Origin of the sequence: Epilithonimonas pallida (assembly GCF_900182975.1) — a bacterium.
GTDB classification, from domain to species: domain Bacteria; phylum Bacteroidota; class Bacteroidia; order Flavobacteriales; family Weeksellaceae; genus Epilithonimonas; species Epilithonimonas pallida.
Genome location: NZ_FXUO01000004.1, coordinates 402,408 through 454,914, shown reverse-complemented (window position 1 = coordinate 454,914; position 52,507 = coordinate 402,408). Strand labels below are relative to the sequence as shown.

General features: G+C 36.1%; 45 protein-coding genes and 1 pseudogene (1 of these 46 running past the window's edge). 25 read left to right on the top strand and 21 right to left on the bottom strand.

What is annotated here, in order from left to right; genetic code table 11:
* Positions 1-94: 94 nt before the first annotated feature.
* The 6 genes and pseudogenes from QOL71_RS10440 to QOL71_RS10415 form a co-directional block, all read right to left on the bottom strand.
* Positions 95-760 (bottom strand): annotated as a pseudogene (locus QOL71_RS10440) (MFS transporter); the annotation flags it as partial.
* A gap of 375 nt (positions 761-1,135) precedes the next feature.
* Entirely contained in the window at positions 1,136-2,317 is a 1,182-nt protein-coding gene (locus QOL71_RS10435; protein WP_283416865.1) for a thiolase family protein, read from the bottom strand.
* Between the two features lie 206 nt (positions 2,318-2,523).
* Complete coding sequence (locus tag QOL71_RS10430) at positions 2,524-3,045, bottom strand: MFS transporter (protein WP_283416864.1); 522 nt, start codon at positions 3,043-3,045, stop codon at positions 2,524-2,526.
* A gap of 108 nt (positions 3,046-3,153) precedes the next feature.
* Positions 3,154-4,230, bottom strand: a complete 1,077-nt coding sequence (locus tag QOL71_RS10425; protein ID WP_283416863.1) for a hypothetical protein — start codon at positions 4,228-4,230, stop codon at positions 3,154-3,156.
* A gap of 7 nt (positions 4,231-4,237) precedes the next feature.
* On the bottom strand, positions 4,238-4,951 hold the full coding sequence (locus QOL71_RS10420) for a hypothetical protein (RefSeq protein ID WP_283416862.1): 714 nt from the start codon (positions 4,949-4,951) through the stop codon (positions 4,238-4,240).
* Entirely contained in the window at positions 4,932-5,492 is a 561-nt protein-coding gene (locus tag QOL71_RS10415) for an RNA polymerase sigma factor (protein WP_283416861.1), read from the bottom strand. Before QOL71_RS10415 ends, QOL71_RS10420 begins: the two co-directional genes overlap by 20 nt.
* A gap of 552 nt (positions 5,493-6,044) precedes the next feature.
* Here QOL71_RS10415 and prfB point away from each other — a divergent pair.
* Positions 6,045-7,157 (top strand): peptide chain release factor 2, encoded by a 1,113-nt coding sequence (gene prfB, locus QOL71_RS10410; RefSeq protein WP_283416860.1) that lies wholly within the window; start codon positions 6,045-6,047, stop codon positions 7,155-7,157.
* 88 nt (positions 7,158-7,245) lie between these two features.
* Here the strand turns inward: prfB and QOL71_RS10405 are convergent, their stop codons facing one another.
* Positions 7,246-8,574, bottom strand: a complete 1,329-nt coding sequence (locus QOL71_RS10405; RefSeq protein ID WP_283416859.1) for a dihydrolipoamide acetyltransferase family protein — start codon at positions 8,572-8,574, stop codon at positions 7,246-7,248.
* A gap of 127 nt (positions 8,575-8,701) precedes the next feature.
* Between QOL71_RS10405 and QOL71_RS10400 the strand changes: the two genes are divergently transcribed.
* The 3 genes from QOL71_RS10400 (at position 8,702) to lolA1 (ending at position 12,521) form a co-directional block, all read left to right on the top strand.
* Positions 8,702-8,992 (top strand): putative quinol monooxygenase, encoded by a 291-nt coding sequence (locus QOL71_RS10400; RefSeq protein WP_283416858.1) that lies wholly within the window; start codon positions 8,702-8,704, stop codon positions 8,990-8,992.
* 142 nt (positions 8,993-9,134) lie between these two features.
* Complete coding sequence (locus QOL71_RS10395; RefSeq protein WP_283416857.1) at positions 9,135-11,738, top strand: T9SS-dependent M36 family metallopeptidase; 2,604 nt, start codon at positions 9,135-9,137, stop codon at positions 11,736-11,738.
* 141 nt (positions 11,739-11,879) lie between these two features.
* Complete coding sequence (gene lolA1 / locus QOL71_RS10390) at positions 11,880-12,521, top strand: outer membrane lipoprotein periplasmic chaperone LolA1 (RefSeq protein ID WP_283416856.1); 642 nt, start codon at positions 11,880-11,882, stop codon at positions 12,519-12,521.
* Positions 12,522-12,573: 52 nt separating this feature from the next.
* On the opposite strand, the gene QOL71_RS10385 is transcribed toward lolA1, so the two are convergent.
* Positions 12,574-13,293 (bottom strand): DUF4294 domain-containing protein, encoded by a 720-nt coding sequence (locus QOL71_RS10385; protein ID WP_379953609.1) that lies wholly within the window; start codon positions 13,291-13,293, stop codon positions 12,574-12,576.
* Positions 13,294-13,331: 38 nt separating this feature from the next.
* On the opposite strand from QOL71_RS10385, the gene chrP reads away from it, so the two are divergent.
* The 3 genes from chrP to rpe are packed head-to-tail and all read left to right on the top strand — an operon-like array spanning position 13,332 to position 15,525.
* A complete protein-coding gene (chrP, locus tag QOL71_RS10380) occupies positions 13,332-14,408 on the top strand; it encodes a chryseobasin maturation metalloprotease ChrP (RefSeq protein WP_283416855.1) in 1,077 nt (358 codons plus the stop codon).
* A 1-nt stretch (position 14,409) separates the two neighbouring features.
* Positions 14,410-14,865, top strand: coding sequence for a DUF4440 domain-containing protein (locus QOL71_RS10375; protein WP_283416854.1), 456 nt, complete (start codon positions 14,410-14,412; stop codon positions 14,863-14,865).
* 9 nt (positions 14,866-14,874) lie between these two features.
* Positions 14,875-15,525, top strand: a complete 651-nt coding sequence (gene rpe, locus QOL71_RS10370; RefSeq protein WP_283416853.1) for a ribulose-phosphate 3-epimerase — start codon at positions 14,875-14,877, stop codon at positions 15,523-15,525.
* A 148-nt stretch (positions 15,526-15,673) separates the two neighbouring features.
* Here the strand turns inward: rpe and QOL71_RS10365 are convergent, their stop codons facing one another.
* The 3 genes from QOL71_RS10365 to purC form a co-directional block, all read right to left on the bottom strand.
* Entirely contained in the window at positions 15,674-16,093 is a 420-nt protein-coding gene (locus tag QOL71_RS10365) for a nucleoside-diphosphate kinase (protein WP_283416852.1), read from the bottom strand.
* A gap of 377 nt (positions 16,094-16,470) precedes the next feature.
* Entirely contained in the window at positions 16,471-17,991 is a 1,521-nt protein-coding gene (gene purF / locus QOL71_RS10360; protein ID WP_283416851.1) for an amidophosphoribosyltransferase, read from the bottom strand.
* A gap of 18 nt (positions 17,992-18,009) precedes the next feature.
* Positions 18,010-18,732 (bottom strand): phosphoribosylaminoimidazolesuccinocarboxamide synthase, encoded by a 723-nt coding sequence (gene purC, locus QOL71_RS10355; protein ID WP_283416850.1) that lies wholly within the window; start codon positions 18,730-18,732, stop codon positions 18,010-18,012.
* A gap of 197 nt (positions 18,733-18,929) precedes the next feature.
* Between purC and QOL71_RS10350 the strand changes: the two genes are divergently transcribed.
* Entirely contained in the window at positions 18,930-19,628 is a 699-nt protein-coding gene (locus tag QOL71_RS10350; protein ID WP_283416849.1) for an SMUG2 DNA glycosylase family protein, read from the top strand.
* 46 nt (positions 19,629-19,674) lie between these two features.
* Here QOL71_RS10350 and QOL71_RS10345 read toward each other — a convergent pair whose 3' ends face one another.
* The gene (locus QOL71_RS10345; protein ID WP_283416848.1) at positions 19,675-21,528 is read right to left on the bottom strand and encodes an endonuclease; all 1,854 of its coding nucleotides are present in this window, start codon (positions 21,526-21,528) and stop codon (positions 19,675-19,677) included.
* A 158-nt stretch (positions 21,529-21,686) separates the two neighbouring features.
* Positions 21,687-23,501, bottom strand: a complete 1,815-nt coding sequence (locus tag QOL71_RS10340) for a DUF349 domain-containing protein (RefSeq protein WP_283416847.1) — start codon at positions 23,499-23,501, stop codon at positions 21,687-21,689.
* 243 nt (positions 23,502-23,744) lie between these two features.
* On the opposite strand from QOL71_RS10340, the gene queA reads away from it, so the two are divergent.
* Both queA and QOL71_RS10330 read left to right on the top strand, forming a co-directional pair.
* The gene (gene queA, locus QOL71_RS10335) at positions 23,745-24,794 is read left to right on the top strand and encodes a tRNA preQ1(34) S-adenosylmethionine ribosyltransferase-isomerase QueA (RefSeq protein ID WP_120212981.1); all 1,050 of its coding nucleotides are present in this window, start codon (positions 23,745-23,747) and stop codon (positions 24,792-24,794) included.
* Between the two features lie 212 nt (positions 24,795-25,006).
* Complete coding sequence (locus tag QOL71_RS10330) at positions 25,007-25,867, top strand: NHL repeat-containing protein (protein WP_283416846.1); 861 nt, start codon at positions 25,007-25,009, stop codon at positions 25,865-25,867.
* A gap of 5 nt (positions 25,868-25,872) precedes the next feature.
* Here the strand turns inward: QOL71_RS10330 and QOL71_RS10325 are convergent, their stop codons facing one another.
* Both QOL71_RS10325 and QOL71_RS10320 read right to left on the bottom strand, forming a co-directional pair.
* Complete coding sequence (locus tag QOL71_RS10325; protein ID WP_283416845.1) at positions 25,873-26,106, bottom strand: hypothetical protein; 234 nt, start codon at positions 26,104-26,106, stop codon at positions 25,873-25,875.
* A gap of 112 nt (positions 26,107-26,218) precedes the next feature.
* Positions 26,219-29,896: a metallophosphoesterase gene (locus QOL71_RS10320; RefSeq protein WP_283416844.1), complete on the bottom strand. Its 3,678-nt coding sequence runs from the start codon at positions 29,894-29,896 to the stop codon at positions 26,219-26,221.
* Between the two features lie 302 nt (positions 29,897-30,198).
* Here QOL71_RS10320 and QOL71_RS10315 point away from each other — a divergent pair, with 302 nt between their 5' ends.
* Both QOL71_RS10315 and QOL71_RS10310 read left to right on the top strand, forming a co-directional pair.
* Positions 30,199-31,401 carry a Pycsar system effector family protein gene (locus QOL71_RS10315; protein WP_283416843.1) on the top strand — a complete coding sequence of 401 codons (1,203 nt, stop codon included), beginning with the start codon at positions 30,199-30,201 and terminating at the stop codon, positions 31,399-31,401.
* 13 nt (positions 31,402-31,414) lie between these two features.
* Complete coding sequence (locus tag QOL71_RS10310) at positions 31,415-31,855, top strand: DUF5412 family protein (RefSeq protein ID WP_283416842.1); 441 nt, start codon at positions 31,415-31,417, stop codon at positions 31,853-31,855.
* Here the strand turns inward: QOL71_RS10310 and QOL71_RS10305 are convergent.
* Positions 31,852-34,176 (bottom strand): GAF domain-containing protein, encoded by a 2,325-nt coding sequence (locus QOL71_RS10305; RefSeq protein ID WP_283416841.1) that lies wholly within the window; start codon positions 34,174-34,176, stop codon positions 31,852-31,854. The two genes, QOL71_RS10310 and QOL71_RS10305, sit on opposite strands and share 4 nt — an antisense overlap.
* 251 nt (positions 34,177-34,427) lie before the next feature.
* On the opposite strand from QOL71_RS10305, the gene rlmN reads away from it, so the two are divergent.
* From rlmN to QOL71_RS10270, 7 genes are all read left to right on the top strand, one after another.
* Positions 34,428-35,462, top strand: a complete 1,035-nt coding sequence (gene rlmN, locus QOL71_RS10300) for a dual-specificity RNA methyltransferase RlmN (protein WP_120212972.1) — start codon at positions 34,428-34,430, stop codon at positions 35,460-35,462.
* A gap of 66 nt (positions 35,463-35,528) precedes the next feature.
* Positions 35,529-36,407, top strand: coding sequence for a hypothetical protein (locus QOL71_RS10295; RefSeq protein WP_283416840.1), 879 nt, complete (start codon positions 35,529-35,531; stop codon positions 36,405-36,407).
* A 249-nt stretch (positions 36,408-36,656) separates the two neighbouring features.
* Positions 36,657-37,634 (top strand): polyprenyl synthetase family protein, encoded by a 978-nt coding sequence (locus QOL71_RS10290; protein WP_283416839.1) that lies wholly within the window; start codon positions 36,657-36,659, stop codon positions 37,632-37,634.
* A 53-nt stretch (positions 37,635-37,687) separates the two neighbouring features.
* A complete protein-coding gene (locus QOL71_RS10285; protein ID WP_283416838.1) occupies positions 37,688-38,968 on the top strand; it encodes a replication-associated recombination protein A in 1,281 nt (426 codons plus the stop codon).
* Positions 38,969-39,049: 81 nt separating this feature from the next.
* Positions 39,050-39,730 (top strand): DedA family protein, encoded by a 681-nt coding sequence (locus QOL71_RS10280; protein WP_283416837.1) that lies wholly within the window; start codon positions 39,050-39,052, stop codon positions 39,728-39,730.
* An 83-nt stretch (positions 39,731-39,813) separates the two neighbouring features.
* Positions 39,814-40,785 carry a 2-hydroxyacid dehydrogenase gene (locus QOL71_RS10275; protein ID WP_283416836.1) on the top strand — a complete coding sequence of 324 codons (972 nt, stop codon included), beginning with the start codon at positions 39,814-39,816 and terminating at the stop codon, positions 40,783-40,785.
* A 59-nt stretch (positions 40,786-40,844) separates the two neighbouring features.
* On the top strand, positions 40,845-41,144 hold the full coding sequence (locus QOL71_RS10270; protein WP_283416835.1) for a hypothetical protein: 300 nt from the start codon (positions 40,845-40,847) through the stop codon (positions 41,142-41,144).
* Positions 41,145-41,175: 31 nt separating this feature from the next.
* Here QOL71_RS10270 and QOL71_RS10265 read toward each other — a convergent pair whose 3' ends face one another.
* Positions 41,176-41,568 (bottom strand): acyl-CoA thioesterase, encoded by a 393-nt coding sequence (locus QOL71_RS10265; protein ID WP_283416834.1) that lies wholly within the window; start codon positions 41,566-41,568, stop codon positions 41,176-41,178.
* A 258-nt stretch (positions 41,569-41,826) separates the two neighbouring features.
* Between QOL71_RS10265 and hutU the strand changes: the two genes are divergently transcribed.
* On the top strand, positions 41,827-43,815 hold the full coding sequence (hutU, locus tag QOL71_RS10260) for a urocanate hydratase (protein WP_283416833.1): 1,989 nt from the start codon (positions 41,827-41,829) through the stop codon (positions 43,813-43,815).
* A gap of 98 nt (positions 43,816-43,913) precedes the next feature.
* Here the strand turns inward: hutU and QOL71_RS10255 are convergent, their stop codons facing one another.
* From QOL71_RS10255 to kwaA, 3 genes are all read right to left on the bottom strand, one after another.
* Positions 43,914-44,333: an endonuclease domain-containing protein gene (locus QOL71_RS10255; RefSeq protein ID WP_283416832.1), complete on the bottom strand. Its 420-nt coding sequence runs from the start codon at positions 44,331-44,333 to the stop codon at positions 43,914-43,916.
* Between the two features lie 313 nt (positions 44,334-44,646).
* Complete coding sequence (kwaB, locus tag QOL71_RS10250; RefSeq protein WP_283416831.1) at positions 44,647-45,615, bottom strand: anti-phage protein KwaB; 969 nt, start codon at positions 45,613-45,615, stop codon at positions 44,647-44,649.
* Positions 45,608-46,192: an anti-phage protein KwaA gene (gene kwaA, locus QOL71_RS10245; RefSeq protein WP_283416830.1), complete on the bottom strand. Its 585-nt coding sequence runs from the start codon at positions 46,190-46,192 to the stop codon at positions 45,608-45,610. Before kwaA ends, kwaB begins: the two co-directional genes overlap by 8 nt.
* Positions 46,193-46,587: 395 nt before the next feature.
* Here kwaA and QOL71_RS10240 point away from each other — a divergent pair, with 395 nt between their 5' ends.
* The 5 genes from QOL71_RS10240 (at position 46,588) to QOL71_RS10220 (ending at position 52,280) form a co-directional block, all read left to right on the top strand.
* Positions 46,588-47,262 (top strand): DUF6261 family protein, encoded by a 675-nt coding sequence (locus tag QOL71_RS10240; RefSeq protein ID WP_283416829.1) that lies wholly within the window; start codon positions 46,588-46,590, stop codon positions 47,260-47,262.
* A 244-nt stretch (positions 47,263-47,506) separates the two neighbouring features.
* Positions 47,507-48,268 carry a Rossmann-fold NAD(P)-binding domain-containing protein gene (locus QOL71_RS10235; RefSeq protein ID WP_283416828.1) on the top strand — a complete coding sequence of 254 codons (762 nt, stop codon included), beginning with the start codon at positions 47,507-47,509 and terminating at the stop codon, positions 48,266-48,268.
* A 235-nt stretch (positions 48,269-48,503) separates the two neighbouring features.
* The gene (locus QOL71_RS10230) at positions 48,504-48,887 is read left to right on the top strand and encodes a DoxX family protein (RefSeq protein WP_283416827.1); all 384 of its coding nucleotides are present in this window, start codon (positions 48,504-48,506) and stop codon (positions 48,885-48,887) included.
* A gap of 146 nt (positions 48,888-49,033) precedes the next feature.
* The gene (locus tag QOL71_RS10225) at positions 49,034-50,659 is read left to right on the top strand and encodes an NADP-dependent glyceraldehyde-3-phosphate dehydrogenase (RefSeq protein WP_283416826.1); all 1,626 of its coding nucleotides are present in this window, start codon (positions 49,034-49,036) and stop codon (positions 50,657-50,659) included.
* Between the two features lie 169 nt (positions 50,660-50,828).
* Complete coding sequence (locus tag QOL71_RS10220; protein ID WP_283416825.1) at positions 50,829-52,280, top strand: LptF/LptG family permease; 1,452 nt, start codon at positions 50,829-50,831, stop codon at positions 52,278-52,280.
* Between the two features lie 60 nt (positions 52,281-52,340).
* Here the strand turns inward: QOL71_RS10220 and QOL71_RS10215 are convergent, their stop codons facing one another.
* A protein-coding gene (locus tag QOL71_RS10215; RefSeq protein ID WP_283416824.1) for a CinA family protein crosses the window boundary here: on the bottom strand, positions 52,341-52,507 show its 3' end. It continues 346 nt past the right edge of the window; 167 of the gene's 513 nt are visible here — the last part of the coding sequence; the start codon falls outside the window, past its right edge — the gene reads right to left on this strand; its stop codon occupies positions 52,341-52,343.

Genomic DNA, 52,507 nt, shown 5'->3' with positions numbered 1-52,507 from the left:
TCGGTAAACCCATAATGTTGAAAAAAGCTCCCGAAGCTTCCGTTCAACAGGGTTTTCATTGTTCGTGCTTCGCACGCAACGAAAACTTAGCTATTAATAAAAAACTAACTCTAATAAGAATATTTTGTTTTTTTGGGTCATCTGTAATACCTTGAATTAAATACAAACAGATAATGAGCAGTAATACTGAACCGATATAACCATAAATGTAACCTTTTGCAGAGAGCGCATCTTGTTTGTCTTGAGTTGCGATATCGGGCAAAAAAGAATTATAAAACACCAAACTTCCCCAAAAACCTACACTTGCAGTAATACTGAACAACAGACCGAGGAAAATATTGTTCATCCCTGTGAACATCGCCAATCCCATACACGATGTTGCTCCCAGATAACAGAAAAACTGTAAAAATGATTTTTTATTCCCAATAGTATCTGCTAAAGATGATAAAAATGGAGATAATAAAACCACCAAAAAGAATGAAATTGCATATGAAAAACTAAGAATGGCATCCGGTTCATAGCTTTCTCCAAAAATTTTTATCAAATTACGAACGGGTACTTCCTGATATTCATTTGCTGAAGCAACAAATTCTTTTTTGTTGTAAGCCGTTGTAAGTATTGTATAATAAATCGGGAAAATCGTCGATGTAATCACCAGCGAATAAACCGAGTTGGCCCAATCGTACAATGCCCAGGCACGCATTATTTTCGGGTTATTCTTGATCGAGTTTTCTGTGGTCGTTGTTTCTATTTCTGACATTGGAAATATATTATTTAGACAAAAATAAAAAAACCATTAAATAAAATGATTAATTAATGGTTTTATTTGTTTCAAGTTTAAAGTTACAACTGGTTTGAAGTAAAGTCCGGCTTGCAAATCTTTAGGGAGGCCTGCCTTAATCTCAGCTCGATCTGTTGAAAAGACAGGTCAGCCTATGAAAAGTATAGGCCGACCTACAAAAAGTATAGCTTTACCTAAAAAATAGATAGGCGGACTTAACAATTATGTAGGTCAGCCTAAAAAAAGTATAAGTTAAGCTACAAAACAGATAGGTCGACCTAGTAAATTACAAACTCAAAACCCTTTCAGAGTTTGAAACTCTGAAAGGGTTCTTAAAATTATATTTCAAAATTATTATTGCAAATTCTCGATAACAATCGCCGTTGCGCCACCGCCACCATTACAGATTGCAGCTGCACCGTATTTTCCGTTATTCTGTTTCAAAACATTGATTAAGGTAACAATAATTCTGGAACCCGAACTTCCCAGTGGATGTCCAAGAGACACTGCTCCACCGTTCACATTCACTTTAGAATCATCCAAACCAAGTATTTTATTATTTGCTAAACCTACAACCGAAAACGCTTCATTGAACTCAAAGAAATCAATATCATCTTTGGTTAGGTTTGCTTTTTTAAGAGCAATTGGTAAAGCTTTAGAAGGTGCCGTTGTGAATCTTTCCGGCTCAACCGCTGCATCGGCATAAGAGATAATTTTAGCTAATGGTTTCAATCCTAATTCTTCCATTTTTTCTTTTGACATCAGAATCAAAGCAGAAGCACCGTCATTTAAGGTTGAAGCATTAGCTGCGGTTACTGTTCCGTTTTCTTTTTGGAAAACAGTTGGCAACGTTGGGATTTTATCGAATTTAACTGCTTTATATTCTTCATCTTCTGAGAAAACAATTGGTTCTCCTTTTCTTTGTGGAATACTTACAGGAACAACCTCATCTGCAAATTTGCCGGCTTCCCAAGCTGCAGCCGATCTTTTGTAAGATTGAATAGCAAAAGCATCCTGTTCTTCTCTTGTAATATCATTTTCTTTTGCGCATAGTTCCGCACAAACACCCATATGAACTTTGTTGTAAACATCCGTCAAGCCGTCTTTCAAAAGTCCGTCCTGCATTTTGATTTCGCCCAATTTCACGCCGTTTCTCCCATCCAAATAATGAGGAACACTTGACATATTTTCCATTCCTCCAGCAACAATAACATCCACATCGCCTGCTTTAATTGCCTGAGCTGCCATTGTTACGGCTTTCATTCCGGAAGCGCAAACTTTATTGATAGTTGTAGAAGGTGTATGATTAGATAAACCTGCGCCCAAAGCGACTTGTCTTGCCGGTGCTTGTCCTTCACCAGCCTGCAAAACGTTCCCCATATAAATTTCCTGAACCAAAGCAGGGTCAAGATTGATTTTGTCTAAAGCTCCTTTTACCGCAGCCGTTCCCAATTGTGTTGCAGGAATGCCTGATAAGCTTCCCATAAAACTTCCCATTGGTGTTCTGACCGCTGATACAATGAATACTTCTTTCATAATATTTTTAATTTTTTGTATTGATATTTTTTTTTAAAACACAAGGTTCACTAAGATTTTTCACTAAGTTCACAATGTCCTTTCATTAATTCTAAAGTTAGTTGTGCTTTTTGTGCTAATTTTTGAGCCTCTGTGGTTCAATTTTTTAAACAAGGTTACAAAGTCTTTTTCACTAAGTTCACAATCTCCTTTCATTAGTTCTAAAGTTAGTTGTGCTCTTTGAGCTCTTGTGGTTCAACTTTTTTAAACAAGGTCACAAAGTCTTTTTCTCTAAGTTCACAATGTCCTTCATTAATTCTAAAGTTAGTTGTGCTCTTTGTGCTAATCTTGAGCCTTTGTGGTTCAAATCTATTTTTTCTTGATGCTATTAAAATTAAAGCAACTCCTAAAAATTCGATGAGCCAGCCCCACGACAATTTTACAATTCCTGCAAATGTAGATTGCCAGGATTTGAAGGGTAAAAAGCTGAAATAATCCAAAGATTTTAATTTAATAGCAACAATTGTGAAAACAAAAAGCAAAATCATTAAGAATGTCATTATTTTCACGAATTTATTTTTGTTAATTAGAATGAAAACCAGCATTAATAAAGAAAATCCCCAAACTGCAATCGCAAGTGTATGATCGACTTTCCAATAGTTCCAGTTTCCAACAATTGGAATATGAACCAACGGCAAAAAACTGCCTACCACAACCAGAAACAAACCGATTAACTGTAAATTTTTCATTCTTAATTCTTATTCGCCAATGTAAATAAAAAAAAACACACCTACAAAAGATGTGTTTCGATAATAAGAAAATAGTGTATAAGAATGTTCTATGAAAAATTTATAGTTTTAAAAATCAATATTGGCAATTTCGATTCCGATTTGGATTCCGTTTTTATTTGGTAGATTAGCTTTGCTATTGAAAATTGGAGTGAAATCTTTTTTGATAAATAAGTTAACGCCACCATAACCCAGACTGAATTTCCCACCAAACAAGAAAGCATTCACACCGTCATCCAAAGTGTAATCGTACTTTTGGAATTTACTGCCTTCATCATAATATTTCACTTTTACAATGCTTCTGGTGTTGATTCCTGCATAAGCACCTACGCCGATTTTCCACATTTTTTTTCTCACATCCAGATATTGTTTCCCGTCATACTCGGTGTATTTAGGATTAAGATAAAGCTGAAATTCTATTGGCAAGGTCAAATAAACATTTCTCAATTTGGAACGTTTCAATCTGCCTTCTTCAAAATTCTCAAGAAACAATTGCGAATTTTCCTGAACAAAAACCTGCGGACGTTTCGGCATATAGGTATCAGTTCTGTAAGCTAATCCGTATCTTAGAATCCAGGGACTTGTGAAACTTCCAAGTTGCTTATCTTGCCTGAATTGCACTTCCACACTATGTGAGTTCCCGATCCTCATTTCCGAATCATTTTCAAAAGGATTGAAACTACCTTTATCCTTAGTAAGGTTTGTAAATGCATAGCCCACGCTGATAGTGCTTGTATTGATATATTCTGTAGGTTGTTTTTTATCCTTTCTGATGTTGATGGATACACCGGAATTCTTAAAAACCATCACATTTTTATTTCTGATTGTATCACTATTGTAAACCGAATTTTTAACAGCGCTTTTAGTAATCTCCTCCAACTGCTGACGTTCATTTTCAATTTTATCATTGATAATAGTTTCATATCGTTTGGAAACCGTTTCTTTTTGAGCAATTTGCTCAGCTTTTGTAATTTTTCCAGAACTGAAAGCTTCATCAATTTTATCCGTTTCTGCTTTCATATTCGCTTTCTCTGTCGATACGATTGAATTGACCTTATCAGTGTAAGATTTCATTTGATTATCAAGCGTAGTCTGTGCTGTAGCAAAGCTTGAAAGCATTGCTAAAAGTAGAATTTTGAACTTCATAGTTTAATTATTTAGTTGATATAGAATCTTTTTCGTAAAGTGTAATTCCAAAGAGTTTGATACGTTTTGGGTTAGGAAAATCAGAGTCATTTTTTTTCAGCGTATTGATTCCCATTGCAGATTTTGGTGTTTCCGTTTTAGCTTTGTCAATTTCTACTCCGAAAAGTAGGTCAGACGATGACACATATTTTACTTTTTCTCTTGGTTTTTGAATGTCCGTGTGAGCCAATTGCTCTTCTGGTTTAGAAACAATTTGAGGTTCTTCTTTTTTTATATCCGGAATTTGATTTGAAGCAAGTTTTTCTTTACTAATTGAATTTTTCATTCTGGGCGTTTCCACTTCGTTCAATGTAAACCTAGTCGAAGAATCTTCATTCTTAAAAGCAAATTTTTGATTATCAGAATCCAAAATAGGATTAAGAGGATTTGATTTCACAGCCTCTACATTTTCTGACTTTTTAACTGAAGCCGGAATTGATTTTTCATTTTCTGATTGGCTGGCAAACTGTTGATCACCATTAACTTCAGCTTTATTGTTAGTCATCCATAGAATTCCTCCCAAACCAAATAAGAAAATAACAGCCGCAGCATATCTCAACCAAATCATGTTTGGCTTTTCTTTTTTTGCAGGAGATTGGTCCAGTTTCTCTTCCAATCTGTCCCAAAAACCTTCGGAAACTTTCATTTCCTGTTGTTCATATTTAGATTTCAGACTCTGCATTTTGTTTAGTGTTTTGTTGTTGATTAAAATAATCTTGCAGCCATTTTTTTGCTTTGCTTAGCTGGCTTTTGCTGGTACCTTCTGAGATATTGAGGATTTCCGCAATCTCCTGATGTTTCTTTTCTTCAAAAACAGCAAGGTTAAAAACCAGTTTATAACCAACCGGCATTTCTTTGAAGACAATTTCCAAATCTATATCCTGAGAAAGTTCTGAAACATCTTCCCTCTGGTCTGCAATCGCATCCGTAAATTCGGTTTCCGCGTACAGAACATGTTTATTTTTTCGGACGAAAGTAATGGCATCATTCACCACTATTTTTCTCAGCCAAAACGGAAACGATTCGTAATTTTTACAATCTTCAATCTTGGTAAAGGCTTTATAAAAAGCATTCATCAGAACGTCTTCCGCATCATCCACATTGTTGATATAAGAATTAGCAACCGACAACATTTTCCCAGAAAACATCTCAAACAAACTCTTTTGAGCCAGCCGGTCATTTTTCTTTGCTTTGGAAAAGATATGTTGTAAATCTTGTTTCATTTTCTCTTTCTGACTATAAGACGACAAAAATCCGAAATGGTTGCCTCAATTTTTAAAATAAATAAAAATAAATTTAAAAATAACTGATTATCAATAAAATAAATTTAAAATAAACTCTTGCAGGTTTTTTCTGATTTCGCAGATTATATAAAACAAAATGAGCTCAATCTGTAAAAATCAGCGAGAAATAAATTTAAATTATGGCAATCCCCTCGCCTTCCTGAAGCCATAGCTCGGGTCGGGCTATCCGCTACAATCTTTTTTGTGGAACACGTTTCCAGCTTTTGATTAAATTTTTCAAGCCACAAAAAAGGATTTCCACTACTATCCCTATTGCAGCTTCGCAAGAAATAAAGTTTCGCCAATCATAACACGCAACATCATAATATTGTAAAAAAAGATTCTTTGCTAAGCAAAGCGACTTTGTGAAACCTAAAATATTTTCAATTAGATAAAAAAAACTTCGTGACCTTTGTGTTAAAATTTTTGAATTAAATACGAATCATCAGTATTCATTATTTTCTCCTTATTTTTGCAAAAATTAAAACAAACGTGGTAAACACAGACCAAATAAAAGATATACAATCCAGAATAGAAGACCTTCACAAATTTCTCGGCATCGAGAAAAAGAAAATCGAGATTTCTAATGATGACGAAAAAACTGCCGCTCCGGAATTCTGGGAAAAACCAAAAGAAGCCGAAGTATTCCTCAAACAACTCCGTTCCAAGAAAAAATGGGTGGAAAGTTATGAGGAAATCAATGCTCAGTTTGAAGATTTACAGGTTCTTTTAGAATTCGCAAAAGAAGACCCCGAATCAGAAAAAGAATTAGACGAATCTTTTCCTGAGTTGGTGGAAAAAGTAGAGAATCTGGAATTCAAAAATATGTTGTCCAACGAAGGCGACGAATTATCTGCGGTTCTTCAGATCACAGCCGGAGCCGGCGGAACAGAATCCTGCGACTGGGCCAGTATGCTCATGCGTATGTACACAATGTGGGCAGACAAACAAGGCTACAAAATCCGTGAACTGAATTTCCAGGAAGGCGATGTTGCCGGCGTAAAAACGGTAACTTTAGAAATCGAAGGCGAGTTTGCTTTCGGTTATCTGAAAGGTGAAAATGGCGTTCACCGATTGGTGAGAATTTCACCATTTGACAGTAATGCTAAGCGTCATACGAGTTTCGTTTCTGTTTATGTTTACCCTTTGGTTGATGACACGATTGAAATCAACATCAACCCTGCTGATATTAGTTTCGAAACCATGCGAAGTTCCGGTGCTGGTGGACAAAACGTAAACAAGGTGGAAACTGCGGTCCGTCTTCGTCACGCACCAACTGGAATTATCATTGAAAACTCAGAATCGCGTTCTCAGCTTCAGAACAAGGAAAAAGCAATGCAACTTCTACGTTCCAGACTTTATGAAATCGAACTCGAAGAACGAATGAAAGCCAGAAACGAAATCGAAGCCGGAAAAATGAAAATCGAATGGGGTTCTCAAATCCGAAATTACGTGATGCATCCTTACAAATTGGTAAAAGATGTTCGTTCCGGATACGAAACGTCTGATGTGGACAGCGTAATGAATGGGAACCTGACACCTTTCCTGAAAGCTTACCTGATGAATGAAGGACAAGGTTCTGCAGATGAATTAGATGAGTTGTAGTAAACTTGAATTCTCGCAGATTCAGCAAATCTGGGAATTTGGAAAGTCTTTAAAAAATTAAGCCTCAGAATATTCTGAGGCTTTGATTTTATATTTCTGTATTGAGATCCCAATTTTCGAGATAATCGTTGACGTGTTTCAGGAACATCCCGCCTAAGCTACCGTCCACTACTCTATGGTCATAAGAATGTGACATAAACATCTTCTGACGGATTGCAATCACATCTCCAAACTCAGTTTCGATAACTGCAGGCTTTTTTACAATTGCTCCAACCGCCAAAATCGCTACCTGAGGTTGTGGAATAATCGGCGTTCCCATAAGGTTTCCAAAAGTTCCGACATTAGAAATCGTATAAGTTGCACCCTGTGTATCAGCTGGTGTCAGTTTTTTATTTCTTGCTCTGTAAGCCAAATCATTAATTGCTTTTGCCAATCCTGACAAACTCAACTGGTCTGCATTTTTGATAACAGGAACAATCAGGTTTCCGTCCGGAAGCGCCGTTGCCATTCCTATATTGATGTTTTTCTTTTTGATAATTTTGTCGCCATCAACAGACACATTAATCATTGGGAAATCCTGAATCGCTTTCACAACCGCACGAATGAAAATCGGCATAAATGTCAGTTTTTCACCATCTCTCTTGTGGTAAGAATTTTTGTTGGCGTTTCTCCAGGTCACAACATTGGTTACATCAGTCTCGATGAATGAAGTAACGTGCGGCGAAGTATGCTTGCTGTTCACCATTGCATCTGCAATGATTTTGCGAACACGGTCCATTTGGATAATCTCATCGCCATCATTTACACTGATTGGCTGGGCTGGAGCAGGTGGAGATTTAACCTCAGAAACCGGTAGAGAAATAGTTTGTTGAGCAGGCGATGTTTGAACTGTCGCTCTATTTTTCACAAATCCAAGAATATCTTCTTTTGTAATCCTTCCTTCTAATCCACTTCCTTTTATCGTTTTAAGTTCAGATTCAGAGATATTCTCCTGCTGAACAACAGATTTTACCAAGGGCGACAGATATAAATCTGAATTTTGATGATTGAATGAGTCAGAATGATTGGATAAAGGCTGTTCAAGAGTTTTTACCACTTCCGGCTCAGGCTGAACAATTTGATCTTTCACTTCTTCATAAGATTTGGGTTCAGGTGCTTCAGAATCCCCAGAACCGCCTTCTGTTTCCAAAATCGCAATGGCTTCACCAATTTTAGCAACTTCGTCTTTCTGCTTAAGAATTTTGATGATTTTTCCGGAAACAGGAGTCGGAACATCAGAATCTACCTTGTCCGTTGCAATCTCCACTACAGATTCGTCTTCTTTTATAAAATCGCCTTCATTAAACAGCCAGCTGATAATTGTTGCTTCCATAACCCCTTCGCCCATACTCGGGAGCAATAGTTTATATTCTGCCATTTTTTTGGTTTTTTGAATTTTTCCAAAAGTACATTTTTTTTTATTAATTATATAATTCTATTTTTTTAAAATTTATGAGGGTCTATTTTTTATAAATTTGTTAATCAAAATGTTTTAGAATTATACAATGAATATCTACTTAAGTGCCATCATCCACATCAAAGAAAACTCTATAATGGATGCTATCGAATTATTAAAAAAACTGGTAATAGAAACCCGTAAAGAAAAGGGTTGCGTGCAGTACGATCTCTTTGAAGACAATAGGAATAAAGGTGTGTTTTTCATTCATGAAAACTGGGAAACCAATGAGGATCTTCATCACCATCAGGTTTCTGATCATATGATGATATTCCGTGAAAATATTGCACCTCTGTTAGAAAGTGCCAACAAAGTTTATGTTGGAAACAAACTTTTTTAATTTAAAAAATTAACAAATATCAACTTAAAAAATTAACAAATATTCAATCTATCGGATTTTATTTGTGTTTTATTTATAAAATAAGAATATTTTCAATATTTTTGCTAATCTTTAGTTGTAATAAAAATAATAAATTTTAAATATGAAAATAAATCAACTTACTAAATCCACAGGAATAGGCGTTTTCTTTTTATTTGCGAATCTTAATGCGCAATCCAGTGACAAGATCATTAGAAATTTCATCAAGACTGATGTTAGCTTTCGTAACAATACGGCAGTAGATTTCAGAATTCAAAATGAGGACAAATCGGCTAGTTTAAAATCTGATATAGTTAATATTCAGCAATATTATAATGACACTCCTATTTATAAATCTTTGGCTAAAGCTGTTATCAGAGAAGGAAAAGTTATTTCTTTCAATAACAATTTCAGGCAAATAGGAAACAACAGTATAGTTGCCGACAAAATTGATAAATCGGAAGCCTTTTCCACCGCTCTAAGATCTTTGGATATAAAAGATTCGGGCTTCGAGCTGATGGATGACAAGAGTGGTGACTTGATCAATTTGCCTGATAATAAAGTGGCAAGCATCCGTTTTTATTATGAAAGAAACAACAGCCTTATCCCATCTCAACTATTTTTCATTAATCAAAGCAAAGAAAATAAGTTTTATGGAGTTCTGGTAAGCCTTACCGACGGAGAGATTTTGGAAAAAAACAAAATGATAGATGAATGTTCATTTGATAGAAATCATTTCACGAATGAAACTACCGAAAATACAAATCATCATTTATTAAACCATTTTAATACTTCAATTACAGATAAAAATCAATTTAAGGCTGTCACTAATGCAACTTATAACGTATTTCGTTTCCCTATAGAAGCTCCAACTTTTGGAACAAGGACTCTTGTAACAAATCCTTGGGACCTTACAGCTTCTCCGGAAGGCTGGCACTCTGACGGTACTACAAATTACACTAATACAAGAGGAAATAATGTTTTTGCATATATGGACAATACCGCAAGCAATAACATCAATGGATTTTCTCCACAAAGTACAACGACAGGATCACTTACTTTTGATTTTCCTTTTGCAGAAAGTTCAACATTAAGTGCTTATGACAATACTAACTCTGCTTTAACCAGCTTATTTTATGCAAATAATATGGTTCACGATATCTTCTACAAATTCGGGTTTACAGAAACCAGCAGAAACTTCCAAACTAATAATTTTGGAAAAGGTGGCGGACAAGGTGATGCTGTCCGTGCCGAAGCTTTTGACGGAAGTGGCTATAACAATGCTAACTTTGCTTCTGGTTCAGAAATTCTGAATGGTGTCGGAAACTGGATAGTGTCTGCACCAAGAATGCAAATGTATCTTTGGGATTATGGTGTCACTTTCCAACAAAGATTATTTTATACAGATCCTGTCCTTGCAACCAGACCTGCCGTGAACACAGCTGTCGGTTCTTATCAAACAGGAGGTGGAAGATACCTAATGGCAACCCCAGTTACAGGTGATGTAATTATCCCGTCAGTAATTAACGGTTGTTCAACCATTCCTGAAAGTCTTACGGGCAAAATTGCCCTGATTACTATTTCCGGATGTACAAATGATGTTAAAATTAAAAATGCTCAAGCAGCGGGAGCAATAGGAGTTTTACTTCATAGGACTTCATCTAACTCGGTTGCTGACTGGACACTTGCTAGTGGTAGTGGCATTAATATTCCAATGGTTATGATTCCTAGAGATGAAGGTAACTTCATCACTTCTGAAATTGCTGCCAGCCGAACTGTAAATGTTAGCTTGAAAGATCTGGGTGTTGGTTATAAAAACTCCAGTTTTGACAATGGAGTAATGATCCATGAATATGGTCACGGTATTTCCAATAGACTTACAGGACAAGGTTACAGCTGCTTAACAAGCTTGGAGCAAATGGGAGAAGGATGGTCTGACTTTTTCGCTTTAATGCTAACAAATTCTCCTAATGCTACAGCGGATGTTCCTAGAGGAATAGGTACTTATTCAACTAACTCTTCTACAACATCTGGAGGAATCAGACAATATAAATACAGTCCAAATATGAGCATCAATCCTCACACTTATGCTGATACCAATTCTACAGGAGGACAAGTTCATGCGATAGGTGAAATCTGGGCAACCATGCTTTGGGATCTTCATTGGAAAATGGCTGAAAAATATGGCTACAATTCTGATGTAACAGCTGATCCGAATTCAGGTAGCGCAAAAGTTCTACAGTTGGTTATGGATGGGCTTAAATTGCAGCCTTGCAATCCTGGTTTCATTTCCGGTAGAGATGCTATTCTACAAGCAGACCAGTTAGCTGGAGGTGCAGACAACTGTCTTATCTGGAATGTATTTGCCAGAAGAGGATTAGGCGTTAACGCATCTGCCGGAAGTTCAAGCAGCATTACAGATCAAGTCAACGGATTTAATGTTCCTGAAGCTTGTATTCTTGCAACAGAAGATATAGCTAAAAATAAAGCTTTTGGTATCTATCCAAATCCTGCAAAAGGAGAATTCTTTATCAAAACCGCACCAACTGTTGGTAATGCGACAATTAAAGTAGAAGTTCTTGACTTGAATGGAAAATTGGTTAAATCTATTGAAAGAAAGAAAAACAGTTCAGATTCTATCTCAACAAAAGGACTAATCAAAGGAACATACCTTGTTGTAGTTACCGAAAACGGAAAATCTAATACCGAAAAACTGATTGTAGAATAAAATACAATTACATAAAAATAAGACCTTCTCAAATGAGAAGGTTTTTTTTGTAATAAAATGTTTAACAAAATTTTATATCCAAGGATTATTGGCATCAATATTGAAAAACTACCTTTGTTCAAAATTTAATCTGATTAGTAAATGAAAAATTATTTAAAGACATTATTGACTTTAAGCTTTATCGGAAGTAGTTTTATTGCCTATTCTCAATCTATTGACAGTAGGTCAAAAACTATTTTGGATGATATTACAAAAAATTATAAAAGCAAAAAAAATTCCTATTTCAAGTTTTCTTATGGAACAGGAGCTTCAAAAGTGACTCAAAACCAAACAGGGATTTTTTATTCTGACAATAATAAGTACAAGTTGAAAATCATGGGTGTAGAACAGATTTTTGACGGAAATAAGGTTTATAATATTAATGATGAAGATAAGGAAATAACGATATCGAAGCCAAACGATAATCAGGCTCATTTTTCACCTTTAAGTTATCTGGATTCATACAAAAACGAATACAATGTATCCTATTCCGGTAAAAAGACAATCAGTGGAATTCCTGTAGATGTAATCAAAATGACACCGGTTAAAAGCAATGGACTGAAAACTGTTACTCTATATGTCAATACACCTCAAAAAAAGCTGATCAAGCTCGAACAGGTTTCAACGAATAATGATATTGCAATTATCACAATTAATAATTATAAAGAAAACCAAAACTTACCTGCCAATTTGTTTAGCTTCGACAAATCAAAATATCAAAATTACTTGATTACTGAATTATAAGTTAATGATTAATTAAAATAGAAAAAGAGCATTAGAAATTTCTAATGCTCTTTTATTTATTAACTTTATATTCGTTTGCGCCAGGATAAGGTTGTAGGTAACCTAAGTTCCAGTTAGATTGCAGCAAAGATTCAATAAAAAGATCATCTCTGTATTTATGCGGATCGTAAGGTGTTTTTAGGCTAACATCAGCAATATTTCCTTTTACATTCCACCAGAAAGCACTCCAGCCACCTCTCAGTTCTTTGATGATTTCATAAACTGTTTTGCCGGTTGCCCTACTCATTAATTTTGCAAAAACCTGACCTTCCGTTGTCGTTAGCGCTCTTAGCTGCTTCTCATAACTTGCAGCTAATTCAGTTTGTCTCTGTTTCATATATCTACTTCTTTCTGCACCTTTCATATTAGCGCTTTCTTTCTGAATAGCCCTATACTGTTCTAACGCATCAAGAAATAGCGGGTAAACACGATTCAGCTTCTTATTTAGAAAAAAATAAAAATTCCTGTCCAGTTGATTATTAAAATGTGGGTTAGCCCTCAAAGTCAGCTCATCCATTACAATCACCTGTTCTCCGTTTATCTTATATATTTTTGCTTTTTGAACTTCGTCATAGTAATACTCATTTCCATATTCATCCTTCTGTAATTTACTTTTCGGTATGTCATCAAAAGATTTTACCTGAATCGTATCTTGTTGTGAAAAACAATATACTCCAATAAACAGAAAAAGAATCGGAATCAATTTATCAAAAATCATTACTTTTACTTTCATAAATCAGCGTAAATTTACATCAAAAATCATTCCTTTATATGAAGTTTGAAAAGAAATCAATTAAGTTTTTAGAACAATATTTAAATACCGCTTCGCCAACAGGGTACGAACATAACGGACAAAGAATATGGATGGATTACATCAAGCCCTATGTTGATAAAATTGAAGTTGACAATTATGGTACAGCCTATGGAATTATTAATCCTGAAGCAGAATTCAAAGTAGTGATCGAAGCTCATGCCGACGAAATCAGTTGGTACGTCAATTATATTACAGATGATGGATTAATCTATGTGATAAGAAACGGAGGCTCTGATCAAACCATAGCACCTTCCAAAGTAGTAAACATCCACAGCGAAAAAGGCATTGTGAAAGGCGTTTTCGGCTGGCCGGCAATCCATACAAGAAGTGCCAATCAAAACGAACCAACCCCTAAAATAGACAATATCTTTATTGATTGCGGTGCAACTTCAAAAAAGGAAGTTGAAGAATTAGGGATTTTTGTTGGATGTATGATAACTTATCCCGACGAATTTTTTGAACTGAATGACAGATATTTCGTTTGTCGCGCTCTTGATAATAGAATCGGTGGGTTTATGATTGCTGAAGTTGCGAGACTTTTGAAAGAAAACGAAAACAAACTGCCTTTTGGATTATACATTACCAATTCTGTACAGGAAGAAGTCGGACTTTATGGCGCGGATATGATTGCCGACACGATCAAACCAAATATTGCCATCGTGACAGATGTGACACATGACACAACAACACCAATGATCGAAAAGAAAAAAGAAGGTGACCAAAAATGTGGAAACGGACCTGTGATTTTCTTTGCACCGAGCGTTCATCATACCATTAGAGAACTGATTATCGACACAGCAAAGTCCAAAGAAATCCCTTTTCAAAGAGCAGCCGCAAGCAGGGCAACAGGAACAGACACCGATGCATTTGCCCACTCAAACGGAGGCGTACCAAGTGCCTTGATTTCTTTACCTTTGCGATACATGCATACAACTGTGGAAATGGTTTCGAAAGAAGATGTCTATAATGTCATCAAATTAATTTATGAAAGTCTTCTGAAAATCGAGCCTGCTATGAAACTAAAATACCATTAACATGAAAAAGTTTTTCATAACATTCGCGATTTTTTCTTCTCTGATTGCATTTTCACAAACTCAAAGCGAAAAAGAACTTTTAGAAACCGATAAAACATTAGCAAAACTATCAATTGAAAAAGGAATTAAAGCAGCTTTTGATGAATATCTAGCGGATAATCCAACTACATTTCCATTCAATAAAGATGTATTAACAGATAGAGTTAAAATCCTGAACAGTTATGCTGGTTTGAAAAGCTTGGAATGGGTTCCTCTCAAAGCAGAAGTGTCACAATCCGAAGATCTGGGATACACCTATGGTATTGGAAAGATTACGGTTGAAGAAGCAGGGAAAACTAAAATTAGCTATTCACATTACATCAGTATCTGGAAGAAAAATAATGTTGGTCAATGGAAATTGATTTTAGATACCGGAAACGATTGCTCAGAAGAAGTTGGCAAAAAATATTTTAAATAAATCGTAAAAATGAAAAACAAACTAATAGCACCTTCGCTTCTTTCTGCAGATTTCGGAAATCTACAGAGAGATATAGAGATGCTTAATCATTCCCAGGCAGACTGGTTTCACGTTGATGTTATGGACGGACGTTTTGTCCCGAACATCTCTTTTGGATTTCCCGTGATGAAAACCGTTCAGCAGCACGCAAAAAAATTTATTGATGTCCACCTGATGATTGTGGAACCTGAAAAATATGTTGAAGAGTTCATAGAATATGGTGCAGATCTGGTTTCTGTACATTTTGAAGCCTGTACTCATCTTCACAGAACCATTCATCAGATCCAGGACAAAGGTGCAAAAGCAGGCGTAGTTCTCAATCCGGCAACACCTGTTTTGATGTTAGAGGACATTATTGCGGATGTCGATTTGGTTTTATTGATGAGTGTGAACCCGGGATTTGGAGGACAAAAATTCATCCAGAATACATACAAAAAGATCAGTGAAACCAAAGATTTGATATTGAGTAACAATTCTACCGCATTGATTCAGATTGATGGCGGTGTTAATTTGGACAACGCATCCAGGCTTTTTGAAGTAGGCGCAGATGTTCTGGTTGCAGGAAACGCCGTTTTTTCTTCAGACAATCCGGAGAAAACCATTGAACTTTTGAAAATTTAGGAGCTTAATCCCGCTATCCGCTATATCTTTTTGCCAAGGCTTTTCCATTGCAAAAAAGGATGCCGCTACTATTGGGGCTAATGATAATATCACAAAAAAATAGGCTATCAAATTTGATAGCCTATTTTATATTTAATTTCAGAAGAAATTAGAAAATCTCTCTCCCTGAAAAGTGGAATTGCGCTTCGATAAGAGCGTTCTCATCAGAATCAGAACCGTGAACAGCATTTTCGCCAATGCTTCTTGCGAAAAGTTTTCTGATAGTTCCTTCAGCTGCTTCAGCAGGATTTGTAGAACCAATTACAGTTCTGAAATCTTCTACCGCATTTTCTTTTTCAAGAACCGCTGCTACGATAGGACCGGAAGACATAAATTCTACCAATTCTCCATAGAAAGGTCTTTCGGCGTGTACTTCGTAGAATTTTTTTGCATCAGCTACAGTCAATTGAGTTAGCTTCAATGCTTTAATTTTAAAACCAGCTTCGCTGATTTTTCCAAGAATCGCACCAATGTGTCCATCTGCAACCGCATCTGGCTTAATCATGGTGAAAGTGATTTTTCCTGACATTTCTTATTATTTTTTTTTTAAAGAGTTGCAAACTTACAATAATTTTTGCTTATGTTTGCAAACGGAAATTCTTTTTCAAAGAGTCGTTTTTTTTGGCACAGTATTTGTAACATTATTTTCGATTCTCATGTTTAATTTGAGTTTTCATGGTTATTAGTTTTTACCCCAACTTCGGTTGGGGTTTTTATTTTATTATGGCTATAACATTATAAAAAACCGCCAAAAACATGTTTTTGGCGGTTTTATCATAATTAGTTGATTCTTATCAGCTTGATTTTTATCACACGATCAATCAGCAAGTCATACGACAGCCCGGTATGGTATTCTTAGAAAGTCTCATAATAGCAACAAAGAACAGATTAAAAGTTGCCTACTTTTTAATCGCCTTGGTCTACAAACGCTAATTCATCCGGATTTTTCACAGGATATTTCTCTGTGAAGCATCCAAAACAATGGTTAGGTGACCCTAAAATATCAATCAAATTATCGACACTCAAAAACTCCAGGCTGTCCACAGCAAGATAATCTTTGAGTTCGTCTTTGGTCATATTGGCAGAAATTAAGTCATCTTTTGTTGGCGTATCAATTCCTAAAAAGCAAGGTGCAACAATCGGAGGCGACACACTTCTAAAATGAATCTCCTTCACACCGGCATTTTTCAGAATCTTGACCAGACGTTTAGAAGTGGTTCCTCGGACGATTGAATCGTCGATAATCACCACTCTCTTATCCTTCATTTCGGAAATAATCGGGTTGAGTTTCAGGTTGACAAAATGTTCCCTCATCTCCTGAGACGGAATAATGAACGAACGCCCAATGTATCGGTTCTTAATCAAAACCGGCCTGAAAGGAATGCCCGAGGCTTTAGAAAAACCAATCGCAGCAGGAACTCCGGAATCCGGAACACCAATCACGATATCTGCATCTACAGGTGCCTGCTCCCAAATTTTCATTCCCGATTTTTCACGAACTTCATGAACATTAATCCCTTCCAAAGTAGAATCCGGTCTTGCAAAATAGATATATTCAAAAGCGCAGATTTTGTTGACACAATCGTCCTTTACGAGATAAGATTGCAGTCCATCCTCATTATCACTGGTATAAACAATCTCGCCTGGCAAAATATCACGTACATATTGCGCCCCTACTCCATCCAAAGCACAAGTCTCTGACGCTACAACAAATGTATTTTCGTCAATCGCACCCAAAACCAAGGGCCTGATTCCATTGAAATCACGGAAGGCGAAAAATTTATTTCTTGTAATCCCAACAACAGAATAAGCACCTTCGATTTTTTCCATCGTTGCTTTAATGGCACCACGAAGTCCAAGGTCTAGATTTTTTTGAATCAATCTCAAGATAACTTCGGTATCAGAAGTGGCACGAAAAACCACACCTTCATCTTCCAATTCTTTTCTAAGCTGTTTTGCATTGGTCAAATTTCCGTTATGCGCAATAGAAAGTATGATCTGGTCATATTCGTTCTTGGCAAAAAACGGTTGAAAATTATATTTCTTTTTATCTCCTGCAGTCGTGTATCTTGTATGTCCGATAACAGTACTTCCCATGAATTGTTCCGGTTCCTCGATCGTTTTGAAAACGTCAAGAACCAGACCTTCGTCTTTTACAGAAAATATTTTTCCTTTGTTTCCGACCGCAATTCCACAAGCTTCCTGTCCACGATGTTGCAACGCGAACAGTCCGAACTGTGCCAAAGAAAATGTGTCCAGATTTTCTGTAGAATGCAATCCGAAAACACCGCATTCCTCTTCCATCTTATCAAAAGGATAAGCTCCTAATTCTTCCCTGGAAAGATTTTTGGTTTCTTCAAACTCCTGATAACGGTTCTGGAAAGCATATTTTGACAATGTGCTGTATTTTTGAAATTCTAAATCCATTATAAATTTTCTCGGATTTTATTTTTCTAAAGCGTTTTGTAGTCTGTCAAAAATCTCGACGTAAGCTTCGGTGATTTCGCCCAAATCTCTACGGAATCTGTCTTTGTCAAGCTTTTTCATCGTATCCTTGTCCCAAAGTCTGCAAGTGTCCGGAGAAATCTCATCTGCCAAGACAATCTTACCGTCAGAAGTTTTTCCTAATTCGATTTTAAAATCGACCAGAATCACATTCATTTTATCAAACAAAGCAATCAAAAGCTCGTTGATTTTACCCGTCAAAGCATACATCTCCTTCAGTTCTTCAAACGTTGCAGCGCCTAAAAAAACCGCATGATAATCGTTAATCAACGGGTCGCCCAGTTCATCTTTTTTATAGCAGATATCGAAGATTGTCATCGGAGATTTAGTACCTTCTTCCACACCCAGTCTCTGAGCCATACTTCCCGCAGCATAGTTACGAACAACCATTTCTAGTGGAATGATGTCCACTTTTTTCACCAGTTGTTCCCTGTCATCCAGTTTTTCGATAAAGTGTGTGGGGATTCCGTTTTCGATAAGATAACCGAATATCAGTGTAGAAATCGCATTGTTCAATTCGCCTTTTCTATCGAACTGACCACGTTTCTGTGCGTTAAAAGCTGTTGCATCATCTTTGTAACGAACAACAACTTCGTCAGGTTTGTCTGTAGCAAAAACCTGTTTAGCCTTACCTTCGTAAAGCATTTCTTTCTTTTGACTCATAATTACTTTCATTTTTTTAAACAGAAATCGTAAATGAATTACAATTTCCATTTAAATTTTTACTATTAGATTTATGCACAAATTTACGAATTTTATATTTCTTTTCGTAAAATTTATAAAATCGTGAATTTCTATTAATTCATATTCTTTATTAGGTATTATATTTGGTAAGAAATAGAAACAAGACTCCCGAATTTATGCCCGAAACTTTTGGTGAAAAAGTAATTGAATTCAATCAACATCTTGAATATCCCGGTTTGCTTCCTGACGGATTCCGGGTTTTGAATCCTTATCTGGGCAATCCGGAAACTTTGGATGTGATGCAACGATTCTATAACAAATATTATAATGATCCGGAAGTGAGGAAATTCATTATCGGAATTAATCCAAGCAGGCACGGCGCCGGTGTGACAGGAATTCCCTTTACAGACACCAAACGCTTGAAAGACGTTTGCGGAATCGAAATGAAATCCGCTTACACACACGAGATTTCTTCAGTCTTTATGTATGATATGATTGACGCCTATGGTGGAGCAAAAAGTTTCTATCAGGATTTTTATATCAATTCCCCATTTCCTTTGGCTATCATCAGAAAAACAAAAGAAAATAAATGGATTAATGCCAATTATTATGATGACAAGTTTTTATTTGAAATGGTAAAACAATTCATGATTGATTCTCTGAAAAAGCATATCAGTTTAGGTATCGATACTTCAAAAGTTTATGTTTTGGGAAAGAAAAACGCAGATTTCATCCATAAATTAAATTGTGAAGCTAAATTATTTGATGAATTAAAAATACTGGAACACCCGAGATTTATTCAGCAATATAAATCGAAAGAAAAGCAATTGTATATTGATAAATATATTCTCACTCTTAAAAATCTTGACAAATAAAAAAAGCATTTCAGGTTTGAAATGCTTTTTTTATTTTTTAATGAATTTATTTTTTAATAAACTTGACCGATTTTCCATCGATATTCAAAATGTAAGTATTTGGAAGTAATGACTGAACGTCAATCGATTTTTGATTAACAAAAGGATTATTGATTTCTTTTATCAACTTACCGGAAAGGTCATAGATCTTTGCCGATTTTGCCTTGCTGATTTCCCCATTAACATAAAGCTGATGAACAACCGGATTTGGATAAATATTGAAATCGAAAGTTCTATCCGTAATATCATTAATTCCCAAAACGCCCAAACCTTGACAATAATCAGATGCATAACTTGTCCATTCATTAATATCAAAAGTCGCTGTCGGATTAGTGATTTCCGGCTTTCTGTAAAGTGATTTGTTACCATTAGCATTATCCTGACCTTTAACACCAACTGCATCTACAGTTGATGATTTGTAAGATAAATCAACATATTGCCCACCTGTAAAAGTAAGAGAAGGCGCAGCCGTTACAAATTTAGCATTAAGATTATTGAAACAGCTGAAATTAGCATTAGGATTAATAGCAACAAAACTTTGATTGTTTTCTATCTCGCCTTCCAATTCAAATGGTTCTCCAAAATAATACACCGTTCCTTTATACTGTATGTACAACTTGTAGCCATTAAGATTGACTTTGTGGCCGGTTCTGTTGGCAATTTCAAACGCCTTATTATTTCCGGTTCCTTCCAGATATTTAACTATTTGCAAATCTTTTGCAAATATATCTGACTCCAAGGTTGTCACATTCATCGTATTACTCTGCGCACTTTCCAGATATGACGTGTCATAAGCTTTAACCGTAAAGTTATAAGTTGTATTTGGGGTTAAATGGTCTGCCGAGAATGAACTGGTTTTTGAAGTTCCAATCAAGACATTATCCTGATAGATCCTGTAACCCAACACATCAGATTCCGGACTCGCCTGCCATTTTAGATTGACAAAATAAGCCGAATTTCTCTCCATAGATAATTGTGATGGCGTTGAAGGTGGAATGTTATCAGGTGTCTGATTCCAGATCAAATTGACCCATTCCGGATGATCAATAAAAGGATTTCTGTTTTTCTGAATATTATAAACGGAGTTATTGCGGGTTATTTCTCTTGCTGAGACCGGATCTTGTTGATGCCAGTTAAGCAGCATTGCGATATACCAGTCGTCGTAAGCTTTTTCTTCTGTTCCGTTGAGTGGGTTTTGATCTTTTGTCGGATCCGCATTTGTACTGTAATTAAAACCTCCTAATTTCCCCTCATATCTCACTACGAAATATAGTAGTGATCTTGCAACATCGCCTTTGAACTCATCAATTGGCTCATAAACTCTTCCTGTATAAATTGCGCCGGGTGTACCATTGGAAGCTTGTTTTGAACCATTTGTGAAATTATAATAAACTGTTGAACCTGCTTTCCCGTAAGGAAAATTACTTCTCAACTGATTAATTCTCGCATCTGTGGGAACAACAAAAAACAAATCAGAATACATCGGATATGCACTATTAAAAGAACTTTGTGGCATCATATGCTCCCGGTTCCAGCCAAGGCCTTCTGCATTGGCACTGCTGATTATATTACTCAATGTATAATGATATGCCGTCGTCCCAGTTGGATTGTTGGAATAGATATCTAATAAATAAGTGGTATTGCTAGCATCATAATCGTAATACTTATCTATATCCGTCTGTCCATACAAAGTTTTCAGATCATCATAATGCCAGTTGTAATTCTTAGAAATAATATCGTGAAGTTTACTTTTCAGAGCATAACCAGAAAGACCTTCGGTTCCGGAATAGTAGCCTGCAGGTGCTTGAGCGTAGCCCAAAACCGGAAGAATGGCTAATGTCAACAAGTACTTTTTTATCATATCTCAATTTTAAAAAGTGGAGGATAAAAGTATCATTTTTTTATCACATAACTTTTATTATTTTGAAATTGATTATTAATAATTGTTTATATTAATTTGAAAAAAAATAAAAAATCCTCTTCATTAGAGGATTTTCATTTAATAAAGTATAATTTTTTTTATTCTCCTGCGATGATATTATGAAGTGTGACTTTCAATCCTTCTAATTGCTCTTTTTTGCCGTCCAGTTTCTCATAGGTATCTTTCAAAAGTGGATTATCTCGCGTTGGTGAATTGAAAAAAGACAAATTATTTTCCAATTGCACAACTTCTGCTTCCAGATCTGCAATTTGATTTTTGATTTTTCTGGCTTTATCGGTCAATTGGCTTTCTGACAGATTTTCTTCCTTCAAATCAAACTCATTGATTTTGTTGAGTTTTAACTTCTCTCTCAGAGTTTTATTAAATTCCGTATTAATTGACAACTTATCTTTGGGAACTTTTCCGATAGCATTCCAGGAATTCTTGATATTCTCGATTTTTTCAACAGAACCGTCTTCGTCTGTCAAAGCTTTCAGTTCATCGAGAAGTGCTTTTTTGTTTTTATAATTTTCTTTCCAGTTATCGCCGGCTGCATTATTCTTTTCTCTATAATTTTTGAAAAACGTATTACAAGCATCACGGAAGTCATCCCAAACTTTATTCGCCTGACTTCTGGGAACGTGACCAATTTTTTTCCAGTCTTCCTGTAGTTTTTTGAATAATGGAACCACGGTATCCCAATCTTCAGAATTCATATTATCCTGAGCCGTTTTGATTAAGGCTTGTTTTTCTTCAAGATTCTGAATCTGAGATCCTTTTAGATTCTTATAAAAATCATTTTTAGCTGTATTGAAATCCCTAAGAGATTGTTTGAAATCTGTCCAGTTTTGATTGGATAATTTCTTTGGAACAGCGCCTAATTTCAAGAACTCGGATCTGATCTCTTCTACTCTTTTAATGGCTTGTTGCCAATAGGTATGATTGATGTTCTGAGGAGCAGAAAGTGTTTTCAACTCTTCAATGATCTTATTTTTCTTTTCAAGATTTTCAAGTTGTTCAGTTTCTATAACTGCAATCAACTCAGATTTTCTTTCATGAATTTTATTGGAAATCTCTTTGAATTCTTCCCAGGTTTTTTCACGGAATTCTTCTGCAACAGGCTCCGCTTCTTCTTTCCAAAGCTTATGAAGATATTGCAGTTCATTCAGTGCTTTTTGAACAACCTTCTCATCCAGCAATTCTTTTGCTCTTTGGATAATATGTTGTCTTTTTTCAAGATTATGAGCAAATTCCTGCTCCAGATATTCTTTATTCAGATCCAACATCTCATTGAACATTTTAAGATGATGGAAATAATTATTATTCAGATTTTTGAACTCAGATTTAGCAACCTGACCTGCATTTCCCCAGGCTTCTTTGATTTCTCTTATTGATTTGAAGAGATTAGTTCCCGGTTCAGAATTGGTGTAAAGGTTTTTCAGCCTCTCGATAATTGCTAATCTTTCTTGCAGATTTCCTTGATGTTCGGCTTCTTGTTGTTTATGAAATTTATCTTGTTTTTCTTTGAAAATATTGACAAGAGCAGACAATTTGGAAGCTTGTGGATGATGATATTCGAAATGTTCTTCAGGATTTCCCTGTTCCAGGTACTCGTGTTTTTTGTCTTCGATTTCGTCAGCCAATTTGTGATTTGCCTGTTCCCGCAGTGCATTGAAACGTCTGGAAAAAGATGAAGCATCATCTTTGTTGACTATTTTTTCCATTTCGTCCAAAGCTTCTTTTAAAGAATAATGAGAAAAATCTTCCTCAACAACTTCGGTTTCCTGATGTTCAGATTCGGTTTCGGTTTCTGAATTTTGGCTGGTAACTGTTTCTTCTACTGGTTGATTTTCAGCAGCATCAGTTTCCGGATTCAAATTTTCATTCTCAGGATTTTCATTTTCAATACTCATAACAAAGCAAATTAATTGACAAAAACAACTTTTAGATGCACTAAATTAACTGTTTTTTACAGAAAACACCAAATATAAATACTAAATTTATAAAAAAAACATTAAATATATATTGAAATGATTAATCCGGATATTTAAAATTAATATTTACTTGACATAGGCTCTTTGATGTCGTATCTTTGCACCTCGCAAAAATTTAACCACAGGCAAGTCCTGTAAAAACAAATAAAATCCGTAAATTTTATGAAAACATCTGATTTCAATTTCGATTTGCCAGCAGAGTTATTGGCAGAACACCCGTCAGAAAACCGTGATGAGGCAAGGTTGATGGTTCTTAACAGAAAAACTGAAACTATCGAGCATCGCCTTTTCAAAGATGTTATTGATTATTTTGATGAGAAAGACCTTTTCATTTTTAATAATACCAAAGTTTTCCCTGCAAGATTATTTGGAAACAAAGAAAAAACAGGAGCTAAGATTGAAGTTTTCTTATTGAGAGAACTGGATGCTGAAACTCGTGTTTGGGACGTTTTGGTTGACCCGGCAAGAAAAATCAGAATCGGTAACAAATTATTCTTCACAGAAGATGAGTCTCTTGTAGCGGAAGTTATCGATAATACGACTTCTAGAGGAAGAACACTGAGATTTTTGTTCGATGGTTCTTATGAAGAGTTCCGTGCAAAATTGACAGAACTTGGAGAAACACCACTTCCTAAATACATCAAAAGAGAGGTTGAGCCGGAAGATGCAGAAAGATACCAGACCATCTATGCGAAAGTTGAAGGTGCTGTTGCAGCGCCAACTGCCGGTTTACACTTTTCAAAACACTTGATGAAGAGATTAGAGATCAAAGGAATCGATTTTGCAGAGATCACACTTCACGTTGGTTTGGGAACTTTCAACCCAATCGAAGTTGAAGATCTATCCAAGCATAAAATGGAATCTGAAGAAGCTATTATCGATGAGAAGAACGCAGCAATCATTAACAAAGCTGTAGAAGAAGGACGCAGAGTCTGTGCTGTTGGAACAACAACGATGAGAGCTTTGGAAACTTCTGTTTCTTCTAACAAAAAAATCTCAGCTTACAGAGGTTGGACCAACAAGTTCATCTATCCACCTCACGAATTCGGTGTTGCCAATGCAATGATTACCAACTTCCACACGCCTAAGTCTACTCTGATTATGATGATTGCCGCTTTTGCGAACAAAGATTTCATCATGAGAGCTTACGAGGAAGCTATCAAAGAAAAATACAAATTCTACTCTTACGGAGACGCGATGTTGATTCTTTAAGATTTGAATTTTTCAAAAACAGAATGCACAATTTTTATAGTTGTGCATTTTTTGTTAAGCCACAAAAGTCACAAAAGATTTTTATTGAATATTTTTTCAATATATAACAAGTTCACAAAATTTTCTTTTTGAACTTTTAACGTATCCATTCAATTTTGTCCTTTTGTAACTTTTGTGGTTTCAATCTCCATTATTTTCATTAATTTCATCCAATGAAAGCACTTTCCTTTTTCGCATTATTATCCATTACATTTTCCTGTTCACAGACTCAGGAGAATTTTTCAACATTGGCGAGTCTTCCCAAAAAGCTGAAAGAAGCTTCGGCTTGTGAAATTTCGAAAGCATCACCCCTGATTTGGACGATTGAGGACAACCATAATCACAATGTTCTTTTTGGATTCAATGAGAAAGGAGAATTAATCAGGCAAATTACCATCTCTAATGTTGAAAATAATGACTGGGAAGATTTGACTTCTGATGATGAAGGCAATATCTACATCGGCGATTTTGGAAATAATGATAATGACAGGCAAAACTTAGCCATTTATAAGATCAATGCTTCAGATTTGAATAAAGATGAAGCTAAAGCAGAATCAATTGTTCAGTTCTATTATCCCGAACAAACCGAATTTCCTCCAAAAAAGAAAGACCGCATTTTTGACGTTGAATCGTTCTTCATCCATAACAACAAATTTTTTCTTTTCACTAAAAACAGAAGTTCAAAATTTGATGGAACCACGGTTTTATATGAAGTTGATAACAACTCCACTCAAAAATTACCTGCTAAGAAAATCGGAAGTTTTGTGACTTGTGAGCAGTTCAATCATTGTGCTGTGACCAGTGCAGACATCAGCCCGAATAAAGATAAAGTGGCGATTTTAAGCTCAGATAAAGTTTGGATTTTCACCAATTGGAAAGGCAATAATTTCTTCTCCGGAAACGTCGAAAAAATTGAACTGAATCATCACACACAGAAAGAAGGTCTTTGTTTCAAAGATGAAAATACAATCTTAATGACCGATGAAGGCAACAAAACACACACAGGAAATCTTTATCAATTGAAGTTGAAATAATATTATTATGAATCTTGACTTATAAATCTTCTACCATATTCTGGATTGAAAACTCTTGCCTTAAATTCTTTGTAATGTTTTAATCTACAAGTTAAAGAGCAAGAGAATTTTTGAAATCCGTGAATCTCATACCAACTATACAAGCTGTTGTATCTTTCTAATTTAAAATCAAAAGTGAATTTTTCTTTCTTCACATTTGCTAAGTAAGATTTTCCCTTAAATTTAATTTCTAATAACATATAATTATATTTTTAATAATACAATATTACGAATGAAACACTAGTGTAGAATTTTTGCTTATTTAAAAATATAACAAATTGATTTTCAAATTTAAAAAAAAAAAAAAAAAAATTAAAAAGTCCCGCCAATCCCGACAACCAATCTTCCTCCGTCTGACGATGTAAAATAAGAAATATTGGCAGAGATGGCGTCAACTGCATTCAGCCAAAATCCACCACCGTACGAATTATGCCATTTATTAGAACTTTCATTCGGATTCCAAACTCTACCTAAATCAAACCCGCCGAAAAATCCATAGCTCAAAGGTAAAATTGAATTCTTGATTTTACCGACTTCATATCTCAAATCCGAGGTTTGATAAAAAGAATTTTTCCCATAAAAACGGTTAAAACGGAAACCTCTCAAATCTTTGTTTCCGCCCAACGTCGCCATTTGATAAAACTCGTAATCGTTACCAAAAAGCCATTTTGCCTTCGCATAAGAAGACCAAACCAATCTTTGATTTTGCGTCAGATAATGCAGGAAACCAAGCCCTGTTTCCAGTGAAGTATATTGTCTGTCCGTATTTTGGAGATTCATATTCCAAACCGTTCTGATATCGAATTTCATTCCCAATTTTGGATTCGCTTTGTTATCATAATTCTCATAATTGAACGACAAATCGGCTCCACCAAACTGTTTCGATTTGAAAACGTCGTCATTGATGACACCAGGAATTGAAATATAGCGATTAGCAGTTCTATCGATTTTCAGAATTTCGTAATTCAGTTTTGCAGAGAATGTTGACGCATTTTTGTTCCAGTTAATAGACGGCGAAAATCCAAACTCCCGAGCTCTGACATTATTAAAGCGATCTCCAAATTCTTCCTTCGGATTAACTGTTTCATTACCAATGCCGTAGAAATTCCTGATGTAATGAGAACTCGTGACCCTCGTATCCAAGCCGTAAAACCACTTACCTTTCAACAATGGAAACATCCCCTGATAAGCCAGTTCATAACCTCTCGTTCCTGTGAAATAATTGGCTGTAAAATGGTGTTTCTGAGAAAACGGGTTCTTGATAAAATCATTCACAGTATAATCTGCATTAAAACCAATCGCCAAGGCATCATCCGGATTGAAATTGAAATTCATAAATGTGGTAAAAACATTATATTTCGGGTTTCTGTAGTTGTACTGGTTGATGTCATAGTCATCAGTCAACTTCAGAGTTGCACTTCCTTTATTTTCGAAATTGTTCGGTTTACTTTTATAATCGTAAATCGTCACTTTCCTGGAGTTGAAAACCGAATATTTATCGTTATCCAAACCTCCCAAAAGTTTGATTTTGATACTCGAATGTGGTTTTCCTTCAACAATAAATTCGTCATCGTCATCCAGACCATACAATATGATTTCTTTGGTCATCAATCCAGAATAAAGCTTGGATGATTGCAATTCTTCACCAGCTTTTTTCAGTCTGATGATTTTGACTTCGGTTTCGTTATTCGGTAATCTGGTGACTACAAACTTGTCTTTTTTGTCAGTTCCGGTCAATACCACTTTTTCCTGAAGGAATTTGAAATAAGCCGAAGCATATTTTTGAAGGTCATTTTTTCTCGTCAGTAATTTCTGAATCAAATCTTCTGAAACTTTATCCTGAACTTCTTTTGGAAGGTTTTTAAAAGCTTCTCTAATGTCATTTTCCGACAAATGATTTTGAATAAATTCTGCTAAACCCTGCCAGTCTTTTCCATTAGAATTTTTAGCAAAAATCAAATCCAACGGATAAGGTTCACGGTTAAACCACTTCACGCTTTCAATCTGATGATCAAAAGTCTGCATATGCTTCAGCTCAGGAAATTCCATCAGGATTCCCGTGATAAAACCGTCATATTTTGAAAAAGCCTGGTCTCTGTCTTTCGGAATCGGGCTGTAAATCACGTTGCCATTTTCTTTCCTGGATTCGAATTTCCATTGATCGTGATGCCTATCCCAATCGCCAATCAACATATCGAACAAACGTGCTTTGATCCACGCTTTTTCATCCATTCTGTATTTTTCGTCTTTGGCAAGATTCAGGATTACTTCATCAGTTCCTAGAACTTTGTTCGGATTTTCCTCGGTTTCCATTGGTCGGTCTTCGAGATAATACAACTCATTTCCAAAATTCTCATTGAAGTTTTTAAGAGTTTTCTGTTTTGGAATATAAAAAAGTTCTGGTGTTGTGTGACGAATTCCCAATTTGTCTGCCATTCCACCGATTACCAAAGGCGTGTAAGGATGAGAAGTCGTGTAAAAATCCAGCAAAAATTTGTCCGCATAACTATCCGAAAAATCATCAATTACATATTGATTTTTGAACGCCACAGCCTGCAAAAATCTTACACCGCTTTTTTTCAGCGCACGAATCACGTATTCATTTCCGGATTTGGTTTCCAGACGAAGGGATTTGGTTTGATGTCCGCCTCCTGCTCTATCGGGTTTCACGCCACCAAATAATGTGTCCAATTCCAGATTTTTGACATTGATTTTTTTCGAATAATATTCACGGTAATGCTTTCCCCACAGAAACTCGTAGAACTTACTTTTCTTCGTCATTGCAGAATCATAAATCGAGGCTTCTGTATTTTGAGGAAATTGATTCGGGTAATCTTTCGCAATTTTCGATTCGTTTTCCAAAACCGTTTTTCTGAATAACAATTCCGATTTTTTTGGATTAAGACTGTAAAAATTCACTTCAGCATTTCCTGATTTTGAGATTTTCAGTTCTGCGTATCCGTTTTTTCCAAATGAAAAATCATTACTTCCAATGGCTTTTGCAGATTCCGTTTTGGAACCTGCGCCGCTAACGATTTGTCTGATGTCGCCTTGCTCGATGTATTGCAAATTATGGTCGTGACCAGAAACTACGATGACATTTTTCCTTCCGCCAATCAAAGTTTTCAGTCGGTCTGCCAGATTTTTATAATTCTGATTGCTGATATCCTGATGTGTGATTCCGCCGGTTGCCCTTGTCAAATTGATAATTGAACCTAAAACCGGGAGTGGAATTTTATTTTCCAAAGGAAAAATCTGCTTTTCCCAAGAATATTTTCCGCCGTGTGAGCCGTTCGTCATCAATGGATGATGTGTTGCCACAACAATGGTTTTGTTCTGATTTTTATTCAGCTGGTCTTCGAATTCTGTATAGAAATCTTCGCGGGTTTTGAGGTCGCATTTTTCATTGATACCCGGATTTTTGTCCCAATTTGCCAAAACCCATTCTGTGTCCACTAAAATCAAAGTCAGTTTTTTGTTGATTTTTCTGGTTTCAATGGGACAGCCGTTTCTTGGTCCGAAAGCCGATTTGTCATTCAGTTTTTCTGTAACATAATCTTCTTCTCTTTTCAAACCTTTGATGCCGTTGTTGTACCAATCGTGATTGCCGGGAATGAAAATCGTTTTTCCTTTGAACTGTTGAGATAATGAAATCTGGTTATCCATTTTTTTCTCCGCCAAAGCTCTATGTTCGTCCTCATTTTTTGGCATTCCGACTGGATAAATATTATCTCCCAAAAACATCAAAGTACTATTTTCCGGAGCTTTGGATAATGAATCTTTCAGAATATTCATATTATGGAAAGCTTCGTCTTGGTCGAGATTTCCGGCATCACCAACCAGATAAAAAGTGTGAATGATGCTATCTTTAATCGTTGGATTTTTCACAAAGTCTTTGGCATTTTTTCCGTAATCAGCGTTTTGAACAGCGCAGGAAACCGCAACGAACAGAAGTATGATAAAAAGATATAATTGGTATATGTATCTCATAAATGATTTTCAATATTTAAAGGTAATCTATTACCGATGAATTTCACGCAGCCCTACTTGAGCGGACTCTTCTAGAACCTCAGAGTGACAATCGGGAGCCCTTCGACTTCGCTCAGGATAAACTGCAGGCGGATTAAGCTGCCATAAATAAAATTAAATATTTAAGTTAAAGGCTTCGACAAGTTCGACCTGACGATTTTGATTTCAAATATTCACGAAATTAGTCAAACTCTAACAATATTTAACAAAATTAAAATTAATAAGCTATAAATACTTTCTTAAATTTGTTCCAAATTGCTTTTATGGATATTTTGAAAATTTCGGAAGATTATGTTAAAAATTTATTCAAAAATAGATTATCTTCTGCTTATACTTATCACAATCTTGACCACACGATTCAGGTTGTTGATAAGATAAAAATCCTTGCAAAAGAAGAAAACATTGGTCCCGAAGACACAGAAAATCTGCTTTTGGCAGGCTGGTTTCACGATTTGGGTTATATTGATGATGCTGACAATCACGAAGAAGAAAGCCGAAAAGAGGCTGCAAACTTTTTAAAGCAATATGGTTTTCCCGAAGATAGAATTGCCAAAATCGGAGAACTGATCCTGGCAACGGACAAATTTTACAAGCCTAAAAATCATCTGGAAGAAATCATAAAAGATGCAGATTTGTATCATCTGGCTTCGGATGATTATTTCAGGATTTGTGAGAATCTGAGACAGGAAATCAAGGAGGTTCATCATCAGAAATTCAGCAAGCAACAGTGGTCTGAGCTTAATATTGTTTTCTTTTCAAAACATCAATTTTATACCAAATTTGCTAAAGAAAACTGGCAGCCAATCAAAGAAAAAAATGTGGATAAAATCCTTTCTCACATCCAGAATCTGAAAGAAGAGAAAAAGAAAAAAGCGGCCGAGGATAATGATAAAGCACTTCTGAATAAGAAAAAGCTTGAGAAACTGGAAAGCCCTGAACGTGGTATAGAAACAATGTTCCGGGTGACATTGAACAACCACACCAAGCTGAGTCAAATTGCCGATAGCAAAGCGAATATTCTGCTTTCCGTCAACGCGATTATTATTTCAATCGCATTATCATCTTTGATTCCAAAACTGGATGCGCCAAGTAATTCGCATTTGATTATTCCGACTTTTGTGATGGTCATATTCAGTGTGATTTGTATTATTTTGGCGATTATGTCTACAAGACCGAAAGTATCCAGCGGAACCTTTACCAGAAAGGAAATTGAAGAAAAAAAAGTGAATCTTTTATTCTTCGGAAACTTCTACAAAATGCCGATGGAAGAGTATCTCTGGGCAATGAAAGAAATGATGAACGACCGACAATATCTGTACGATACAATGATAAAAGACCTCTATTATCTGGGCGTTGTTCTCAACAGAAAATACAAATTATTGAGACTGACTTACACGGTTTTCACAATAGGAATTATTGTTTCTGTGGTGGCTTTTGTGGTGGCTTTTCGGAATGTGACGGTTTAGATTTTTAAATTTAATGTCTAAAACTTTAAAAATTATACTTGCAATTTTTGGAATAGGAATTATTGGAATTATAATATTCTTTATAGTTGCTTTTAATTCATTCGCATCTGATATGTGCGGAACAAAACTAGTTGAATCAAAAGTATCTCCAAATGGTAAATTAAAAATTCTAGTTTTCTCAGTAAATTGTGGTGCAATCTCAGATTTTTCAACTCAAATTAGTATTGTCGATTCCGATTATATTTTAAAAAATGATGATGTCGGTAATATTTTTAGTGCAGACTCAGACCACGGAAAGGCTAAAATGAATAAAGACAGAGAAATCATTGAACTAAAAACAAGATGGATAAATAACAATTCTTTAGAAATTGAGTATACAGAAAATGCAAGAATATTTAAAAATAATGATGAGAGAAATGATGTTCAAATTATCTATAAACAAATGAAGGATTAGACTCCCTCAACAAACTCATAATCCACATCTTCCGCCTCATAATTAACCGCAACACGCAAAGCTCGCAAACCGTTAATTCCCTGTAAATCTTCAACTTCCAGTTCTTCTATAGTTGAAAGTACATTTTGGTCCTGAAGGATTTTGATTAATTTCAAATATTCTTCACGTTCCCTATCCTGAGAATAGATAATGCTGATTTTTCCGGGTTGTGTGATACGTTCGTCAGAATTTTTGACCTGGGATTTGTCGATACGTTTTTTAATCATTTCGTAGCGGGCATTATAACTTCCGTCCACATCAAAACGTTTTTCATCCATCCTGAATCTGATACTGATCGGCGTGCTGTAAACTAAAATCAAAGACGAAACATCCAGAGAATAATCCAGCGTTTCTTTATATTTTTTGTAATGCAATTCGGATTCGCAAATCACACGCAATTGCCATAACCTTAAATTCTTGAGGAAAATCGGGTCGTAAGTCAACTCCGGTTCAATCGATGAACCGATATACATATTATGTTCTACACCGTCCGTCTTGAAACGCTCGTAGTAAAACGGAAATCTTTGCTGTTGCTCTTCCTGACGTTTGTCCAGGATATCCGCCAAAAACTTATTGACCGATGACAAACTATCATCAAATTTCTTCCTGAACTGATAAACCAATTCCGTTTTAGAATCCAATTGTTTGTGATAATCTGTAACGATTTGATTATAATTCACATTCTGAAGCTTGATGGACTCCAGCAAAGGATGAACTTCGTTATGAATAAAATTCTGAACCTGACTTTCTGTGTCGGCTTTTAAATCTTTTGCCAATAATTCTTGAAAATGAATCAGTTTTAAATTAATGGATTCCAAATCATTATCAGAACTTAGATCCTTGAAAACATCAGAGATCAGCATCAGATTGATTTCCAAATCTTTTTTAATTGCCAGGTTCCTCGAAACCGAAGAGTTCCTGATATCAGTCTGTCCAAAAAGTGGCGTCAGATTTTCGAAAGTGATTTTTCGGTAAGGCAAATCAAATTCTTCTCTGTAGAAACCAATGTGGCGTTCCGCTTCTTGTCGGAATTTCCAATAAACACTTGGATGTATCGCTGTATATTCCCGTTGGATAATCGCTTGGATTCTCGTTTCGATGCCGTCATATAGTCTGTCCATAGTATCTTCAAGATATGGCATCACGATTTCCATTTTTTGAGCATTGATGCTGTTCAGCATTTTCTTTCTGGAGACGAGTTCGATAATTCCAAGAACTTTTTTGTTTTTGATAATAGGCGCAAAAATTGCGCTTTTGATTCCCAATTCGTAGAATTGCTTGGCAAAATCACTGTCCGGAAACTCACGGTAAACTTTCTCAACATCAGAAATGCTGAAGTATTTTCTGGATTCTACTAATGTGTTAAAATTCTTTTCACAAAGCAATTCATTCCTGGAGTGATTAAATCCCGACAGAATAAAACTATCAATCACGCCATTGATGGGCGTTTTTACAAATTTGTTTTCTTCATGATTGATGGATGTATAGCCCAGTTCCAAATCAGGAACCTGAAAAATAGAACGGAAAATCTTGTTCAGTTCCGGTTTAAGATTTTCATCATCTTCAAGATTAATCAACTTGGTTTTGAGATTGGAAACTGCAATTTCAGTTGTGGCGTCAAAGAAATTAACGACAGCAAAACCCTTCAGTTCCCAGTTTTTTGGCGGAAATTTTTCTTTCCACAATTCGTAATCTTCAAAATTATCCAGCAATTCAGAAATCTCTTCTTCTGTCAATCTTTTGAAATTTTCCAGCGGATTAACATCAATAAAATCAACATTATTCAAAAAACGGTAATGGTTCACAATACCTTCCTCATTCGGAATATCGAAAATAAACGGCATCGAAAGATTGAGCGGAACATTATAAAAATTTCTCAAAATAATGCAACAGCTCATTACATAAAAACGATGCGGATCAAGACCTTTAATAAACATATCAAAGTTTTCGCCGGCATTTTTAAGGATGTTCTGAAAACGTTGTGTAGGATTGAAAAAGAAATTATAAAAAGGAAAACCAATTGCCTTGATTTCATTTCCCGTCAACATTGGCGGAAAAAGATCACGCAAAAGCTCCTTCATCAAGGTTTCATTTTTCTCAAAGAAATTAAGATTTGTAATACCATTCAGAAGTTCGGGAAATTCTTTCGCTTTATCCAGAATTCTCTGATGTGACAGCGCATATTCCGGGTTATCAGAAGCTTCTGCTTCCATTTTCTCGATGAGCTTTTCAAAGGAAAAATTCAGTATGAATGGGCTGTCGTAAAAGGCTTGGAACTTCATCTCGTAAAAATCAATGCAAATGTAAGAATTATCAATCTATTAATAAAGTCGAATTATAATTCCCAATACTTTAATTTCAATAGTTAAAATTACCGTTTCCAAATCATAATTAATTATCAATGTAAAACTTAGCTAAGAAATTATCTTTCAAAAAAACGAAAACTCAAGATTATCAAATGTATCTATCGTTTCATTATTGGATTTTTAAATTGTTACATTAAACGTATCTTTGCAAAAATTTTCAGAAAGCATTGAAAGATATCCGCACACTTTCCCTCGATCAGCTCAAAGATTACTTCAGCACAATTGGTGATAAGCCGTTTCGTGCCAAGCAGGTCTATGATTGGCTGTGGAGTAAGAATCTGCACTCTTTTGATGAGATGACAAATCTTTCAAAAAATCTTCGTGATAATCTTTCCCGCGATTTTTTCATCAACCCGATTGCTGTCGATCTATTACAAAAATCAACAGACGGAACCATTAAAAACGGCGTCAAGCTTCACGACGGATTAATGGTAGAATCGGTTCTGATTCCGACAGAAACGCGTTCTACGGCCTGTGTTTCTTCTCAAGTTGGTTGTTCTCTGAACTGCGAATTCTGCGCCACAGCCAAACTAAAAAGAATGCGAAATCTGGAAGTTGCAGAGATTGTAGACCAAGTCGCATTGATTGACCGACAAAGCAAAGAATATTTTGACAGGCCACTCACAAACATCGTGTTTATGGGAATGGGCGAACCGATGATGAATTACAAAAACGTTGTCGAAGCTATCCATAAAATCACGAAACCTGACGGTCTGGGAATGTCGCCAAGAAGAATTACCGTTTCAACATCCGGAATTCCGAAGATGATAAAAATGCTCGCAGATGAAGAACTGAAAGTGAAACTGGCGCTTTCACTACACTCAGCAATTGAACATAAACGTAATGAAATAATGCCTTTTTCTGATAAATTTCCTTTGACTGATATTATGGATTCGTTGCAGTATTGGTATCAGAAAACAGGTTCTCCGGTCACTTTTGAATATTGTGTCTGGAAAGGAATCAATGACGGCGATGAAGATATCAAAGCATTGATCAAGTATTGCCGACAAGTTCCAAGTAAAGTCAATCTAATCCAATATAACCCGATTGGCGAAGGAAAATTTGACCACAGAAGTATTGAAGCCGAGCAAAAATATGTCCGCGAACTGGAAAAAGCAGGAATTACTATTGTTGTAAGAAAAAGCCGTGGTGGCGATATCGACGCAGCTTGTGGACAATTAGCTAATAAAACGGCGGAGTAATTCTTTAACAATACTTTAATCCATAAAATTTTACGTTCAAAAAATCAATTCTTATTTTTACAAAATATGAAAAGGATTTTTTACATCTTATTGATTCTATCTGGGTTTCAAATCTCAGCACAGAAAACGCAATCACTGAATCTAAAGAAATACAAAATTGCTGTTTTGAGTGATTCTTTAAGGGAATCATCAGGCTTGACAAATATTAATGGTAGACTTTTCTCGTTCAATGACAGCGGCAACACCAGCGAAATTTTTGAAATAAAACCAGGAAGTTCAAACATCGAAAAAACTTTTCAAACCGGTCTCAAAAATATCGATTGGGAAGCTATTACAAATGATGGTGAAAATTTTTATATTGGAGAATTCGGGAATAATCTGGGAACAAGAAAAGATTTGAAAGTGTATCAAATCCCTTTCAGAAATGATTCTTTGATGGTTAATTCCATCAAGGCCATTCCGTTCTTTTATCCTGAACAAACCGATTTTACACCAAAAAACATCAATAATAATTTTGATGCAGAAGCGATGATTTTCTTGGATGGGAATATTCATCTTTTTACTAAAGAATGGATTACGAACACGGTTTCGCATTATGTAATTGACAAAAATCTAACAGAAAACCAGCCAGCTCAGAAACTGGAAAGTTATGATACAGGATTTGTAGTGACGGATGCTTCTGTTTTTCAAGATAAATTATATGTTGTCGGTTACACCAAAAATGCGTCGGTTTATCTTATGGTTTTTGAGAAAGATGAAACGGGGAATCTTTTCTTCAATAAGCCTCCAAAAAAATATGCTTTGGGAAGAGCCTACAATATTGGACAAATCGAAGGTATTACGACAACTGAAAAAGGAATTTATATTTCAGGAGAGCGATTCAGCATCAAATTCAAAAAAGTACCGCAAAGTCTCTATTTTATTCCGTTTAAAGATTTAGAATAATTATATTTGTAGAATAATAAGTAGATGTTATAAGAGAGATGTTAGATAGTAAACTAATATTTTCTGCTAAAATCTATTATTAATAATTTTGGTCAATTGATAGACAACTGCTCAACATAGCCCCGATTGCAGTGAAAATCCTTTTTATTTGTCAAAGACAAATAAAAAGATTGCAACGGAAAGCGGGTTAGAATGTTGAAAAAAAGTACAGTCGTCTTGCTCCAAAAATATAATCTTTAAACGCAAACAGTGGCAAATACAGTAGAACTCATCAAAGCTCCGATTTCTGACGAAATGAAACTTTTTGAACAAAAGTTTTATGAATCGATGAAAAGTAATGTTGCTCTGTTGGATAAGGTCACGCGTTTTATCGTGACAACAAAAGGTAAGCAAATGCGCCCGATGTTTGTTTTTCTCTGTGCAAAACTGGTCGGAAATGTGAACGAAAAAACGTTCCGCGGCGCCAGTATGATTGAGCTGATCCACACGGCGACTTTGGTCCACGATGATGTTGTGGATGAGAGTTTTAAGCGCCGGAATTTCTTTTCTATCAATGCGCTTTGGAAGAACAAAATTGCGGTTTTGGTTGGCGATTATCTGCTTTCGAAATCGGTTTTACTTTCTACGGATAATAAGGATTTTGATTTGCTTTCTGTGATTGCAAGAACGATCCGGGAAATGTCTGAAGGTGAATTGCTTCAATTGGAAAAGGCGAGAAAACTGGACATTACCGAAGATGTTTACTATGAAATCATCCGTCAGAAAACGGCCACTTTGATTGCGGCCTGCTGCGAGGTTGGCGTTTTGTCTAATGGCGTAGATGAATCAACTGCGAAAAAAATGCAGGAATTCGGGACTTACACGGGAATGGCTTTCCAGATCAAGGATGACCTTTTTGATTATCAAACCAGTAATATCATTGGAAAACCCGTCGGAATAGACATCAAGGAACAAAAGATGACTTTGCCTTTGATCTATACTTTGAAAAATGCGAGTCCAGAGAATTACAAAAAATATTTCGCAACGATAAAGCGTTATAACAACGATTCTAAAAAAGTTCGCGAGTTGGTAGAATTCGTGAAATCTTCCGGCGGAATGGATTATGCCATCCGGACCATGAAAGACTACCAGCAAAAAGCATTGGATATCCTGGCTGAATTCCCTGATAACGAAGCCAAAGAGTCCCTGAAACTGATGTTGGATTACGTGATCAGTAGAAAGTTGTAATTCAAATTTATTTCTTTTGTTTTTCTGAAATTTTTATTCCGTAATTTTGGAATATGAACAACTCACCTCTTGCCGAAATTCTCCGTCCGAAAACCCTTGACGATGTTTTGGGTCAGGAACATCTGACCGGAAAAAACGGAACCATCCGGAAAATGCTGGAGAATGACACACTCAATTCTCTTATTTTTTGGGGACCACCGGGAACAGGAAAAACAACGCTTGCTGAGATCATTTCTGAAAAATCTGGAAGAAAATTCTATAAACTATCAGCGGTTTCTTCCGGTGTGAAAGATGTGCGAGATGTGATTGATGAGGCTAAAAAGCAAAATCTTTTCTCCGGAAAAAGTCCTATTTTATTCATTGATGAAATTCACAGGTTTAATAAGTCCCAGCAGGATTCTTTGCTTCATGCTGTGGAAAAAGGCTGGATTGTCCTGATTGGCGCCACTACGGAAAATCCTAGTTTCGAAGTAGTTTCGGCTTTATTGTCGCGTTCGCAGGTTTATATTTTGAAGGCTTTGACGTTTGAAAAACTGGAAGAATTAGCCGACATTTCTGTATCAAAATATAACGAAATCAACAAAACCAAATTTTCCCTCGAGGAAAAAGAAGCATTTATTCAGTATTCCGGAGGCGATGCAAGAAAGCTGATTAACTCCGTAGAGCTTGTACTGAATCAATTCAAATCAGCGAAGAAAAATAAAATTTCCAACAAGGACGTTCTTTCGGTTTTGCAGGAGAATATGGCTTTATATGATAAAAATGGCGAACAACATTATGACATTATCTCCGCCTTTATCAAATCAATGCGAGGCTCCGACCCAAATGGTGCAGTCTATTGGCTTGCAAGGATGCTGGTTGGCGGCGAAGACATCAAATTCATTGCAAGACGAATGGTGATACTGGCTGCGGAAGATATTGGATTGGCAAATCCAAACGCACTTGTCATGGCCAACAATTGTTTCCAGGCCATTAATGTTATCGGAAATCCGGAAGCAAGAATTATTCTAAGTGAAACTGCAGTTTATCTCGCTGTTTCTCCAAAAAGTAATTCAACTTACAATGCAATTAACGAAGCAATGGCTTTTGTAAGGAAAACAGGCGATTTACCAGTGCCTTTACATCTCAGAAACGCACCAACCAAATTAATGAAAGACCTTGATTATGGCAAAGATTATCAGTATGCTCATTCTTATCAGGGCAACTTTGTAGATCTGGAGTTTTTACCTGACGAAATCAAAGGGACCGCATTCTATAAGCCTTCCAACAATTCTACAGAGAAAAAAATACATGAACAGATGAAGGAAAAATGGGGAAACAAATACGACCGGTAACAATAGTTAAATATTCCTAAATAACACTTTTATAGCCGTGCTTTCGGTTTGTTTTAATATATTTGCGATTCACAGATAGCTATGGAACATTTTGAAAGTTGGAAAGACTTACTGAACCCCGAATTTTACATCAAACTAGGTGGTTTTTGGCTGATTTTGTTTATCATTTTTGCAGAAACCGGGTTATTCGTAGGTTTCTTTTTACCGGGCGATAGCCTGCTCTTCATTTCCGGTATTTATGCAGTCCAGATCATTGATACCACTTTCGGTTCTACCGGTTCGGATTTTCTGGACACCACTATTCTTGCAACAGCGGTAGCCATTGCAGCCATCATCGGAAACGAGATTGGCTATTGGTTTGGATACAAAAGCGGACCATTGTTGTATGAAAGAAAGGATACCTTCCTGTTCAAAAAGAAATATCTGTTCAAAGCGCACGATTTTTTCGAAGACCATGGAACAGTTGCAGTTATCTTGGCAAGATTTCTTCCCATAGTAAGAACTTTTGCGCCCATTGTCGCAGGAATTGTAAAAATGGACAAAAAGAAGTTTTTCTTTTACAACATTGTTGGCGCTATTTCCTGGTCATTTACAATGATATTTGCAGGTCATTATCTGGATAAACTGTTTATGGATCAGTTTGGGATAGACCTTAAGAAGAAATTGGAACTGATCGTTTTGGTCATTGTTTTGGTAACAACGCTCCCAATCATTATCAAATTCTTTTTCACAAAAGACAAAGAAAGACCCACACAGGAATAATTTTTGATAATCAATATCAGACAACATATAAAAAACCGGAAGCCATTTCCGGTTTTTGCATTTTAACAAATCAAAATATTGAAATGAAAGTATTCCTCAACAAAAGAATTCCACAGACCGGAATCGACTTACTGAAAGCAAATAATTTAGAAATAATAACACCTCAGCATGACATTCTTTCTCAACATGAATGGCTTGAACTTTGTAAAAAAGCGGATATCATCCTGAATGTAGGCAAGAATAAATTCGGTAGGAATTTTTTTGACAATTGTCCAAATATAAAAGCTATTTCCTTATTCTCAGTCGGATTTGACCAGGTAGATATCGAAGAAGCAACCAAACGGAAAATCCCGGTTGGAAATACCCCGAATGTTCTCAACAGAGCCACTTCTGACATTGCATTCCTCCTGATGCAAATGGTTTCCAGAAAAGCCAATTACAATACAGAAAAAGTAAAATCCGGAAACTGGAAAGATTTTGATGCTTTAGAACAGTTAGGACAAGAATTATATGGCAAAACTTTAGGCATTTTTGGTTTAGGAAGGATAGGTTTTGAAATGGCTCAAAAATGCAAAGATGCTTTCCAGATGAACATTATTTATCACAACAGAAACCATAACGAACAAGCTGAAAAAGAGTTATATGCTAAATATGTTTCTTTTGATGAATTAATTGAACAATCTGATGTCATCAGCATCCATGCGAATTATACGTCGGAACAGATGGATCTTTTCAATCAATCAGTTTTTGAAAAAATGAAGCCGAATGCAATTTTCATTAATACGGCACGGGGCGGTTTTCATAATGAAACTGACTTGTTTGAAGTGCTTCAATCAAATAAAATCTGGGGTGCAGGTCTGGATGTTACCAATCCCGAACCAATGGATTCCAAAAATCCCCTACTCCAGCTCCCGAATGTTGTAGTATTGCCACACATAGGTTCTGCTACAGTCGAGGCAAGAAATGGAATGTCAAGGATTGCCGCAGAAAACATCATTGCTTTTTCCAGGAATCAGCCAATGCCAAATTGTGCCAACCCTGAGGTTTATCAATAATATTTTGAAAAGCTTGGAATCATATTTGTTTAAATTATCTCAATACTAAATCAAATATTATGACACCAGAAGACAACCGCGATGAGCAAAACAGAAAATTAAGAGAAATGGATTACAATCCGGGCGAAGATATCTTTAACCGTGAAGACCATATTCCCTTGGACGGCGACGGAAATCCAATCAAAGACCCAAGTCAGGTGAATGACGAGATGCCTTTCGGACTTGATGTTCCGGGTGCCGAAGATGATGACAACTTTGAACAGATCAACGATCAGCTTCCTGATGAAGAAAACAATTATTACAGCCAAAGCGATAACGAGGATGACCATGAGGAAACCAATGAAGATATCGTGGAATAACAATTAAGCTTACCAATCCGGTAAGCTTTTTTTATACATCATAAAAAATCTTCAAAGGTTTTTTCTGCTCATCAATTGCAACTAAGGTAAAGTCACCTGAAACAGCCTTCTCTCGGGTATCAACATACATCTCTTCCACAAAAATCTCGACATTCACTTTCACGCTCGTATTTCCGACATATTTTACTCTTCCTATAAGCTCTACCAAAGTATCTGCAGGAATTGGTTTTTTAAAATCAATTCTGTCACAGCTGACTGTTACAAAAGATTTCCTGGCAAATCGCGTTGCGGTCATGAAGGCAACCTCATCCATCATTTCCATCACTTTTCCACCGAACATGGTATTGTGGTGATTGGTCGTATTCGGGAAAACCACTTTGAAAACACGGGTTTCAGATTCTTGAATTTTAGTTTCGTAATTCATTTCTTTTAGAATTTAATTTTAACATTTGAAATGAATAGAAATTGAATTTCTACTTCAAATCGCGAAAGATTTTGGGGATCCGACTTTCCGCTCTGCGGATAACGGTTGCGCGACAGTTCGTGAGTTACACACGATTCACCCTTTTTCAGCAGCAAATATAAGAGATATCATTTTATCAGAAAGGTTTTGCTGATGTTTTTCATTTTGAATATCTTTAAAACCACAAAAATCAGTCAACTATAAACTATCAACTATATAATGACATTCCAGGAACAGATACAACAAGGCATTCCGAGTCAATTGCCACAAGCAAAACCGTACGAAACCAATATTAACCACGCTCCGAAAAGAAAGGAGATTTTAGGGGAAGAAGAGAAAAAATTAGCATTAAAGAATGCTTTACGTTATTTCGAGCCTCAGTTTCATGCTGAATTATTGCCGGAATTTAGAGAAGAATTAGAGAAATACGGAAGAATTTATATGTATCGTTTCCGTCCGGATTATGAAATGAAGGCAAGACCGATCTCTGATTATCCGGGGAAATCTGAGCAGGCAAAAGCCATCATGCTGATGATTCAGAATAACCTGGATTATGCAGTAGCACAGCATCCTCATGAGCTTATCACTTACGGTGGAAACGGTGCGGTTTTCTCCAACTGGGCACAGTATCTTTTAACAATGAAATATCTGTCTGAAATGACGGAGGAGCAGACTTTGGTGATGTATTCTGGTCATCCGATGGGATTGTTTCCTTCACACAAAGATGCACCGAGAGTTGTGGTGACGAACGGAATGATGATCCCGAATTATTCCAAACCGGATGATTGGGAGAAATTCAACGCCTTGGGTGTGACGCAGTACGGACAAATGACGGCGGGAAGCTATATGTACATCGGTCCACAGGGAATTGTTCATGGAACGACGATTACCGTTCTGAATGCTTTCAGAAAAATCAATAAAGAACCGAAAGGAGGATTGTTTGTGACTTCCGGATTGGGCGGAATGTCCGGAGCTCAGCCAAAAGCCGGAAATATTGCAGGCTGCGTTACCGTTTGTGCGGAAGTAAATCCAAAGATTACAAAGATCCGTCATGATCAGAAGTGGGTGAACGAAATTCATGAAAACCTTGATGAGCTGGTGGAAAGAGTAAGAATAGCTCAGGAAAACAAAGAAACGGTTTCTTTGGCTTATTTGGGGAATATTGTTGAGGTTTGGGAAAAATTCGATCAGGAAAATTTAAGAATCGATATAGGATCAGATCAGACTTCGCTGCATAATCCTTGGGCGGGAGGTTATTATCCTGTCGGACAAAGCTTTGAAGAATCTAACGCGATGATGGCAGAAAGCCCTGAATTATTCAAAGAAAAAGTTCAGGAAACGCTGAGAAGACACGCAGAAGCCATCAACAAGCATACGGCAAAAGGAACCTATTTCTTCGATTACGGAAATGCTTTTCTTTTGGAAGCATCAAGAGCCGGAGCCGATGTAATGGCGGAAAATCCTACATTGGGAAGAGAATTCAAATTCCCTTCGTATGTTCAGGATATTATGGGACCGATGTGCTTTGATTATGGTTTCGGACCTTTCCGTTGGGTTTGTACAAGCGGAAAACCGGAAGATCTGCAGAAAACCGATGATATTGCGTGTGCAATTCTAGAGGAAATTCAGCAGAATTCCCCTGAAGAGATCCAACAGCAGATGAAAGATAATATTCAATGGATTAAAGGTGCACAGGAAAATAAACTGGTCGTTGGTTCGCAGGCGAGAATTTTATACGCTGATGCAGAAGGAAGAATGAAAATTGCGGAAGCTTTTAATAAAGCGATTAAAAACGGAGAGATCGGACCAGTAGTTTTGGGGAGAGATCATCACGATGTTTCCGGGACAGATTCGCCGTACAGGGAGACTTCCAATATTTATGACGGTTCGAGATTCACGGCTGATATGGCGATTCACAATGTGATTGGCGACAGTTTCCGTGGTGCGACGTGGGTTTCCATTCACAACGGCGGCGGTGTTGGCTGGGGAGAAGTTATTAATGGTGGTTTCGGAATGTTGCTGGACGGAAGCGATGATGCCGACAGAAGGTTAAAATCAATGCTTTTCTGGGATGTAAATAACGGAATTTCAAGACGAAGCTGGGCAAGAAATGAAGGTGCTGTTTTCGCTATCAAAAGAGCCATGGAAGCAGAACCGAATCTGAAAGTGACGTTGCCGAATTTTGTGGATGAAAGTCTATTAAGCTGAAAATTCCCCTCCTCTGGAGGGGTGGCGATTCGCCAAAGGCGAATTGACGGGGTGGTTATCCTGAATGAATCCAACCACCCTATTAGCTCAAAGAAATTTCAACTATAATTTTCAACAATAAAATCTTCCAATTCCTTCATCACCACAGAAAAATTGTGCTTCACATCCCAGTCCGTAATTCTAAAAACTTTCAGACCCAGACTTTCCAAAAACTTAGTCCTTTCCAGATCATATTCTTGTTTAAGGTCGTGATTGAACCCATCAATCTCAATCACAAGTCCCAACGTTTTTACATAAAAATCGACAATATAGTTGCCAATAATCCTTTGTCTGTCAAAATCAATATTGTGGAATGTTCTGTTTCGAACCTGTTTCCAGAATAACACTTCAGACAGAATTCCCAATTTTCTTTTTTCTTTGGTCAAAGTTTTTAAGAGAGGATTGTAAGGTAGGTCTTCTACAAAATTGCGGTAGATGATAATACCTTCAATTTGGGTTAGCATTTGTTTTCCTGACATTTGTATTTTTTTATGAATTTAAGTTTTTTCTTTCAGGTGAAGAAATTGAGAACCACCCCGTCAGAAATTCTCTGAATTTCTGCCACCCCTCCAGAGGAGGGGAATTCCCAGCCGGGGCGAATTTGAAAGTAACGATGCCGAATTTTGTGGATGAGCGTTTGTTTTAAAAGTCATTGCGAGGAGGAACGACGAAGCAATCTGTTGAATTGATTATGATAACTCCTTTAGATTGCTTCGCTTTGCTCGCAAATGACAGAACATAGAAAAACCTGCTATAAGGCAGGTTTTTTTTTCACTTTTCCATTAATTATTTTTATAAAATATCCTCCTCATCTTCTATAATGATTCCATCTTTTGCTAATGTATCATAATACAGTTTAGTTAATTCTGAAGTTAGCAAATCGTCATTCAATATTTTAATAAAAAGATTTTTCGAAATTTTTGTATCTAAACTAAATTGAGTTTCATCCTCATTTAATCTAATTTTTCTTTTAGTTAGGGGATGATTTTTTGCAAATGAAATAATATCTGCATTTGGAATATTTAATCTTAAAACTGGAGAATTCCTAGCTACCTTAGTTAATTTTCTAGCAAAACTTACATCATTTACTAGTTCTGCAAGAGAATCTATATTTGATACTATATTAATTCTATTGATTACATCTAAACTTACCGTAGCTTCTCTAATTATAACTTCGTGAATTCCAAAATTCCTTTCAATAGAGGCTAAATCAATAATTATGATTTCACTATTCACTCTTAAAGCTTGAAATTTAGGAGTAATTCTTAATAACTCGTCATCAAATTTTTCCAAAAGTTGATTAGATTTTTTGAATATATTTCCGCTTCGCCCTCCAATAACTTCAACAGGTGAAATATTTTTATATAATGAAATTTCTGATTCATCATCTGCAATCACTATAATTAGAGAATTGATTGCTGTTAATTTAGTATTGGAGAAATTGAAATTTGGAATCCCATCATTTCCTATAACAGATTGGAGTAATTCCAATTTCTCGGGAACTTCTAAATCATATTGAAAAAAAACTTTTGACCTTTCGTCTACTGTAGATAATGGCAAAACTACAAATTCGTTTTTTTCAATAATATTCGTTCTAATTGAGTTAATGAAAATAGTTTTAAAATTAGATAAGTCTTCATTTTTTATATTCAGTTTTTTAACCTCTTGATTATCTCCAACAATTGCGTATATTATTATTTGTAATTCGCCTTGAGGAGTAATTAAAAAATTTAGTGAATCATTAAGTTGGTTTTTATTCATTAGTTATTGTTTTTGATGCATAATATATTCTTTCATCGAGTTTATGATATTTAACTCTGTCGTCTTTTGATAATTTGCTTTTAGTTATTAAAATAATTGATTTACGGCTCTCTCCATTTCTAAATTCACCTTCGACTTTGTATATTCTAAATTGTAATATTGCCAATGTAGGATTGGCATAAAATAAATCTGTCCTAATGTAAATTACTCCAATCACAAATAAGATTATAATAAATGAAAATACATATCTCTTGTTATCAAAATTAAAACAAACTAGAGGAATAATATATGTTGTTAAGAATGTTAAATGCTCATAATCTATGTTTTCAATGTCTTTAATTTTGAATGATAATTCAGCTGTTCCTTTAGATTGAAAATTGAAATCTATAAGAGATATAGCTCCAATTATTAAGGCAAATACACAAAGAAGTGGAATAATATTTATTAAGAATATATTTCCAAAACCAACAAATTCGTAATCTTTTTTTAGATAAATTGGAATTTTTATTGTTATAATAATTATCATAACAAAAAGCAACCATAAGGAAAGGAAAAATAAACCAATTTTTCTGTACATAAACTATATTGATTTTGGATATGATAAATTTATGATTACTCTCTATTAATTATATTTAAACTATATGATTTCCAAATATATAAAATTATAACAATACACAACTACGGATTTCCGTAAACTAGAAAAATCGAACATCCAAAATAGTTTGTTTACAACCTTCATACATTTTACATTTCTTTAAAACAACCCTATTTGTAACCAAATACAACTTACATTTCTTTAAAACAAACTTGTTTGTAACCAAATACATTTTACACTTCTTTAAAACAGGGTTGATTGTGACCAAATACGACTGTATTTTGTTTCCAACAATATTGTTTGTGAGTTAATACTAAATTATTTACATTTGAGCTATGGGATAGTTCCATAATTAATAATAAAAACACATTTTACTGATGAAAATTACATTAGCACGCCTGAGCACCAAAGACCTTGCGACTTTGGCTCAGAGAATTCTCAGCAACATCCAGTCAGGAAAATATACTGTGATTACCAACCATCCTCTTACGGCAACTTTGCAAACCTCCTATGCCAGTTATGATCTGGTCTATACCAAGCAGATCTACAGCGGAAAAGGAAAAGACGTTGCCACGGCAGACCATGAGCGGGATGTTGCCTACAAAAATCTGAAAGCGTTTCTCAATGGTTACAGACAACTGCCTTCCGCACCCAATTATCAGTCAGCGGTGGATCTGTATGGCATCTTCAAAACCTTCGGACTGGACCTCGACCGTTTGAGCTATTCTTCCCAAACAGCCCAGATGAAGAAGCTGATAGAGACCCTGGAAACAGCTGAAAATATACAGAAGCTGAAAAACCTTTCTTTGGATGCAGCATTTGGAGAGATGAAGAGCAAGCACGAGGCTTTCGAAACGTTATTCGCTGATCAGGCAGAAGCCAATGCAGACCTGAGACAGATGACCAGCGCCTCTGCCATCCGCAAAGACCTGGAGAAAAACCTGAAAGCTTACCTCAACCTGTTGACCGCAATGAAAGGTGTATCGGGATGGGAACTGCTCTACAACGATACGAATGAGCTGGTGAAGGCAGCGAAGAATTCGGATATATAAATGGTATCAATTAAGTTTAGACTCAGCGTATGGCTGAGTTTTTTGTTCTGAACAAGCACTTCAACTATCATGTGTCATCCCGTAGGGATCTAAGCTCCAAATTTTCCAAGCTATTCTCTAATACTCCATTAAGATCCCTACGGGATGACAAACTGTATGGATTTTAATTGATATTTTTGACGCTTATAAATAATCATATTCTTAAAGAAAGGTTCGTGAATTCATTTAAAATCAAATAAAAATAATGAACAAAAAACTAGGGATCATAGGCTGTGGCTGGCTGGGAACACACATTGCAAAGAGAGTATCCAACCAATACGAAATCTTCGCAACAACAACTACGGAATCTAAAATAGAAGATTTAGAATCGGAAGGTTTCAACACTACTCTATCCAATTTTCCAGACAAATTGGATCCTGAAATGAAAGAATGGGATATGGCGTCAAAACTAGATGCGATTATTATCAGCGTTCCGTTTTCCGGAATCCGGGGCGCACAGATTCCAATGAGTCACAAACGCCAGAACCTCCTCAATTTCCTTGGCAATTACAAAGGTCAATTGTTTTTAATGAGTTCGACCGGCGTTTATCCTCAGATTGAAAAAGAATTTATAGAGGAAGACCTGCCCGCACAGGAAGTGGAAAGTGAAAGTTTTATTCTGGAAAGATTCCCTCAAACCAATATCCTGAGATTGGCTGGTTTGATGGGCGATAATAGACTCCTCAAGAATTACAACATCTCCAATCCCGATCACTTGGTAAACCACATCCATTACGCCGATATCTGTTCCGCCATCGAAAAAATGCTGAAGCAAAAATCCCAATCCAAGGTTTACAACATCGTAGCGCCTATCCATCCCAGTAAAGAAGAAGTCATCAATGCCCAGAAAGGGCTCTCCTACTCTGGTGAGCGCGCTACCAAAGGCAGAACCATTTCGCCCGAAAAGCTGATTCAAGAATTGGATTTTGAGTTTCAATATCCCGATCCGCGGTATTTTCATTTGTAGATTTTACTGCTCATAACAACAAAAACTTCCACGGCCAAACTGTCAAAAATCATCCAAAATCCAAAGCCAACAAAAACATATTTTGGGTATAGAAGGAGTATACCGATAGCTTCAAAAAAACTTCTGTCAAAGTGTCAAAATATATATGCGAGAAACAAAGCATCTTAAAGATATTTTAACATCCCCTCCCAACCTTTGGAATCATTCTTGAACCTAATCTATAAAATCGTTCATTATGGAAGCCAATACAATCAAAACTATCGCAAAATACGGATTAGGTGCAATGCTGATTTCCGCAGGAATCGGGCATCTCACATTCGCAAGAAAAGAATTCCAGGCACAGGTCCCGGAATGGGTTCCGTTGGAAAAAAATGATACCGTTGTCTATTCCGGCATTGTGGAAATTGCAATAGGAACGGCTATTATTGCTGCTCCAAAGAAATATGAATCTCTAGTGGGGAAAGTTGCGGCAGGATTATTTACAGCTGTTTTTCCCGGAAATTACACCCAATACAAAGAAAGGAGAAACGCCTTTGGCCTTAATACCGATAATAAAAGATTCGCCAGATTATTTATGCAGCCGTTATTGTTACTTTGGGCAATCAAATCAACAGATTAATACTATTGGAATCCATTATAAACTCAGCATTAAGTTGAGTTTTTTATTTTCGAATAGAATAAATCAATAATTCTTTTATTTCCAAAATGAATTTTAAACTCTAAATTTATACTTCGAAAAATCGATTTTAATTCAAATCAAAAACTATGAGTTCAATACAATCCAATTTTAACAATTTATTCAAATCAGAAAACGAAATCCCGGAAGAATATAAGGTCCCAATAATTCATCAGAGAGAATACCTTCTCAACGGAGAACTGGTTCAATGGAATGGCGACGTGACAGAAATCTATTCGCCGGTTTGCATCCCTACGGAAAACGGTTTGGAAAGAAAGCTGCTAGGCAGCATCCCGAATATTGGACCAAAAGAAGCCCTTGATGTTTTAGATGCTTGTGTAAATGCTTATGACAATGGACTTGGCGAATGGCCGACCATGTCTGTGGAAGGCAGAATCAAGTGTATGCAAAGGTTTGTTTATCTGATGATCAAAGAGCGTGATTTGGTCATCAAATTACTAATGTGGGAAATTGGCAAAACCCTACCCGATTCTACTAAAGAATTTGACCGAACTGTAGATTACATCAACCAAACTATTGATGCTTTAAAAGATCTTGATAGAGAATCATCCCGTTTCCAACAAGCAGAAGGAACAATTGCTCAAATCCGTAGAGCGCCACTTGGCGTAGTTCTAAGTATGGGACCATTTAATTATCCTTTGAATGAGATCTTCACTACGTTGATTCCTGCTTTGATTATGGGCAATACGATTTTGTTTAAACTTCCAAAACACGGTGTTCTTGCGCATTATCCTTTATTGAAAGCGTTTCAGGAAGCCTTTCCAAAGGGAACTGTAAACACATTGTACGGAAAAGGCTCAGAAATCATAACGCCGATTATGGAAAGCGGTAAAGTAAATGTTCTGGCTTTCATCGGATCAAGTAAAGTCGCAAATGGTTTGAAAAAACTGCATCCAAAAGTAAACAGATTGAGAGCAATTCTAAGTCTTGATGCTAAAAATGCGGCAATCGTTACCAAAAACGCCAATCTGGATGTTGCTGTTAGCGAATGTATTTTAGGTTCGCTATCGTTCAATGGTCAAAGATGTACTGCTTTGAAACTGATATTTGTTCAGAAGGATGTTGCAGAAGAATTCACTCAAAAATTAACGGCAGCCGTTTCTGCAATGAAAGGAGGATTGCCTTGGGAAAAAGATGTAAAAATCACACCACTGCCCGAAGTGAACAAACCGCCTTATCTGGAAGAATGTATCGCAGATGCCGTTTCAAAAGGGGCTAAAGTACTGAACGAAAATGGTGGTTACAACGAAGCTTCTTTTGTTTTCCCAGCAGTGGTTTATCCGGTTAATGATCAAATGAAATTATACCACGAAGAGCAATTCGGTCCGGTGATTCCTGTTGTGCCGTTTGAAACGATTGAAGAACCAATTGATTACCAAGTGAACGCAGACCATGGGATGCAGGTCAGTATCTTCAGTGAAGATGCAATGGAAGTTTCAAAACTGATTGATCCTTTTGTGAATCTTGTTAGCCGTGTGAACATCAATTGTCAGGCTCAACGTGGTCCAGACGTTTTCCCTTTCACAGGAAGAAAAGATAGTGCGGAAGGAACGTTGTCTGTTTTTGATGCGTTGAGATCTTTCTCAATCCGGTCATTGGTAGCGGCAAAAATCACCGATTCTAATAAAGAACTTTTGAATACGATTGTCAGAGACCATGATTCTAACTTCCTGAGTACCGATTATATTTTCTAAAAAATACCAGATCTATTTCTGGCTTTAGACCTTTCAAATTCTATCCGCAGTTGAAATTAGCTGCGGATTTTATTTATATGTTATAGCAGTTTATAAAAAATTGCTAAAATTCCGGATTCGATTTCAGTATTGTTTTTTTTGCAGTATTTTTGAAGTCTAAATTTCTGAATTGAAAAAATTAGACAAATATATCATCAAGACTTTTTTCGGGCCATTTCTGTTTATTTTCAGTGTATTGTTTTTCATTTTTATTGTGAACATTATCTGGACTCAGATGTCACAGCTTACAGGAAAAGGTCTTACCTATTGGGAAATCACCAAGTTTCTTTTCTATCTGGGAATCAGTGTTGTGAGTATGGTTTTGCCACTTACCATTCTACTATCTTCTATCATGACCTTTGGAGATTTTGGAGAACGTTATGAGCTGGCCGCGATGAAAGCTGCGGGAATCTCACTTGTGCGTGTAATGATGCCGCTTTTCGTAACGGTATCCCTGCTTTCTGTCGCCCTCTTCTTCTTTTCCAATAACATTATTCCTGATTTTCAGAGAAAAGCGAAGAATATGATGTTCAATATAATCTCTTCCAAACCTGCGATCAATTTTACTCCTGGTGTTTTCATAGATCAGATTTCGGGTTACTCGGTAAAATTTGATAAAATCTATGGTGAAAAGGGTGAAAAATTGGAAGGTGTTTTTCTTCATAAGAACGCAAGTGCTTATGATGATCAGCAAACTATTATTGCAAAAAAGGGAAAATTTGCGCCTGCAGTTGACAGAAATTATCTGAAACTGATTCTCTATGATGGCTATGTTTTTACAGATGACATCTCTAACAAGTCTTATAATGACAGACTGAAACAACCGAATCAATCGGTGAGATTCGATAGCCTGGTGAATCATTTTGACATAAGTGAGCTGATTAACAATGCAATCGAGAAAGAAAAAATTACGGACGATTATCGTTTCCAGACTTATAATGAAGTTGCAAAAACTCTGGAAAAAAACAGGAAAGATAATATTACAACCCTAACTTCTATTGCTTCGCCTGTTATTTCGCAAACCAACAATTATGTTCAATACATCGATAAAACAAAAACTAAAAATAAAATCAAGGAACCTTATAAAATAGATACACTTAAAAAAGATAAAAAACTAGAAGTGCTTTGGGGCGCCTACAACAAAATAGAAGCCCTGAAAACAAGTATAGATTCTAATGAGAACTCGATCAGAGATACTGTAAAACAACACAACAAGATTGTTATCTATCAACAAAGGATTGTTTCATATTCCTTCACATGTGTTATCTTCTTTTTGATTGGCGCCAGCCTGGGGTCAATCATCAGAAAGGGAGGAATGGGACTACCAGTTATCATTGCCATTGTCATTTTCATCATCTTTTACGTTTTGAATTTGTCTGTAGAAAACTTGTCATGGAAAGGATCTATGAATCCTTATCTTGCAACCTGGATCCCGAATATGGTTTTATTCCCGTTCAGTGTCTGGCTGACTTATAAAGCCCTGACTGACTCACAGCTCTTCGATATTGAAAAATACAGAGCGCTTTTCAAACCGATTATTGAAAAGTTCTCCAAACCGAAAGAACACCAACGTTATCAATAAATAAAAAAACCTCTGAAAGAATATTCTGCCAGAGGTTTCTTATGAAGAAGAAAGAAAAGATTAATTTTTAAAAGCCAATTGCAAAAGATGTGTTTTGACTTCGCATCGCAAACAGCTCAGTATACATTCTGTAAAATAATTTTGAGCGTCTATTGCTTTGGTCAACGGGTGTAATTCAATCTTGTCAGAGTGGACAATCTCACCTAAATAAGAAATACTGTAATAAG

Bases quoted from the DNA above. Each gene is read 5' to 3' on its own strand.
- QOL71_RS10435 (WP_283416865.1), bottom strand. From the start codon at position 2,317: ATGAAAGAAGTATTCATTGTATCAGCGGTCAGAACACCAATGGGAAGT.
- QOL71_RS10430 (WP_283416864.1), bottom strand. From the start codon at position 3,045: ATGAAAAATTTACAGTTAATCGGTTTGTTTCTGGTTGTGGTAGGCAGT.
- QOL71_RS10425 (WP_283416863.1), bottom strand. From the start codon at position 4,230: ATGAAGTTCAAAATTCTACTTTTAGCAATGCTTTCAAGCTTTGCTACA.
- QOL71_RS10420 (WP_283416862.1), bottom strand. From the start codon at position 4,951: ATGCAGAGTCTGAAATCTAAATATGAACAACAGGAAATGAAAGTTTCC.
- QOL71_RS10415 (WP_283416861.1), bottom strand. From the start codon at position 5,492: ATGAAACAAGATTTACAACATATCTTTTCCAAAGCAAAGAAAAATGAC.
- QOL71_RS10405 (WP_283416859.1), bottom strand. From the start codon at position 8,574: ATGGCAGAATATAAACTATTGCTCCCGAGTATGGGCGAAGGGGTTATG.
- QOL71_RS10400 (WP_283416858.1), top strand. From the start codon at position 8,702: ATGAATATCTACTTAAGTGCCATCATCCACATCAAAGAAAACTCTATA.
- QOL71_RS10395 (WP_283416857.1), top strand. From the start codon at position 9,135: ATGAAAATAAATCAACTTACTAAATCCACAGGAATAGGCGTTTTCTTT.
- lolA1 (WP_283416856.1), top strand. From the start codon at position 11,880: ATGAAAAATTATTTAAAGACATTATTGACTTTAAGCTTTATCGGAAGT.
- QOL71_RS10385 (WP_379953609.1), bottom strand. From the start codon at position 13,293: ATGAAAGTAAAAGTAATGATTTTTGATAAATTGATTCCGATTCTTTTT.
- chrP (WP_283416855.1), top strand. From the start codon at position 13,332: ATGAAGTTTGAAAAGAAATCAATTAAGTTTTTAGAACAATATTTAAAT.
- QOL71_RS10375 (WP_283416854.1), top strand. From the start codon at position 14,410: ATGAAAAAGTTTTTCATAACATTCGCGATTTTTTCTTCTCTGATTGCA.
- rpe (WP_283416853.1), top strand. From the start codon at position 14,875: ATGAAAAACAAACTAATAGCACCTTCGCTTCTTTCTGCAGATTTCGGA.
- QOL71_RS10365 (WP_283416852.1), bottom strand. From the start codon at position 16,093: ATGTCAGGAAAAATCACTTTCACCATGATTAAGCCAGATGCGGTTGCA.
- purF (WP_283416851.1), bottom strand. From the start codon at position 17,991: ATGGATTTAGAATTTCAAAAATACAGCACATTGTCAAAATATGCTTTC.
- purC (WP_283416850.1), bottom strand. From the start codon at position 18,732: ATGAGTCAAAAGAAAGAAATGCTTTACGAAGGTAAGGCTAAACAGGTT.
- QOL71_RS10350 (WP_283416849.1), top strand. From the start codon at position 18,930: ATGCCCGAAACTTTTGGTGAAAAAGTAATTGAATTCAATCAACATCTT.
- QOL71_RS10345 (WP_283416848.1), bottom strand. From the start codon at position 21,528: ATGATAAAAAAGTACTTGTTGACATTAGCCATTCTTCCGGTTTTGGGC.
- QOL71_RS10340 (WP_283416847.1), bottom strand. From the start codon at position 23,501: ATGAGTATTGAAAATGAAAATCCTGAGAATGAAAATTTGAATCCGGAA.
- queA (WP_120212981.1), top strand. From the start codon at position 23,745: ATGAAAACATCTGATTTCAATTTCGATTTGCCAGCAGAGTTATTGGCA.
- QOL71_RS10330 (WP_283416846.1), top strand. From the start codon at position 25,007: ATGAAAGCACTTTCCTTTTTCGCATTATTATCCATTACATTTTCCTGT.
- QOL71_RS10325 (WP_283416845.1), bottom strand. From the start codon at position 26,106: ATGTTATTAGAAATTAAATTTAAGGGAAAATCTTACTTAGCAAATGTG.
- QOL71_RS10320 (WP_283416844.1), bottom strand. From the start codon at position 29,896: ATGAGATACATATACCAATTATATCTTTTTATCATACTTCTGTTCGTT.
- QOL71_RS10315 (WP_283416843.1), top strand. From the start codon at position 30,199: ATGGATATTTTGAAAATTTCGGAAGATTATGTTAAAAATTTATTCAAA.
- QOL71_RS10310 (WP_283416842.1), top strand. From the start codon at position 31,415: ATGTCTAAAACTTTAAAAATTATACTTGCAATTTTTGGAATAGGAATT.
- QOL71_RS10305 (WP_283416841.1), bottom strand. From the start codon at position 34,176: ATGAAGTTCCAAGCCTTTTACGACAGCCCATTCATACTGAATTTTTCC.
- QOL71_RS10295 (WP_283416840.1), top strand. From the start codon at position 35,529: ATGAAAAGGATTTTTTACATCTTATTGATTCTATCTGGGTTTCAAATC.
- QOL71_RS10285 (WP_283416838.1), top strand. From the start codon at position 37,688: ATGAACAACTCACCTCTTGCCGAAATTCTCCGTCCGAAAACCCTTGAC.
- QOL71_RS10280 (WP_283416837.1), top strand. From the start codon at position 39,050: ATGGAACATTTTGAAAGTTGGAAAGACTTACTGAACCCCGAATTTTAC.
- QOL71_RS10275 (WP_283416836.1), top strand. From the start codon at position 39,814: ATGAAAGTATTCCTCAACAAAAGAATTCCACAGACCGGAATCGACTTA.
- QOL71_RS10270 (WP_283416835.1), top strand. From the start codon at position 40,845: ATGACACCAGAAGACAACCGCGATGAGCAAAACAGAAAATTAAGAGAA.
- QOL71_RS10265 (WP_283416834.1), bottom strand. From the start codon at position 41,568: ATGAATTACGAAACTAAAATTCAAGAATCTGAAACCCGTGTTTTCAAA.
- hutU (WP_283416833.1), top strand. From the start codon at position 41,827: ATGACATTCCAGGAACAGATACAACAAGGCATTCCGAGTCAATTGCCA.
- QOL71_RS10255 (WP_283416832.1), bottom strand. From the start codon at position 44,333: ATGTCAGGAAAACAAATGCTAACCCAAATTGAAGGTATTATCATCTAC.
- kwaB (WP_283416831.1), bottom strand. From the start codon at position 45,615: ATGAATAAAAACCAACTTAATGATTCACTAAATTTTTTAATTACTCCT.
- kwaA (WP_283416830.1), bottom strand. From the start codon at position 46,192: ATGTACAGAAAAATTGGTTTATTTTTCCTTTCCTTATGGTTGCTTTTT.
- QOL71_RS10240 (WP_283416829.1), top strand. From the start codon at position 46,588: ATGAAAATTACATTAGCACGCCTGAGCACCAAAGACCTTGCGACTTTG.
- QOL71_RS10235 (WP_283416828.1), top strand. From the start codon at position 47,507: ATGAACAAAAAACTAGGGATCATAGGCTGTGGCTGGCTGGGAACACAC.
- QOL71_RS10230 (WP_283416827.1), top strand. From the start codon at position 48,504: ATGGAAGCCAATACAATCAAAACTATCGCAAAATACGGATTAGGTGCA.
- QOL71_RS10225 (WP_283416826.1), top strand. From the start codon at position 49,034: ATGAGTTCAATACAATCCAATTTTAACAATTTATTCAAATCAGAAAAC.